Source organism: Mesorhizobium sp. M0615, from assembly GCF_040320805.1.
Lineage (GTDB): Bacteria > Pseudomonadota > Alphaproteobacteria > Rhizobiales > Rhizobiaceae > Mesorhizobium.
On sequence record NZ_JAMYQI010000024.1, the window covers coordinates 1 to 56,110 of the forward strand.

General features: G+C 59.8%; 52 protein-coding genes, 2 tRNA genes and 3 pseudogenes (1 of these 57 cut by a window edge). 28 read left to right on the forward strand and 29 right to left on the reverse strand.

Going from position 1 to position 56,110, the window contains the following annotated elements; translation table 11 throughout:
* Positions 1-271: 271 nt before the first annotated feature.
* The 6 genes from NKI46_RS28730 to NKI46_RS28755 all read right to left on the reverse strand — a co-directional run bounded on the left by NKI46_RS28730 (position 272) and on the right by NKI46_RS28755 (position 9,177).
* Positions 272-4,147, reverse strand: a complete 3,876-nt coding sequence (locus NKI46_RS28730; protein WP_352749180.1) for a caspase family protein — start codon at positions 4,145-4,147, stop codon at positions 272-274.
* 503 nt (positions 4,148-4,650) lie between these two features.
* Positions 4,651-5,694 (reverse strand): CBS domain-containing anti-phage protein, encoded by a 1,044-nt coding sequence (locus NKI46_RS28735; RefSeq protein ID WP_352749183.1) that lies wholly within the window; start codon positions 5,692-5,694, stop codon positions 4,651-4,653.
* Positions 5,695-5,736: 42 nt separating this feature from the next.
* Positions 5,737-6,360, reverse strand: a complete 624-nt coding sequence (locus NKI46_RS28740; RefSeq protein WP_352749186.1) for a hypothetical protein — start codon at positions 6,358-6,360, stop codon at positions 5,737-5,739.
* Between the two features lie 191 nt (positions 6,361-6,551).
* On the reverse strand, positions 6,552-7,862 hold the full coding sequence (locus NKI46_RS28745) for a hypothetical protein (RefSeq protein ID WP_352749189.1): 1,311 nt from the start codon (positions 7,860-7,862) through the stop codon (positions 6,552-6,554).
* Positions 7,863-7,960: 98 nt separating this feature from the next.
* Entirely contained in the window at positions 7,961-8,536 is a 576-nt protein-coding gene (locus NKI46_RS28750) for a recombinase family protein (protein ID WP_352749191.1), read from the reverse strand.
* Between the two features lie 113 nt (positions 8,537-8,649).
* A complete protein-coding gene (locus tag NKI46_RS28755; protein ID WP_352749194.1) occupies positions 8,650-9,177 on the reverse strand; it encodes an HNH endonuclease in 528 nt (175 codons plus the stop codon).
* Positions 9,178-9,415: 238 nt separating this feature from the next.
* On the opposite strand from NKI46_RS28755, the gene NKI46_RS28760 reads away from it, so the two are divergent.
* From NKI46_RS28760 to NKI46_RS28790, 7 genes are all read left to right on the forward strand, one after another.
* Positions 9,416-10,012, forward strand: coding sequence for a hypothetical protein (locus NKI46_RS28760; RefSeq protein ID WP_352749197.1), 597 nt, complete (start codon positions 9,416-9,418; stop codon positions 10,010-10,012).
* A 160-nt stretch (positions 10,013-10,172) separates the two neighbouring features.
* Positions 10,173-12,008 (forward strand): type I restriction-modification system subunit M, encoded by a 1,836-nt coding sequence (locus NKI46_RS28765; protein WP_352749200.1) that lies wholly within the window; start codon positions 10,173-10,175, stop codon positions 12,006-12,008.
* Positions 12,005-12,379 carry a hypothetical protein gene (locus tag NKI46_RS28770; RefSeq protein WP_352749202.1) on the forward strand — a complete coding sequence of 125 codons (375 nt, stop codon included), beginning with the start codon at positions 12,005-12,007 and terminating at the stop codon, positions 12,377-12,379. The genes NKI46_RS28765 and NKI46_RS28770 overlap by 4 nt, the downstream gene beginning before the upstream one ends.
* Positions 12,376-13,704, forward strand: a complete 1,329-nt coding sequence (locus tag NKI46_RS28775; RefSeq protein WP_352749205.1) for a restriction endonuclease subunit S — start codon at positions 12,376-12,378, stop codon at positions 13,702-13,704. The genes NKI46_RS28770 and NKI46_RS28775 overlap by 4 nt, the downstream gene beginning before the upstream one ends.
* Complete coding sequence (locus NKI46_RS28780) at positions 13,691-14,797, forward strand: DUF4268 domain-containing protein (protein ID WP_352749207.1); 1,107 nt, start codon at positions 13,691-13,693, stop codon at positions 14,795-14,797. The genes NKI46_RS28775 and NKI46_RS28780 overlap by 14 nt, the downstream gene beginning before the upstream one ends.
* A 9-nt stretch (positions 14,798-14,806) precedes the next feature.
* Positions 14,807-17,929, forward strand: a complete 3,123-nt coding sequence (locus NKI46_RS28785) for a type I restriction endonuclease subunit R (RefSeq protein ID WP_352749209.1) — start codon at positions 14,807-14,809, stop codon at positions 17,927-17,929.
* Between the two features lie 738 nt (positions 17,930-18,667).
* Positions 18,668-18,910, forward strand: a complete 243-nt coding sequence (locus NKI46_RS28790; protein ID WP_352749211.1) for a hypothetical protein — start codon at positions 18,668-18,670, stop codon at positions 18,908-18,910.
* Positions 18,911-18,971: 61 nt separating this feature from the next.
* Here the strand turns inward: NKI46_RS28790 and NKI46_RS28795 are convergent, their stop codons facing one another.
* The 5 genes from NKI46_RS28795 to NKI46_RS28815 all read right to left on the reverse strand — a co-directional run bounded on the left by NKI46_RS28795 (position 18,972) and on the right by NKI46_RS28815 (position 22,183).
* Positions 18,972-19,235, reverse strand: a complete 264-nt coding sequence (locus NKI46_RS28795; RefSeq protein WP_352749214.1) for a hypothetical protein — start codon at positions 19,233-19,235, stop codon at positions 18,972-18,974.
* Positions 19,236-19,272: 37 nt separating this feature from the next.
* Complete coding sequence (locus NKI46_RS28800) at positions 19,273-19,755, reverse strand: hypothetical protein (RefSeq protein WP_352749217.1); 483 nt, start codon at positions 19,753-19,755, stop codon at positions 19,273-19,275.
* Positions 19,756-19,838: 83 nt separating this feature from the next.
* On the reverse strand, positions 19,839-20,030 hold the full coding sequence (locus NKI46_RS28805) for a hypothetical protein (RefSeq protein WP_352749220.1): 192 nt from the start codon (positions 20,028-20,030) through the stop codon (positions 19,839-19,841).
* Positions 20,031-20,462: 432 nt separating this feature from the next.
* Positions 20,463-21,251 (reverse strand): hypothetical protein, encoded by a 789-nt coding sequence (locus NKI46_RS28810; RefSeq protein WP_352749223.1) that lies wholly within the window; start codon positions 21,249-21,251, stop codon positions 20,463-20,465.
* A gap of 227 nt (positions 21,252-21,478) precedes the next feature.
* A complete protein-coding gene (locus tag NKI46_RS28815; protein ID WP_352749226.1) occupies positions 21,479-22,183 on the reverse strand; it encodes an SOS response-associated peptidase in 705 nt (234 codons plus the stop codon).
* A 139-nt stretch (positions 22,184-22,322) separates the two neighbouring features.
* Here NKI46_RS28815 and NKI46_RS28820 point away from each other — a divergent pair, with 139 nt between their 5' ends.
* A complete protein-coding gene (locus tag NKI46_RS28820; RefSeq protein ID WP_352749227.1) occupies positions 22,323-23,354 on the forward strand; it encodes a COG3904 family protein in 1,032 nt (343 codons plus the stop codon).
* Positions 23,355-23,413: 59 nt separating this feature from the next.
* Here NKI46_RS28820 and NKI46_RS28825 read toward each other — a convergent pair whose 3' ends face one another.
* Positions 23,414-25,108 carry a DUF6538 domain-containing protein gene (locus NKI46_RS28825; RefSeq protein WP_352749230.1) on the reverse strand — a complete coding sequence of 565 codons (1,695 nt, stop codon included), beginning with the start codon at positions 25,106-25,108 and terminating at the stop codon, positions 23,414-23,416.
* Between the two features lie 79 nt (positions 25,109-25,187).
* Positions 25,188-25,262 (reverse strand) — tRNA-Thr (locus NKI46_RS28830).
* Positions 25,263-25,412: 150 nt separating this feature from the next.
* Between NKI46_RS28830 and NKI46_RS28835 the strand changes: the two genes are divergently transcribed.
* The 11 genes from NKI46_RS28835 to NKI46_RS28885 all read left to right on the forward strand — a co-directional run bounded on the left by NKI46_RS28835 (position 25,413) and on the right by NKI46_RS28885 (position 33,094).
* Entirely contained in the window at positions 25,413-25,607 is a 195-nt protein-coding gene (locus tag NKI46_RS28835; RefSeq protein ID WP_352749233.1) for a hypothetical protein, read from the forward strand.
* A 134-nt stretch (positions 25,608-25,741) separates the two neighbouring features.
* The gene (murA, locus tag NKI46_RS28840) at positions 25,742-27,034 is read left to right on the forward strand and encodes a UDP-N-acetylglucosamine 1-carboxyvinyltransferase (RefSeq protein ID WP_023692403.1); all 1,293 of its coding nucleotides are present in this window, start codon (positions 25,742-25,744) and stop codon (positions 27,032-27,034) included.
* A 167-nt stretch (positions 27,035-27,201) separates the two neighbouring features.
* On the forward strand, positions 27,202-27,636 hold the full coding sequence (locus NKI46_RS28845) for a DUF2948 family protein (RefSeq protein WP_023692404.1): 435 nt from the start codon (positions 27,202-27,204) through the stop codon (positions 27,634-27,636).
* Between the two features lie 134 nt (positions 27,637-27,770).
* Complete coding sequence (gene hisD / locus NKI46_RS28850) at positions 27,771-29,063, forward strand: histidinol dehydrogenase (protein ID WP_023692405.1); 1,293 nt, start codon at positions 27,771-27,773, stop codon at positions 29,061-29,063.
* 6 nt (positions 29,064-29,069) lie between these two features.
* A complete protein-coding gene (locus NKI46_RS28855; RefSeq protein WP_023669283.1) occupies positions 29,070-29,555 on the forward strand; it encodes a UPF0262 family protein in 486 nt (161 codons plus the stop codon).
* Positions 29,543-30,007 (forward strand): arsenate-mycothiol transferase ArsC, encoded by a 465-nt coding sequence (locus NKI46_RS28860; RefSeq protein WP_081725519.1) that lies wholly within the window; start codon positions 29,543-29,545, stop codon positions 30,005-30,007. The genes NKI46_RS28855 and NKI46_RS28860 overlap by 13 nt, the downstream gene beginning before the upstream one ends.
* A gap of 185 nt (positions 30,008-30,192) precedes the next feature.
* Positions 30,193-30,411 carry a translation initiation factor IF-1 gene (infA, locus tag NKI46_RS28865; protein ID WP_006200926.1) on the forward strand — a complete coding sequence of 73 codons (219 nt, stop codon included), beginning with the start codon at positions 30,193-30,195 and terminating at the stop codon, positions 30,409-30,411.
* Positions 30,412-30,430: 19 nt separating this feature from the next.
* Positions 30,431-31,057 carry a Maf-like protein gene (locus tag NKI46_RS28870; RefSeq protein WP_023681911.1) on the forward strand — a complete coding sequence of 209 codons (627 nt, stop codon included), beginning with the start codon at positions 30,431-30,433 and terminating at the stop codon, positions 31,055-31,057.
* Complete coding sequence (yacG, locus tag NKI46_RS28875; protein ID WP_023669280.1) at positions 31,054-31,245, forward strand: DNA gyrase inhibitor YacG; 192 nt, start codon at positions 31,054-31,056, stop codon at positions 31,243-31,245. Before NKI46_RS28870 ends, yacG begins: the two co-directional genes overlap by 4 nt.
* A gap of 214 nt (positions 31,246-31,459) precedes the next feature.
* A tRNA-Phe gene (locus tag NKI46_RS28880) sits at positions 31,460-31,535 on the forward strand.
* Positions 31,536-31,747: 212 nt separating this feature from the next.
* Positions 31,748-33,094, forward strand: coding sequence for a tyrosine-type recombinase/integrase (locus NKI46_RS28885; RefSeq protein ID WP_023707987.1), 1,347 nt, complete (start codon positions 31,748-31,750; stop codon positions 33,092-33,094).
* A 228-nt stretch (positions 33,095-33,322) separates the two neighbouring features.
* Here the strand turns inward: NKI46_RS28885 and NKI46_RS28890 are convergent, their stop codons facing one another.
* Entirely contained in the window at positions 33,323-34,633 is a 1,311-nt protein-coding gene (locus tag NKI46_RS28890; RefSeq protein ID WP_031196150.1) for a type II toxin-antitoxin system HipA family toxin, read from the reverse strand.
* Between the two features lie 12 nt (positions 34,634-34,645).
* On the reverse strand, positions 34,646-34,942 hold the full coding sequence (locus tag NKI46_RS28895) for a helix-turn-helix transcriptional regulator (RefSeq protein ID WP_023707989.1): 297 nt from the start codon (positions 34,940-34,942) through the stop codon (positions 34,646-34,648).
* A gap of 571 nt (positions 34,943-35,513) precedes the next feature.
* Between NKI46_RS28895 and NKI46_RS28900 the strand changes: the two genes are divergently transcribed.
* Positions 35,514-39,119 (forward strand): YobI family P-loop NTPase, encoded by a 3,606-nt coding sequence (locus tag NKI46_RS28900; RefSeq protein WP_502896848.1) that lies wholly within the window; start codon positions 35,514-35,516, stop codon positions 39,117-39,119.
* Positions 39,120-39,250: 131 nt separating this feature from the next.
* Here the strand turns inward: NKI46_RS28900 and NKI46_RS28905 are convergent.
* Positions 39,251-39,766, reverse strand: a pseudogene (locus tag NKI46_RS28905) (IS30 family transposase); the annotation flags it as partial.
* Positions 39,767-39,883: 117 nt separating this feature from the next.
* On the opposite strand from NKI46_RS28905, the pseudogene NKI46_RS28910 reads away from it, so the two are divergent.
* Positions 39,884-40,033, forward strand: a pseudogene (locus tag NKI46_RS28910) (sigma factor-like helix-turn-helix DNA-binding protein); the annotation flags it as partial.
* A 301-nt stretch (positions 40,034-40,334) separates the two neighbouring features.
* Entirely contained in the window at positions 40,335-40,661 is a 327-nt protein-coding gene (locus NKI46_RS28915) for a DUF1294 domain-containing protein (protein ID WP_023753810.1), read from the forward strand.
* Positions 40,662-40,829: 168 nt separating this feature from the next.
* Here the strand turns inward: NKI46_RS28915 and NKI46_RS28920 are convergent, their stop codons facing one another.
* Both NKI46_RS28920 and NKI46_RS28925 read right to left on the reverse strand, forming a co-directional pair.
* A complete protein-coding gene (locus NKI46_RS28920; RefSeq protein ID WP_023753809.1) occupies positions 40,830-41,978 on the reverse strand; it encodes an ImmA/IrrE family metallo-endopeptidase in 1,149 nt (382 codons plus the stop codon).
* Between the two features lies 1 nt (position 41,979).
* Positions 41,980-42,351, reverse strand: coding sequence for a hypothetical protein (locus NKI46_RS28925; protein ID WP_023753808.1), 372 nt, complete (start codon positions 42,349-42,351; stop codon positions 41,980-41,982).
* Between the two features lie 102 nt (positions 42,352-42,453).
* Here NKI46_RS28925 and NKI46_RS28930 point away from each other — a divergent pair, with 102 nt between their 5' ends.
* From NKI46_RS28930 to NKI46_RS28955, 6 genes and pseudogenes are all read left to right on the forward strand, one after another.
* Positions 42,454-42,708: a multiubiquitin domain-containing protein gene (locus NKI46_RS28930; protein WP_023708007.1), complete on the forward strand. Its 255-nt coding sequence runs from the start codon at positions 42,454-42,456 to the stop codon at positions 42,706-42,708.
* Entirely contained in the window at positions 42,683-43,876 is a 1,194-nt protein-coding gene (locus tag NKI46_RS28935) for a DUF6791 domain-containing protein (protein ID WP_084779709.1), read from the forward strand. The genes NKI46_RS28930 and NKI46_RS28935 overlap by 26 nt, the downstream gene beginning before the upstream one ends.
* Positions 43,873-44,274 (forward strand): ubiquitination-like system serine protease family protein, encoded by a 402-nt coding sequence (locus tag NKI46_RS28940; RefSeq protein WP_023708009.1) that lies wholly within the window; start codon positions 43,873-43,875, stop codon positions 44,272-44,274. Before NKI46_RS28935 ends, NKI46_RS28940 begins: the two co-directional genes overlap by 4 nt.
* Positions 44,275-44,491: 217 nt before the next feature.
* Positions 44,492-45,535, forward strand: a complete 1,044-nt coding sequence (locus tag NKI46_RS28945) for a hypothetical protein (RefSeq protein ID WP_352749244.1) — start codon at positions 44,492-44,494, stop codon at positions 45,533-45,535.
* 44 nt (positions 45,536-45,579) lie between these two features.
* Positions 45,580-46,074 carry a hypothetical protein gene (locus tag NKI46_RS28950; protein ID WP_352749246.1) on the forward strand — a complete coding sequence of 165 codons (495 nt, stop codon included), beginning with the start codon at positions 45,580-45,582 and terminating at the stop codon, positions 46,072-46,074.
* Positions 46,075-46,437: 363 nt separating this feature from the next.
* Positions 46,438-46,548: pseudogene (locus tag NKI46_RS28955) on the forward strand (MucR family transcriptional regulator); the annotation flags it as partial.
* Between the two features lie 105 nt (positions 46,549-46,653).
* Here NKI46_RS28955 and NKI46_RS28960 read toward each other — a convergent pair.
* The 11 genes in view from NKI46_RS28960 to NKI46_RS29010 are tightly spaced (at most 36 nt apart) and all read right to left on the reverse strand, a layout consistent with a single transcriptional unit that may run on beyond the window.
* Positions 46,654-46,932, reverse strand: coding sequence for a DUF2274 domain-containing protein (locus NKI46_RS28960; protein ID WP_023708012.1), 279 nt, complete (start codon positions 46,930-46,932; stop codon positions 46,654-46,656).
* 13 nt (positions 46,933-46,945) lie between these two features.
* Positions 46,946-48,163: a TraB/TrbI/VirB10 family type IV secretion system protein gene (locus tag NKI46_RS28965; RefSeq protein WP_352749249.1), complete on the reverse strand. Its 1,218-nt coding sequence runs from the start codon at positions 48,161-48,163 to the stop codon at positions 46,946-46,948.
* Positions 48,164-48,173: 10 nt separating this feature from the next.
* Entirely contained in the window at positions 48,174-49,202 is a 1,029-nt protein-coding gene (gene trbG / locus NKI46_RS28970) for a P-type conjugative transfer protein TrbG (RefSeq protein WP_031244469.1), read from the reverse strand.
* Positions 49,192-49,923, reverse strand: coding sequence for a conjugal transfer protein TrbF (trbF, locus tag NKI46_RS28975; protein ID WP_023724108.1), 732 nt, complete (start codon positions 49,921-49,923; stop codon positions 49,192-49,194). Before trbF ends, trbG begins: the two co-directional genes overlap by 11 nt.
* Positions 49,924-51,246: a P-type conjugative transfer protein TrbL gene (gene trbL, locus NKI46_RS28980; RefSeq protein WP_023753803.1), complete on the reverse strand. Its 1,323-nt coding sequence runs from the start codon at positions 51,244-51,246 to the stop codon at positions 49,924-49,926.
* Between the two features lie 36 nt (positions 51,247-51,282).
* Positions 51,283-52,008, reverse strand: a complete 726-nt coding sequence (trbJ, locus tag NKI46_RS28985; protein ID WP_023669263.1) for a P-type conjugative transfer protein TrbJ — start codon at positions 52,006-52,008, stop codon at positions 51,283-51,285.
* On the reverse strand, positions 52,005-54,455 hold the full coding sequence (trbE, locus tag NKI46_RS28990) for a conjugal transfer protein TrbE (RefSeq protein WP_352749253.1): 2,451 nt from the start codon (positions 54,453-54,455) through the stop codon (positions 52,005-52,007). Before trbE ends, trbJ begins: the two co-directional genes overlap by 4 nt.
* The gene (locus tag NKI46_RS28995; protein WP_023753801.1) at positions 54,449-54,721 is read right to left on the reverse strand and encodes a VirB3 family type IV secretion system protein; all 273 of its coding nucleotides are present in this window, start codon (positions 54,719-54,721) and stop codon (positions 54,449-54,451) included. The genes trbE and NKI46_RS28995 overlap by 7 nt, the downstream gene beginning before the upstream one ends.
* Positions 54,721-55,029, reverse strand: a complete 309-nt coding sequence (locus NKI46_RS29000) for a TrbC/VirB2 family type IV secretion system protein (protein WP_023753800.1) — start codon at positions 55,027-55,029, stop codon at positions 54,721-54,723. Before NKI46_RS29000 ends, NKI46_RS28995 begins: the two co-directional genes overlap by 1 nt.
* A gap of 11 nt (positions 55,030-55,040) precedes the next feature.
* Positions 55,041-56,009, reverse strand: coding sequence for a P-type conjugative transfer ATPase TrbB (gene trbB, locus NKI46_RS29005; protein ID WP_352749256.1), 969 nt, complete (start codon positions 56,007-56,009; stop codon positions 55,041-55,043).
* Positions 56,006-56,110, reverse strand: partial view of a hypothetical protein gene (locus tag NKI46_RS29010; RefSeq protein ID WP_023753798.1) — the final stretch only. It continues 309 nt past the right edge of the window; only the last 105 of its 414 coding nucleotides appear in the window; its start codon lies off the right edge, out of view; the stop codon is at positions 56,006-56,008. The genes trbB and NKI46_RS29010 overlap by 4 nt, the downstream gene beginning before the upstream one ends.

A 56,110-nucleotide genomic window follows, 5' to 3' on the forward strand; every position in this document is an offset into this window, starting at 1 on the left:
CCTTCGCGGGAATCAGGTGACGTGAACAATCACCAGCCTGCCATGACCGCCCCCTCTCAGCGAATTTGCAGAACTCTCAGCACACACTACCCGGCGCGCCCTGTATCTCCGCCCTTGCATCTAGACCTCAGTAATTTGCCGAGATCAACGCTTACCAGGTCTCCCTCCCCCTTGTGGGGAGGGATTAAGGGTGGGGGTAGGTGCCGGGCAAACATCGAAGAATGGGGGGAGCGCCCTATGTGATTGCCCTGCATCAGCGTTGTCTGGAGCCTCAGTTCAAGCCGGCGAGCAGCGCCTGTGCCTCGGCGAGGTTTTGTTCCGAACCGGCGGCGAGTTCGTCCATCTTGCGCTCCTTGAAAATGACGAGCGCATCCTGGCAGGCGGCGATGGCTTCCTCGGCAAGCGCCTTGTCCTTGCGGGCAGCACCGAGGTCGACCAGCACGTCGCACAGGCTGTCCTGCGTGAAGGCTACGGCCGGCACCGAATTGATCTTCTTTTGCACGGCGATTGCCTCGCGCAGGATCGGCACCGCCTCCTCGAAGCGGGCGACGTTGTTCTCGGCGCGGCCGGCAAGCATCAAGGCATAGCCGACCTCGTTCTGCACGCTCGCCCATCGGTCGGGGTCGCGGTCGCGGCCGACCTCATCGGCCAGTGCGCGGTTGGCGGCGATCTCTTCATCGAACACCGCCGACTCCGGCGCCTTGTCCCTAATCATGGCGAGCACCCGGGCGAAATCGCCCTGCGTGCGGACCCATTGCTCCGGCGCCCGCTCACGAGTGCGCACGCTCTGTATGCTGCGATAGATGGCGGCCGAGCGCTTCAGCAAGGCGACATCGTTGCGCCAGTAGCCCAGCGTCGACAGCGCGCTGGCCAGATTGGCCTGGTTGCGTAGCCACTCATCGGCGTCTGTGTCGCGGGCAATCACGCTGAGCGCCGCCTCGTAGGCCTGAACCGACTTCGCCATTGTGTCCGGGTCGGAGGTAGCGCTGGCCTGCATCATCCGCGCGTTGCCGAGATCGCCTTCAACGGAGGCCCACAGTGTGCGATCGGGCAACGCGGCATAGACGGCGAGCGCCGCCTCGTGCGCGGTCGCCGCCCTCTGGTAAAGAGACGGATCGTTGCTGCTACCGGCAAGGTAGTAGTAGGCGCTACCGAGATTGTTCTGCAGTTGTGCATGATCTTCCGGCGCCGTGGCGCGGTCATAGAAGGGCAAGGCCGCTTCGAGCGCAGTCACCGACTGGCTGAAGTCATCGGCGTTCCGTGTCCTGTCGCCGAGCACGAGCAGGACATGGCCCAATCCCCATTGTGTTGCCGCAAAAGAGACCGGATCGCTGTCGCGAGTCTGCACCTCGAGCGCCGCGCGATAGGCTGTCACCGAGCGTTCGAGCGCCTCGACCGGGCCGCCATTGGCCTTGCCCAGCATGGAAAGGGCGATGCCCAGCCGGTATTGCGTCGTCGCCCAGTCGGTCGGGGCGCCCTCTCTGGTCCGCACCGTGAGCGCGGAATCATAAGCGGCGACCGCCTGTTCGAGGATCGCCCTGTCGCCCGCACGGGCACCCCAGGTCGACAGCGTGGCGCCGAGATCGTACTCTGTCGAGGCGAAATCGAGGGGGGCAGAGGTGGCGGTGTAGACTTCCAATGCCTTGCTGTAGGAGGCCGCCGACTTCTGCAAATAGTCGGTTCCTGTGTCTCGATTTCCAAGCGTTGCATAAACGAAGCCGAGATTCTGTTGCAGCGAGGCCCAGTCGAGCGGCAGCTTTTCACGCGTATATTCAGATAGCGCCGCCTCGTAGGCTGAGACCGCCTTGAGCAACATGGCGTCGTCGTTCTGCCTGGCGCCAAGACGATGCAGTGCGTTGCCCAGCGTCAGCTGGCCGTTCGCCCAGTCGGCCGGCGCGCGCTCGCGCGTCCGAACCGAAAGCGCTGCCTCCGCCGCCTCCCGCGCGCGCTGCAACGCGGCGATATCGCCGTTGATCTCGCCGATCGACTCGAATGCGGTGCTCAAATTGTTCTGGATCGTCGCCCATTGCGCCGGCGCGCGTTCCCTGGTCATCTCCTCAGCCGCCGCCTGGAAGGCCGCGACCGATTGCTCAAGCGTCGGTACATCCTTTTCGCGCGCGCCGAGGCTCGCCAGAACGACACCCAGATTGATCTGGCTCAATGCCCAGTCGAGCGGTACGCGATCCCGGCGATATTCTGTCAGCGCGGCGCGATGCGCCGATATCGCTGCGCGAAAGCTGTCGCTCGTCGGCTCGCGCTCGCCCAGTTCGGACAGCACAACGCCGAGATTGTTCTCGGTCGCCGCCCATTCGAGTGGTAGTTTCTTCGACCCCTGAACCTCAAGCACCGAGCGGAAGGCGGCGACCGCCTTTTCGAGCAGCGCGGTGCCGTTCTCGCGCCGGCCGAGCTGCCAGTAGACCGCGCCTAGATTGCCGAAAGTCCTGGCCCAGTCGTCCGGATAGGCGTCGCGCGTGTAGACGCTCAGCGCTTGCTCAAAGGCGGCTGCCGACTTGTCGAGATTGTCGCGGCCGGCCTCGCGCTCGCCCAGTGTCGACAGAGTGATTGCGATATTGTTTTCGGTGGCCGACCAGCGGATCGGCGCGTTTTCGCGCGTCACATAAGTCAGGCTCTTTTCATAGGCCGCGACGGCCTGGAGCAGAAAGGCGTTGTCGCCCGAAAAAGAGCCGTGCGCGGAGAGCGCCTCGGCTTCCGCTGACTTGTAGGTCCAGGCGTCCTCGTCGCTCCATTTTTCTACCTCGTCATAGGCCTTGGCGTAATCTTGAGCCGCCTTCAGATAGTCAAAGGACAGTTCATAGGTTTGCGCACTGCTGGCGAAAACCTCCGCAAACTCCTGCCGCCGTGCCTTGATGTCGGCCTCCGCCTGATCGACAGTCGTTGACAGTTCGCCGACGCGCGCCTTGGCCTGCTCGTGGAATTTTTTGGCGGCCTCGAGCGCGCCCTCCCGTACCGCCTGTTCGGCGAGCCCGGTCAGCCTGACGATCTCCGGGTCCTGGCTCTTCAGCGCGGCCTGCTCGGCCAGCACCTGTTTCAGCCGCTCGGTCTGGCCGCGCAGCAATTTGTCGAGTTCGGCCGGATCCTTGGGTATGTCGACCCCGAGCGCCTTCAGCATGGCGTAGAGTCCATCCATCGGCACCTTGCCGTCACGCGCTATGGTTTCGATCTGGCGGCGCTCCGGATCGGGTAGCGTCGAGATAGTCAGCAGGAGCTGGCGCCGCTCCCTTAGGATTTCCCCCTCGTCGCCTTTCGGCGCCTCGGCGGGGGTACCGAAATAGAGCAGCCGGCGCAGGCTCTCATTGACCCAGGGCCGCTGCTGGCCATTGGTCTTGAGATAGACCTCCTCGCCGATCATGCGCAAAACGGTGCCGAATTCCTCGCCGCCCATCGTGTCGATGTGGCGCAGGATCGCTGCCGCATAGGGGCTGTTGCCATCGGCCGGACCGTCCAGCGCAACCTTGCCGGGCTCGGCGGCAAAGGCGATGACCTGGCCGAGGCTGTCGTCGACCGAGCCCTTGGCCTCGGCGCCACCTTTCAGGGAAACCACGCCGCGCGTTTCGCCGAGACCGCCGGCGCCGATCGGCTTGCCTTCGTCGCCCGGCGCCAGCTTCAGGAGCGTGCCCGGCGGGAACGGATCGTTGCGGCAGGCGTCCAGCAGAACGATGGTGACCGGCACCTTGGCCTTCAGTTCGGCGACGATGGACGACAGCGGCACCAGCTTTTCGCCGGCATTGTCGAGCGCCGAGATATCGGCATCGACAGGGACCAGATAATTCTCGCCGCCGGCTTCGATGCCGTGGCCGGAATAGTAGATGATGGCGACATCGGCGCCCTCGGCATCGTCGACGAAGCCTTCGAGATCGCGCCGCAATTTGCGTGCGTCGCGGTTGGTGGCGACATTCGTCTCGAAGCCGAGCTTGTCGAACATCTCCTCGATGGCGCGGGCGTCGTTTTCCGGATTGGGCAGTTTGCCGACATGCTGGTAGTCGGACTGACCGATGATGAGCGCGACGCCTTTCAGCGCCTTCGGCTCTTCAGCCAAAGCGGGGCCAAACGCGCATAGGCACACCAGTGCCGCGGCAATTGCCGCGCACATGCGCCCTGTCGCACCTGCCGTTAGCCCAAAGAGCATTCTCTACCCCAAAACCCAACACTATCTTCCGCAGGCGAGATGGCATCATGATGGCCGGCCGATGGCAAGTCCTGGGCGAGCTGTGTTCTTGTCATGGGGAATGCGTACGAGGCGGCTGGCTTTCAGCGTGCGAGCGGTAGTATTCAGCATGCCGGATACGGCCAGTCCGGCCTGTTCATGAGTTGACAGGTCCGGACTTGTTGAGCAGTCGTCCGGCCCCGTAGAGCCTCTTTCTCTCAATGTTTCCGGGCGAGGGGGCCACGGTTGGATGCGCGGGATTGGCACTTTTACGTCAGCCGGCTTTTTTGGTCCGCAACGAGACCCCGACTTCGCGACTGCATCTTTTTAAAATCAAAGGAATGAACTGGTGCTGCGAGAGAGGATTGAACTCGCCTATCTCGACCGTAACTATCTGTTTTATCTTGCGAAATTCAGCTCGCCAACACGATCTGTGTACCACCTCTGTGTCCGGCAAGCAATATCATCTGATCGCGCTGGTACGCCTATACGCCTCTTATTGACTGAAGCTGCTTAAGGAAGCCCGTGAATTTTCGAAGGGTGTCCAAATCTGCCGGAGTGATCCCATCCGGATCGAAATGAGTGACATCGTTTCTGATCTTCCTTACTTTATCCAGGTCGCCACAGAATAGACCTCTGTCAATCTGAAGCCCAAGCGAAGACCACCTCTCTGGATGCTCCAAAAGCCTAATGTATTCTCCGAAAGTGAGATCGGAAACGCCGTTTATTTCCCTCGATTTCGATCCCGGCTCTCGAATAGAAAGAAGCTGTTTGATCGAAAAACTCTCGCTTATGATGTTACGAACCATGTTCTCGATTTCACTTAGCAATAGGAATGGCTCTGTCAACAAAAGAAACTGCAAGCTAAGGTCTGTAGCTGTTATAATTCCAGTTATTCTATTTCCGTCACCTCTGACCAAGACATAATCATACTGAACTATAAGTCCAATTGCATCAAATATTGATGATGCAGAGCCAACTTCGCAGGCTGTCTCCATATGATGCCGAACTTCTTGACCGCCGTAACCAAGGGCCAACCGCGCTCCTATAGACTTCCAGCTTACGATGCCCTTCAATTCGCGCTCACTTGTCATCACTGGCAGCTGCGAGAAGTCGCGCGAGAGCATAACCGTTACGGCCTCGGAAAGGAGCGCGCCTGGATTGATAGAGACAACCCCGCCGTTCGCCGCTGCTAACTTGCTTATTCTGTAGGTGGGGTCACGACGGACCCAATTCGCTTGCTCCTCCACGGGATGATTTGGATCGTCATTAGCTGCTTGCGCCTCAGATTCATGCTCGACAGCGACCTCAATCGCCAGTTGAAACTCGATCAGCGCATCAAGCCAGCAAGATTCAAAATCAGGAACTGTGTTGATACCAACTTGAGCCAGTTCGCGTCGAATTTGACTAACGACCCACCCTCCGCGACGCTGAGCCCCAAACCAACCTAGAAACGTCCGTGCAGTGATTGGCGCAACGGTGCGCCCAGCTTTGAGATCCTCGACGATCGCCGCGAGTTCCTGCTTCATCAAATCAATCCTTGGACCGCACGGAGAAATAACAACCCGGTATTACAGAAAGAGTTCGCGCCTTTCAAACCTTTGCGCTGCCAGCTCTGCAGCGCCCTCCAAGTCTTTTCCAATGTGCCGAAGCACTTGCCCTCTGGACCTTGGGAAGACGTGCAGTTCTTTCGCGCTCGTTCCATCTCCCCACCGCTTGTGAGTTCCAGAGGCCATGCGGTGGACCAGTTTGGCAGCTTGGACGCGCTTGAACTCCGATTTGGACTCGCGCTGCGGATCGTTTTGGATCGCAAGTTCGGTCGTTAGCCACGCCGCAATCACCTGTCGAGGTTCCACGGCGGCCTTACGAAGCCTCGCCCAGGCGGCTTTGGCCCGAGCTTCAGGAGACAGCCCGCGAAGTCTGAACGCCTCTATGTGCGGCCCTGCGGCCCGGTAGAGCGTCTCCACGCGGTCGACTGCATTGCGCACCCATTGGTCCTCGGCGTTCGCCTCCAGCCAAGCGAGGGCTGCCTTGCGATAAGGCGCGAGTTCCTTGGCGGTGTAGGAGCGCTTGTAAGGGCTGCCGTGGCGGGAATAGTGGTCGGAGTGCTGACGGCAAAAGCGCGTGTCCAGACCATCGTCGGTGCCAGCTCTCGCGGGCCTCTCGCATCCGACGACACGGCAGCGCGTGAACATGTGGCTTGGCTCTGCAGCTCGGGCTTTGACCTCACTCTTGCGCTCGCGCTTCCTGATCCAATTCGTACTCAATCTCGAGTCCCTCTATGGTGAGCTGCGGGTTTCAACCCGAAGGGGATAGGCAAGGCTTTACCTGGGGAGATCAGGGAGAGAAGAGATCAAGAGATCATCTCCTCTTCGAGTAATCCCCTTCATGCTTCCACCGTCACAGTGCCTTCCAGATGGGCATATCGATGGAAGGTATCGAGCATGATTTCCTTGGCAGTGGAGACAGCATAGGCCGGGACCATCACAGCGTCGTGGATCGGCAGTGCCACGATGCCTTGATCTTTCAACGTGAGCAGCACGTCGATCATGATCTGGCTTTCTATGAACTGAGCATCATGCCCAAGACCACGGTGGAAGCAGTTCCTGATCAGGGGGTGCTTTGCCTCGATTGCCTCCACCACATCCCCGACCTTGTAGCTCCGGGAGAACAGCCGGCGCGTTCCCTTCGGGAAGCGGTTCAACGTGTCTGAAGCGAAGATCATGGCGCTCATGACCTTCTTGATCCCGGGCCGGTTCAAGCCGTAGCCCCAGATGTCATAGAGGTCCTCAAATGGCGGCTTGTGACCTGCCATGCCGTAGAGGATGCGTGGCCCGACCTGCCCGTAGTCCAGTTCCACTGCGCGCTCGCCGCTGATCGATAGTCCCTGTCGGCGCTCATCTTTGCGAAGGCTCTGCCAGAAGCCACCGAACAATCTGCCTCCGCTGTCGAAACGGCACTGAGTGAAGATACGTCGGAGCCTCCGGTCACGGATGCTGAACTGCGTCCTTGGCCATGGAAGGCCCTCCGGGTCGAACCGTAGATCGGCATCAGCGATCCACTGGTTGATCACGCCAAGTTCAGCCCGATATCGCTCCGTGTCCAGGGTGTCGCCGTACTCCTCTAATCCGCCTTCGTCCCAATGGTTCTGGCGGTCCTTGATGCGCTTTAGGACAATGGTCTCGCCGTGCGGGTGTTCATCGAGGTCGTCGATCCCGATCTCGTGTTCAACGAGCCGATCAAGCAGCCGGGAACCGGGTCGGATGACCGTCGCTCTCGCGGCGCCCTCTACCGGGGCAGCGATGAGCTGTTCGACATAGGCCATTTCCGGCTTCGCCATGAGGTCGAGAATGTATGGGAACATTTTGCTGTAGGCGCGTGGACGATAGCGGCTCTTCGCGCCGAGTACACGATTGGAGCGCGTAACGTAGATGTCGCCCGACGTTCCAGCGAGGTGATGGTGCATGAGGTCCGACAGGATGGCGTCAACCGTCAGGTCGAACGTCTCCTGGTCACGGGCGCGTCGCTTGTTCGTCCTGAGGCCGAAATGGGCTTCGCAGCTTAGCAGCAGTTCGATCGCTTCCTTAACGATGGCCTTTGCATTCTCCGATGCGGCGAACCGATAGGCGTTGAAGCGCCTGTCTCGTTCATCCTCTTCGTCACCCAGTTCGATCAGAGCCGGCGTGATCTGGTCCATCTACACAGTTCCAATCGTTGAAATAGCCACCCCGCATACGCGGGCACATTAACAGCTATAAGGAGGCAAGGTGTCGCGGGGCGGCGAAGCGGTTCGCTCTATGGCGCTACCACGTCCTGCGGCGACAGCACGCGATAGACCGACGCCTTGCTGAGCCCTGTCGCTTTCATGATCTCGGGAACCGTCTTGCCCTGATCGTAGCGCATCCGCCTGATTTCCGCGGAACGCTCCGGTGTTGCCTTGAGCTTCCTGCCAAACTTGGTCCCGTCTGCCTTTGCCTTGGCAATACCATCCATCTGGCGCTCTGCCCGTATGGCTGTCTCGAACTCTGCGAACACCGCAAGCATCTGCAGCATCGCACGACCCGCCGGGCTGCTGGTGTCGATCTGCTGGTCGAGAACGCGCAAGGACACTCCATCCTTGTCCAGCCCCCGGACGATGTTCAGGAGGTCGGTGGCGGAACGAGCCAAGCGATCGATGCGAGTTATAAGGAGGGTGTCGCCTCGTCTGAGCGCTCTGAGGCACGCCTTCAGCTCCGGCCTTCCCGTGTCAAGCCCTGACCGCTTCTCCTCGAAGATGTTCTTGGGCTCTACTCCAGCCGCGAGCATCTTGTCGCGCTGCACCTCCAGCGACTGGCCGATGGAGGAAACACGGATGTAAGCGAGGTCGGCCATAGCGGGGTCTCTCCGAAATGTCTAGAGTTTGTGAGACATCATTTATGAGACATGAAATGAGACGTGTCAACGTTTGATCTCGGAAGCTATACATTTTGAGGCATTCGGCGCTGTCAGCTGTAACGTTCCCGGAGGGCACCTCGAAGGACCGGGTCAGGCCGCTCACCGCTAATATCCACGCGACGATTGAACAGACCTCGTTCAGCACGCCATTCGAAGAACTCATCACGCGTCTTCGAGGTCTTCGCCAAGTTACAAGACTCGCAGCATAAAGTGAGGTTGGACGCTTTGTTCGTTCCACCCCTGGCCACCGGCGTCAAATGATCCACATGGCCGCGACCGTGAAGCGGTTCAGAGCAGAAACGACACCGATCCTTCAGAACTATCCGAAGGCTCGGAAGATCACGCGGCATAGGCGCCGCATTTCCAGCCGACCTATCTGTTCGACGCTCAATGCGCGCCCGAACATTCGAAGGATTGGCGGCATCATACTCCCTCGTTCTGGCCGCCATGCACCGTCTGCATTCGGATCGGAATCTTATCGACGAGCTGCCATCCTTGCGGACTTCCTTCTTCTGCCCAAAATGCTCCCTGTTCAGAGGCAGAACCTCGCCGCATTTGCTGCACGCCTTACTGTCCATTCACTGCCTCGACATCCTCCAGAAAGCCGCAGGAATTAGGCTAAGGCGGCTCAATTCTCAACTCCCATGCGCCACTATGCGACCACTTCGGACATAGGAGTCCGGCCCATGGAGGGTCGTAGCGCGGTATTTGGCGCGGTAAGGCGAGCGCAACTCAAGGTCCAGCCGTGGACACGGGCTTGCATTTTGGGGGCGAATGACTCAGAGGGGACGCTATGATGAGCGCGAAGGGCAATAAATGACCAACAGCAAACACTTCCTCCAGGTAGCTACCTCGATAGCTGATGCTGGTGCTGTTCCTGAGCTTAGCACTGGATGCTTGATACAGGCTCGTGACGGTTTTGGCGAGTTGCCCGAAAGTGTTGGCGTGCTGCTCGACAGAAAGAATTGGACCGCCGCGAAGCCACAAATTAGGGTGTTTGCCACGATCAACCGGAAGAATTTCTTCGGGGTCCGCTGGGTTCCTACCGTCGGGACGTATGACGCGCGTGCGAAGGCCGACCTGGAGTTTGACCACTACTTCGTCCGTGAAGTCGAGATGGCAGAGGGCATCGGCTCATCAGTCAACCTCCTTGTGTGGTTCCGCGAGCCGCCTGTGATCTTGCCCAGCAGCCGCGCCAGCAGTTCTCGCACCGCCGTCCTGTCCATCGCCGCCGGGCTCAAAGCTCGATATGAGGAATTGCTCGATCAGCTTCGGAAGCACCTGTCGGTGACCAGCGCTACAACCCTCGCGATATCGACCGATAACGGCCGAGTAGAGTATCAGTTTGGACGCGAGGGCCGGGCGGAATACGCGGACTCGGTAGCAAAGGGCCTGACTGCACCTAACTGGTAAGAAACGGCAGCCATCTATGGGGTACGGGGGTGATTTCCGGATTGCCACATATTGGATGGGCCGGACACATTTCTGCACCAAACATTTCCGGCTCACTCCGAGTTGCGATTGTTAACCCGATACGGTGTATTGACCCCTTAATCGGGAGGGGTCGCGTGGAATGAATCAGCAGCAGCTTTCGTCGTTCATCTGGTCCGTCGCGGACCTGCTACGGGGCGATTACAAACAAGCCGACTACGGCAAGGTCATTCTACCCTTCACCGTCCTGCGGCGTCTCGACTGTGTGCTGGAGCCCACCAAGGATGCCGTGCTGGGCGAACATGCGGCCAAGACCGCGCTAGGCATGAACCCAGAGCCCTTCCTGCTGCGTAAGGCCGGGCAGACCTTCTACAACACCTCCAAGCTCGACATGCGCAGGCTGATGGGCGATCAGGACAACATCGCGCAGAACCTGTTCGCCTACATTCAGGCCTTCTCGCCTGACGTTCGCGACATCTTCGAGCGCTTCGAGTTCGCTGCTCAGGTCGACCGGCTCGCCAAGGCGGGGCTGCTCTATCAGGTCACCGAGAAATTCGCCCGCATCGACCTACATCCCGGCAAGGTCGACAATCACCAGATGGGCCTCATCTTCGAGGAGCTGATCCGCAAGTTCTCGGAACTCTCCAACGAGACCGCCGGTGAACACTTCACGCCGCGCGAGGTGATCCGCCTCATGGTCAACCTCCTGTTCGTCGAGGATGACGACATCCTGTCGAAACCCGGCGTGGTCCGCACGATCTACGACCCCACCGCTGGCACCGGCGGGATGCTGTCGGTGGCCGGCGAGCATCTCATCGAACACAACGACAAGGCCTCGCTCGTCATGTACGGGCAGGAGTTGAACCCGGAGTCCTATGCCATCTGCAAGGCGGACATGCTGATCAAGGGGCAGGATGTCGCCAACATCGTCTTCGGCAATACCCTGTCCGACGATGGCCACACGCACGAGAAGTTCGACTACATGCTGTCCAATCCACCCTTCGGTGTCGAATGGAAGAAGGTCGAGAAGGAGGTTCGCCGCGAGGCGGAGCAGCAAGGCTTTAATGGCCGTTTCGGCCCGGGCCTGCCGAGGGTCTCCGACGGGTCCCTGCTGTTCCTCATGCACCTCCTCTCTAAAATGCGGCCTGCGGTCGATGGCGGAAGCCGGTTCGGCATCGTGCTGAACGGCTCGCCCTTGTTCACCGGCGGGGCTGGCAGCGGCGAAAGCGAGATCAGGCGCTATGTGCTGGAGAACGATCTGGTCGAGGCCATCGTCGCCCTGCCCACCGACATGTTCTACAACACCGGCATTTCCACCTATGTCTGGGTTCTGTCCAACCGCAAGCCAGCCCACCGCAAGGGCAAGGTGCAACTCGTCGATGCTTCGAGCTTCTGGCGCAAGATGCGCAAGAGCCTCGGCTCCAAGCGCAAGGAGATGGGCGACGACGACATCGCTACCATCACCAAGCTGTTCGGTGGGTTCGACGGGGCGAAGCTTGCGACCGTGCTGGACGCCAGTGGCAAGGAAGCGGCGCGGCAAGTGGTGCTGGAGGGCGAGCAGCCTCCGGTGGCCCCTGAAGGCGGCAAGGTCAAGCTCGCGCCTCTGTCGCTTATCTTCCCGAACGAGGAGTTCGGCTACCGCACCGTCACGGTCGAGCGCCCCTTGCGTGATGAGAAAGGGCGGGTCGTGCTTGGCGAACGCGGCAAGATGAAGGGCAAGCCGCAGCCCGACAGCTCTTTACGCGACACCGAGAACGTGCCGCTCGCCGAGGACATCGACGACTATTTCCGGCGCGAGGTTCTGCCCCATGCCGAGGATGCGTGGATCGACCACGAGAAGACGAAAGTCGGCTATGAGATCCCCTTCAACCGGCAGTTCTACGTCTTCGAGCCGCCGCGTCCGCTGGCCGAGATAGATGCAGACCTGAAGCAGGTCACCGACCGTATTCTGACGATGATTGGGGAGTTGTCGGCGTGACTGGCGAGGAATTGAGAGAAGCGATCAGGGCTTTGCTGGCAGGGCATCCGGCGATTTCCGTTTCGTCCAAAGGCCATGCGACACATGCCGAACGATATGTCGCGTCCAACGGTGCGCCGCTGGGGTTTGAGCCCGCTCGGGTCAGGCACCAGAACCTGTGGGTTCGTGCCGACAGCGTGCGTGTCAGCCGCCTCAGCGACATCGACAGTGAGCCCTACGACCATTCGACGTTCGCCGTGAGCAAGCCGAACCACAATCTGTTTGGAGAGGCTACGTTCAAAGACGCAGACCTCATCTGCTTCAAGGTGACAGACCTGTGGCAGGCGGTTCGTGTCATTGCAGAGGTTGCAGGTGGAGGCAACTCGAAATGAGTCTTCCGCTCTACAACAGGTATCAGGATAGTGGCACGGACTGGCTCAAAGAAGTTCCAGAACATTGGAACCTACGGCGTCTCGGGTATTACTTTGCAGAACGCCGTGAGAAAGTAAGCGACAAAGAGTTCGCAGCTCTATCCGTGACCAAGAACGGCATCGTGTCGCAGCTCGAAACGGCCGCTAAGACGGACGACGGAGACAATCGAAAGAAAGTGGTGGCAGGGGATTTCGTAATCAACAGCCGATCCGATCGGAAAGGCTCGGCTGGCATTGCCTCCCAGGATGGCTCGGTTTCGCTGATCAATACGGTCCTGACACCTGTTGCCGGCGTCGACCGCTGTTTTGTGCATCATTTGCTTCGCAGCGTAGCATTCCAAGAGGAATATTATCGATATGGGAAGGGCATCGTTGCCGATCTATGGAGCACCAACTACTCGGAAATGAAGGCCATCACCTTGGCCATGCCTCCTCACCCGGAGCAATCCGCCATCGCGGCCTTCCTCGACCGCGAGACGACCAAGATCGATGTGCTTATGGAAGAGCAGAAGCGGTTGATCGAATTGCTCAAGGAGAAGCGCCAGGCCTTCATTTCTCACGCGGTCACCAAGGGGCTCAACCCCGATGCAAAGATGAAGCCCTCCGGCGTCGAGTGGCTGGGCGAGGTGCCCGACCATTGGGAAGTGCTGATGCTGAAGCGGTGCTTCTCGTCCGTTGACTATGGCATCTCTGATAGCCTTGAGCCGGATGGGGTAGTGGCAGTCCTACGCATGGGCAACATTCAAGATGGCAAAGTGGAAGTCGATGATCTCAAGTACATCGATCAAGTCGATGAGGGCCTCCTGCTGAGGACCGACGATCTGCTCTACAATCGTACAAACAGCCTTGATCTCATCGGCAAAGTTGGGCGCTTCATTGAACGTGATGGCCCGACGACATTCGCATCCTATCTGGTGAGGCTTCGGACTTCGGACAACTGTGATCCAACCTTCATGGCCTATCTGCTGAACACGGAGGGGGTGCTCGGCAGTGCCCGCTCTCGTGCGTTCGTCGCCATCGGCCAATGCAACCTCAATCCAACCCGCTATGGTGAGATCGTTGTCGCGATACCGCCGCCATCGGAGCAGCGCTCCATCGCGAATGTGTTGGACGCACGGATTGCAGAAATAGGTCCACTCGCCACTGAAGCGCAAAAGACCATTGGCTTGCTTCAGGAACGCCGTGCCGCCCTGATTTCTGCCGCCGTCACAGGCAAGATCGATGTGCGGAATTTCGCGGTGGTCGGGACCGGTGTCGCAAAGGAACTCGCCTATGCCGATCTTTGAGATCACCGATGACAAGCTACTCGCAGTGGCTGAGACGAGTTTCGGCGCTCAAGGCATTTATGAGCGCAAGCACATCCAGCGGCTCCTGCGCGACGACATCAAGGTTCTCGACGAACGCCTCATGGTCATCGCCGAGGAGTTTGGCGGATGGCTGGACAGTTCTCGCCGTATCGATCTCCTCTGCCTGGATGGTGACGCCAACCTTGTCGTCGTCGAGTTGAAGCGGACGGAGGATGGCGGACACATGGAACTGCAGGCCCTGCGCTATGCCGCCATGATCTCCGCCATGACATTCGAGCAACTCGTTGACACCCATGCCCGCTTCAGGAACGCAGTCCAGCCGGACCTTGAGGCGGCCAAGGGAGCGATCCTGGAGTTCCTTGGCTGGGAGGACGCCGATGAGGAACTGTTCGGGCAGGACACCCGCATTGTTCTGGCATCAGCGGACTTCAGCAAGGAACTGACGACGGCTGTCCTGTGGTTGATCGATCGCGGCGTCGACATTAGGTGCGTGCGCCTCAAGCCATACAGGATGAACGGTGGTCCGGTGCTGATCGACATCCAGCAATTGATCCCACTACCCGAAACGGCCAGCTATCAGACCCAGATTGGGGTGAAGAAGCTGGCGGAGAGAAAGTCCCAGGGTGAACGCCATGAGCTGCGCTACAAATTCTGGGAACAGATGCTCGATCATGCGAGGAAACACACTCCGATCCATGCCTCCCGAAAGGCGACGCGCGATGGATGGGTCTCGGGCAGCATCGGTCGCAGTGGCTTCTCGCTTCAGTATACGATCCGCAAGGAGGACTCCCAGGTCTCCCTGTGGATTTCACTCGGCAGCGGAATGCGCGAGAAGAATAAAGCCGCCTTCCATCAGCTTCTGAATCAACGGACGGAAATAGAGGGCGATTTCGGCGCGGAATTGGACTGGCAAGAGTTGCCCGAGTCCGACGGATGTCTCATTCGCCACGTCATGCCCGGAGGTTACAAATCATCGACCGACCAATGGCCCGACATTAACCAGCGAATGACTGATGCGATGATCAGGTTGGACAAGGCGTTCCGTATGAGAGTTGGGGCACTGCAGCTGTAGGGACGGTGGATGAGCCTGCACAAAGAGATCAGCTTCGAGGTTGAAGTCTGCGACCACCTTGCCACCAGCGGTTGGCTATATGCCCACGGTGATGCAGATTCCTATGACCGGACGCGCGCGTTGTTTGCCGCCGATGTCGTGGACTGGGTCAAGGGGAGCCAGCCGAACGCCTGGGATGCCCTGACGAAATCCCACGGCGCTGCCGCCGAAGGCACGCTGCTCGACCGCATCCGAAGACAGCTCGACGAACGCGGGACGCTCGACGTGATCCGGCATGGCGTCGAGATGATCGGCCTCAAGGCCCCTCTGGCGCTAGCCCAGTTCAGACCGGCGCTGGCGATGAACGCCAACATCCTCGCCCGCTATCAGGCCAACCGGCTGCGCGTCGTGCGGCAGGTGCGCTATTCGCTCGCCAACGAGAACGCCATCGATTTGGTGCTGTTCCTCAACGGGCTGCCCGTCTCTACCATCGAGCTGAAGACCGACTTCACTCAATCTGTCGCGGACGCTGTCGACCAGTACAAGTTCGACCGGTTGCCGAACCCCAAGGGGCAAGCGCCCGAGCCGCTGCTGAGCTTCCCCAGCGGCGCGCTGGTCCACTTCGCGGTCAGCAACGCCGAAGTGATGATGACCACAAGGCTCGAAGGTCCGCAGACGCGCTTCCTGCCCTTCAACAGGGGCAATGGCGGCGGCAAGGGGAACCCGCTGAACTCGAAGGGTCATCCCACGGCCTACCTGTGGGAGGACATCTGGCAGCCTGACTCGTGGCTCGAAATTCTCGGGCGCTACATGGTCGCCGAGCGCGACGCCAAGAAGAAGATCAAAGGCCTCATCTTCCCGCGCTTCCACCAGCTCGACGCCACGCGCAGACTTCGAGCCGCCGTTCTGGCCGAGGGCGCTGGCGGCAAATACCTGATCCAACACTCGGCGGGCTCGGGCAAGACGAACTCGATTGCCTGGTCCGCGCACTTCCTTGCGGACCTGCACGACGACAAGCACCGGAAGGTATTCGACACGGTGCTTGTCGTATCCGACCGAAACGTCATCGACACCCAGTTGCAGGAAGCGATCTTCAATTTCGAGCGCACCACTGGCGTGGTCGCCACCATCAAGAGCGAAGGCGGTGCCAAGAGCGGCCAGCTTGCGGAGGCGCTCGCGGGCGGCAAGAAGATCGTCGTCTGCACTATCCAAACCTTCCCGTTCGCCCTCAAGGCGGTACAGGACTTGGCGGCATCACAGGGCAAGCGGTTCGCCGTCATTGCCGACGAGGCGCACTCAAGTCAGACCGGTGAGGCCGCAGCCAAGCTGAAGGCCGTGCTTTCCCCCGAAGAACTTGCCGAGCTGGGCGATGGCGGCGAGGTAAGCTCGGAGGACATTCTGGCTGCCCAGATGGCGGCACGGGCGAGCGACAAGGGCATCACCTATGTTGCCTTCACGGCGACGCCCAAGGCCAAGACGCTGGAGCTGTTCGGTCAGCGCCCGCATCCCGACCAGCCCGCCAGCGAGACAAACCTGCCAGCGGCCTTCCATGTCTATTCTATGCGACAGGCCATCGAGGAAGGCTTCATCCTCGACGTGCTGCGGAACTACACGCCCTACAGCCTCGCCTTCAAGCTCGCCCACGAAGGCAGGGAGATGGACGACACCGAGGTCGAGCGCAGCGCGGCAGTCAAGTCCCTGATGCGCTGGGTACGGCTGCACGACTACAACATCAGCCAGAAAGTGCAGGTGGTGGTCGAGCATTACCGCTCGCTGGTGCAGCCGCTGCTCGACGGCAAGGCCAAGGCAATGGTGGTGGTGGGTAGCCGCGTCGAGGCGGTGCGCTGGCAACTCGCCATCAACAAGTACATCCGGGACAAGGGCTACCAGCTTGGAACGCTCGTCGCTTTCTCGGGGGAGGTCAACGACCCGCCGAGCGGACCCGAAGCATTTAGCGAAACCAGCAAGGAGTTGAACCCTGGCCTGAACGGTCGGGACATCCGCGAGGCCTTCAAGCTGCCCGAGTACCACATCCTTCTGGTGGCCAACAAATTCCAGACCGGGTTCGACCAGCCCCTGTTGTGCGGCATGTATGTCGACCGGCGGCTGGCGGGCATTCAGGCCGTGCAGACGCTCTCGCGGCTCAACCGCGCCCACCCGGGCAAAGATACGACCTATATCCTCGACTTCGTCAATTCGAGCGACGATATCCTCAAGGCGTTCCAGACCTACTACCAGACCGCATCGCTGGAGAATGTGACCGACCCCAATCTCGTCTTCGACCTGCGGGCCAAGCTGGACGCCCTTGGGCACTACGATGATTTCGAGGTCGACCGGGTGGTCAAGGTCGAGCTGGACCCGGCGTCCAAACCGGGCGACCTCGTCGCGGCCATCACACCTGTCGCCGACAGGCTCTTGCGCTCCTACCGGGACGCCCAGGAGCGGTTGCGCATAGCCCGGTCGAAAGATGATACCAAGGCAGCCAAGGACGCTCAGGACACGATGGACGCTCTCGTGCTGTTCCGTGCCGACATGGGTGCGTTCGTGCGTCTTTATGCGTTCCTGTCGCAGATATTCGACTACGGCAACACCGCCATCGAAAGCCGCCACATCTTCTACCGCCGCCTCATCCCGTTGCTGGAGTTCGGGCGCGAGCGGCAGGAGATCGACGTTTCCGGGCTGGTGCTGACCCACCACAAGCTGGCCGACAAGGGCAAACGCACGCTGGCATTAGGCGGCTTCGGAGAGCCGTTGCAGCCGATCTATGACGCCGGTTCCGGATCAGTGCAGGAGAAGCAGAAGGCGCTGCTGGCCGAGATAGTGGCCAGGCTGAACGACCTGTTCCAGGGCGATGTCACCGACGACGACCAGCTCATCTATGTGAACAACGTCATCAAGGGCAAGCTGATGGAGTCCGAGACGCTCGCCCAGCAAGCTGCCAGCAACACCAAGGAGCAGTTCGCCAATTCTCCTGATCTATCCAAGGCGATCCTCGACGCCGTCATCGACGCTTTCGAAGCGCACACGACCATGAGCAAACAAGCGCTGGACTCCCCAAAGGTCCGGGAGGGGCTCAAGGACGTTCTGCTGGGACCAGGGCAGCTTTATGAGGCGTTGCGGCAGCAACGGGAGCAGGCAGACATTTCTAGCTGACGGCATTCGACGGGGTGGGGTGAATAGATGGGCAAAGGCGGGTATTTCGGGGGAAGTACGGTTGTTGGAGGGTTCGGATGGTCCTCGTTTGACCCGGCTTCTCCAGGACAGAAATACAACAAAGCGAAATCGGCAACGGGTGGACGGGCAGCTAATACGAACAGCCGAAAGCCGCGACGGATCAAACGGCCTCCAGATCTGAATGCCTTGAGGCTCATGTATCTTGATGCGATCATCGATGCTGCGCTTCGATCCCAGCCAGCACCGGCACCACCGAAACGGGCGCGTGCTGATCTTAACGAGGCCACGAAGCTGGCTGGCGGACCCGTTGCGTGGGCGAGAGCCCAGCCAGAGTTTGCAAAAGCATTGGACAAGCGGCAAAGAAAGCTAGGCGGGAAGACGCGCCAGGAGGCCCAGGCCGTCGCGGTGACAAAGGTTGCCGTCCCAGCCTCGGCCGGGCGCACCGTCCACCCATTGGGCGCCGAAGCCCGCCAGACCCCCAAGACGGCATCAATCGAATCCCTTTGCAAGGAACGTGCGAGGTTGAACGTGACACTGTCCGAAGCGGAGAAGCTTGCCCGTAGCTGTAAAGAGTCGATTGCCAAGATAGATCGTGAACTTGCTGTGCTGAATACTAGCAGGAAGTAGCTCGGCGGATGACCCAAAGAGTCGGGACAATTCTGACTGACGTCGTTTCACATTGGTGATAGGCTGGCGCCTCCTTTGACAGGAGAGGCCATGAAATCGCATCTGATAGTGTGCGCCATATTTGCCGTGTCGTTGGGTGGAACTCCCGCTTTGGCCGATGATGCTGCGCCCGCCAAAGACACCGTCGTCGCCGGCAAGATCATCGGGAACGGTCGAGCACCAGACAATCCAGAATGTAAAGATAACAAGAGCGGGGCCGACTGTCAGAAACCCAAAACCGAAGCGATTGTTGAGGCGCCGGCAAAAGCTAAGGCTGCCCTCGTATCGAAGTAGCCCGGCGCGCACCTGAACCTAGTTAGGTGGCAAGCGCCGTCCTGAAGCGGCGATGACCTGCCTACTCCATGTCCGGCACGTCGCCACCCACAAAGAGCGTCGTCGGTTCGCCGTACTCGCCTATCGCCGGGTTGGCCTCACGCGACCACGCAGTGACCCCGGCATGTTTCCCCGCCAAGCCCTTCGCGGTCCTTATCGCCCGGTCTTCGGTCTGCTGCTCGGCTGGCCCAAACACAGGCTGAAGGTCGCCGCTCTCGTCGCGGTCGAAGGCGGTGACCACGATGAGCTTGGGGGTTTTCTGCCGCGGAAGGATGCTGTTAGACATCTTAAGATTTTGAACCTTCGCTGGCGACCAGTCGCACTCATTTGAATTGCGTCACGAGCATTTTGGTAGCGAAGCCAATATCGATCGGCTTGCCGTCCCATTTCCCGATGCGGGTCCGCTGACCGAACTCGCCTATGATGCGCTCGTGACCTTCCAGATGGCCCTTTGCTTTGCCATTTATTGGGTAAACAGAGAACAAGCTCGGCATTGCGCCGAGAACCGCGTAAAGCCCTCCGCCCTGCTCTTCTAGGCCATTTCTCAGACAGTAGGCCAAATAGACGCCGTCGATATCGTGGCCTCGGCATGTAGTTAGGGGGCCATCGTACGTCGCCCCCAAGAGGACCAGCGCCTTCTGCCGAACCTCTTCGGGAACGTTGCTGGCCGCGCCATAGCCGGTCTGCTGTTCGACCTGGGCCGGTTTCAGTGGCTTTTGCGCTTCCGATGTTGCCGAAGTGCCGCCCGACGCAAAGTACCAGATGACGGCACCCCAAAAGAATACGGGGCCGACAACAGCGCTCACTCTTCCCATTGTGATTGTTCCCCAAACAGCCGGAGCGTTACTTGCACAGCCGCTTTGGAGAGGCAAGACGGCTTTCTCGTTCTCTATCGATGCCTGCCACCGCTCGCCCTGCGTGGCGCTGAGAGCGCGTCAAGGCGGTTTTGAAGGTGGCCGTTGAGTACGATCATTTCCTTGAGCGCCTTCATCACGTCGCCTTTGTGGACGGCAACGAACCTATCGGCGACGGCTTGAAGGGCAGCCTCTTGACGACTGTCGAGCGTCACAATGTGGTCCATGGCGATAACTCCAAACGCCGCAGTGAACAAAAAGAGAACACAAATGTCAAGAGTGGATTGACCGAGAGAGGAATGAGTTCCTATTTTGGGCCATGCCCGATACTGGTGGAAGACGAAAGCGCGGCGGTGAATGGAAGCTCAGTAATGCCCATGAGATAGGGCAGCTCGTGCTGGTTCGCTGTGGACTCTGTAATGTCAAGCGCTGGTATCAGCCGAGTGATCTGAAGGTGATATTCGGGGACATTGAGGCCGACTTGGTGGGGAGCAAAATGAGCTGCAAACGGTGTGGCAAGAATGAGTACATGCATGCCGAGACGCAGAACCCATCGGCGCGAGAACGCCACGGCATTCGGGTGACGCGGCTTGCTGAAATCAGGACGGTTCGACGGGTGGTGTGGCGGGAGGAGGATTGAAAGTAAGTTGCTAGCGACCTCAGGCCAATGCTACGGCGAGATTTCCCTGCTTGTCGAACAGTGTCGTGCCGCACCGTCCTGTTGCCTCGTCGAATAATGCCGACCTTTCGGTGCCCAGGGCCTGGGCCAGAGCATAGCTAAATTCCTCATCGTTCCAGTCTCGAAATATTCGGACTTCCTGAGTACCCGGCAGGAAGCCCCGAGAATAAGGGGTCACCCTAACTTGGTCGACCTGAAGCCCCTCTGGGCTCTCAGCGGTTAGGTAGAAATGGGTCGCATCTCGCAACGCCGCCTTGTAATGCACCCGCGCCGACAACTCTCTGAACTGAGTGCGGGATACTGTTGACCCGGCAAGGTCGAATGGCCCCTTTGGCCCCACTTCCATCTGCAGCCCACCATCGCTAACGAAACAAACCCCCAAATGCCCCGCCATCATGGCCACGGACTGTCCAAAGATGTTCGTTGACAAATCGAAGCAGTCGTCTCCGCCGTCCGCAATCTGGAAGTGATAGAACGAAAAAGGTAAGTCGCCGTGCAGACATCGAAATACGGTCGGCTTGCGCGCGCTTTGCATTAGGAAGTGGCAATGATGCAGTTCGTCAATAAATTCTGAGGAGACAATCGGGCCGCTCTCGGGCTTCGCGCGATCAAAGAGCAGGCTAGTATCCTTGACGAGTAGGCCGATAAGTATCTTTGCCAGCCAACGCCCGATCACCATCTTCTCGGTGATTGATCCAAGTGTTCCACGCGCAAAGATCGGCTGAACAGCGCTCTCTATCCTTGATAGGAAGCCGGTATTGCACTCCACGCAGCACGGCACCGTTAAGTGTCGATATGGTATCAAGCTTTGGTTGATAAGGGTGAGGCGCTGATTGGCCAGCTTAAACTGCTTCTGTAGCCACTGAGGAACGACGTGTTCACCACGCCCTGAACTAGGTAGACCTCCGCACGCGAAACACTGGCGACAAGAAATGCTGTCCTCAGAGACGGCTCTCTCTGAGTTCTCAAGAATGTATGACATCATGTTCTCGCCCACTAGAACAACGCACCTTGAGCAGGCGCCTGCTGCGTGAGCTTGGTCTGTGTGGCTGGCTTCTCGACAATCACTAGAGCGTCGTCAGGTGCCGTGCGCTGTAGCCGCTTTGCCTCAGACCACGGCGCGGTCAGCCACGTCTCGGTCTCTTCTTGCGTCCTCAGTATAACCGGCATGGCCTTCTCGTGGATCGGCTTGATGAAAGCGTTGGGCGAGGTCGTCATGAAGCCATAAAGCTCGAAGTCGCCGGGGCCGTCCTTGACCTTGCGCACCCCATGCCACTTCGTCCAGAGGCCGGCGAAGAAGAACAGCAGTCGGTCCTCAGTGAGCGCGTACCAGTAGTTCCGCTGAATGCCGGTCTCGGGGTCCTTATCGCCGGGCGTTGGGCTGGGCTCCGCGAAGCTCGTCACCGGCACCACACAGCGGTTCTCGACGCCGACATACTGCTGCCAATGGGCGTATTGAGGATTGCGGATGTTCGTGGTGCCATAGTCGGCCTTGCCCTTCACCCGCTCGGCCGGCGTCGGCATTCCCCAGAGTAGCTTGGCAAGTTCGCGCTGGTCATCGGGCGTGTTGCGGACCACAGGCCCCGGCATGTTGGGGTAGACATCTAACGAAGGCTCAAGGTTGCCCATGATGTCGCGCATGGCGCGAGTCCAATCGCGGACGGCGTCCTGACTGGTCGCGATGTTGTACAAATTGCACATCGTCTCTTATTCCGCCGTGTGGCTCGTCACAGATGCATTTGCCAGCGTTCACCATACCGCTGGCCCAGTCCAGTTGATGCTTGAAATCTTCGCCTGTTTGGCTCTTAGTCCTATTGGGCAAGTATTGGGGTGTCTAGCCATGCGTTCATTGTTTGTGGCGGCGGGCGTCGTGCTGACGACCGCAATGATGACGTGTTCATCCAACGCGCTGGAATACAAGCCAGTGTCCGGCGAAACGCCGTTTCTGGTAGTGTCAGGTGACTTCAGGATCAACGAACCACTGAGCGAATTTGCGAGCGCGGTCACCGCCAGTGGAGCCACGTCCGTCACATTCGACTCGCCGGGTGGGAATATCGCCAGCGCAATGCAGTTGGGGCGCATGATCCGAGCGGCAGGATTGGATACTTTTCAGACGCGCCAAGGCGAGTGCGCGTCAGCCTGTTCGTTGGCGTTCATGGGCGGTGGTCGCCGTTTGGCCGAACCTGGCTCAATCGGGGTTCACCAATCCTCGTTCGCTCCTGATCATCAACTGTCCACTGATGAGGCGGTAGCCGGCGTCCAGGCCGTAACCGCTGAAATCATGTCCTACCTGACCGAAATGGGGGTCGACCCGAAGCTCCTTGCCGTCGCGATGAACTACGACAAGTCCGACATGCGGTATTTGTCGGCAAGTGAGATGGCAGCGCTCCACGTGACGAACGTGGACGCGAGGCAACCTCCGGTCGACACCTCACAGATTCCGGAGCCCCGGCCGTCTGGCCTGCCGCAAGACCAAGTCACCGCACATAACCAAGAGTTGGACACTGCTGCGGCGAACTTCGTCCGGGCGCTCATCGAGAAACACAGCACCGATCAGTTGGCTATCGCGCAGGTGCTTACTTCCTACGCCGGCATTGTCGACTACTACGGCAAGCCGAGGGACCTGAGCTTCATCGTGGCGGACAAGAGAAGCTATTTCCAGCGATGGCCAGAGCGGGCGTACAGCGTTCGCAACGATAGCATCATGGTCACCTGCGCCAATGCACGGTGCATGGTGTCCGGCATATACGATTGGATCGTGCGGAGCCTCCCGAGGAACAAGCAGGCAAAAGGGGCGGCACGCTTCAGCTACACGATTGCGATCGGTCCTGATCCAAAGGTCATAGCTGAAACGGGCCAAGTCCTCCGATGAACAGGCACCAGACCACAAGGTAGGGGCGTTGCAACTGCAGCTCGCGGTCCAGGCTCCGTTTAGGCTTTGGCCGGGTTCCTCGGGATACGTCTCTCCGATTTCGATCTGGATTTCTTGTTCGCAGAGCGGATTGGCTGAGCAGGAACGCGCACGTTGGACGGGCGCCAATCTGTTTCCTTGACATCGAAGAGCGGCAGCTTCCCTATTTCCCTCGCGAGAGCGCTGGGTGGCCAATCGCCGTACCCCTCTCGCGCGTCGTGAGCCCCGCTTCCGAGCATGTAGTCCCGAGGTTCCTTGTCCAAGTCGTGCTTGCGCGAAAGCGTTGTGAACAGGTGCCGCCAAGCGTGATTGGGCTTGCCGCCCGGTGCGGGTATCCCCAATTCCTCAGTGATCCAGTTCCCAACCCGAACGCCCGCCTCTTGCGACCGGGGCTTGCCTGTCTGCTTGGTGAGGTCGGTCCCATCGGGATAAGGGACGTAGAAGGCAGGACCGCCGCCCACTTCCTTGAACATCTTCAACAGGCCCAACTCTACGAGGTGCGGATGAACGGCGGTCATCCACGCCCTACCGCTCTTCGTGGAACCGGCCTCAGGCGTAATGAACAAATAGGGCGTGTCGCCATCCGCCCGAACATCCACGCCGCGCAACTGAGTAATCTCAGTCACCCGCAACCCGGTGTAAGCGCAAATCCACGGCACCCAGAAGAGTGCGCGCTTGTGGGGCGCTGAGATGTCCTTGGGGCTCCCGTTGAATGTGGCGCTGAGGATGGCCTTGGCCTCCCCCATGTCGTAGCCTTTCTTGCCTGGTGCGGGGCCGTCCCTGCGGTCTCGAATGTCGCTGGCGACGTTTGTCGGTAGTCCGAACTCCCTGACTGCATGGGTGAGGACCGCGCTCAACGCCGCAAGGGCCTTGCCATTGACCTTCGACGGCGATAGCCCCTCGGCTATCAATTCGTCACGCCACTTCCGAACGTCCTCATTCGTCACGTCCTGAGCATTCCGGTGCCCGCTGCTCTTGACGAATTTGGCGAGGTCCCGCGCGTAGTCGCTCTTGGTCTTCTCCTTGAGGCTCTGTGTCGCGAACTTGTGGTCCAGTAGGGCGAACAGGTCCAAGTCCCCCGTCGCCCGTGGCGCTGCCTTGGCCCCACCGCGCTCGGCCTCCCAGTTGGGGAACCGGTTCCGCGCTTCGTCAGGTGAATAGTCGCCTCCGGCCTTTCTAAGATTAGTCTCAGCCGCAAGCTGGATTGCCTTGAAGGCCGCGTGGACGACACGTGTACGACTGAGTGGGTCGGTGTTGACGCCCTCCGCTGTAAACAGCTCGTCGACCGTGGGACCAAACCAATGGTCCAACTCCCCGCGCTCGCCCTTGCTTGCATTCAACTGGAGGACTTGCTTCCAAATCCCCTCCTCGCCCGGCTCGCTGTCCATCATCTCGACCAAACGGATATAGAGGATGCCGGCGAGGGCCTGGATTTGCTTGTTGGTGAGCGGCTGAGGGCCTTCCCTGTGCCGTTGCCAGAACTCATGCAGAGCAGCGTCGGCCGCGCGATGCCGCCTCTTGGCCTCTGCGGGGTCTTTCGTATCGAGGCTGACCTTGACGGTTGTTCCCGCCTTCACCGCTCTGATGATGTCGCCGACGGGAATTGCCACCTTCCCATCCAACGGAAAATTCTTCAAGTCAGTCGGTGCGCGTTGCCGAAGGTAATAGACTCCGGTCTTCGGATGCTTCCAAGGTCCAGGCATTCTCAAGCTCATATGTACCACCCCTGTGTACCAGACAGGCGGCGAAAAGACCAAGAAAGTCAGATAGTTGTTTCCAAACAATGGCTTGGAATGGTGCTGCGAGAGAGGATTGAACTCTCGACCTCTCCCTTACCAAGGGAGTGCTCTACCACTGAGCTACCGCAGCCGCTGATGGCGGGGCTTCTGCCATATAGAACCGGCAAGCGCAAGGCGTCTGTGAAAGGCTTTGCCAGACAAGTTTCGCTGACATGGCGGCGCCACAATGCTAGCTATCCCTTGAACGGCAGGCCCTGCCAGTCGCGGGCGGGACGGAACGATGGACGACAAGACAATTCCACCGAAAAAGGCTGATCCGGCAAAAAAGGACGGGACTGACCGCAAGGACCGTCTGGCCGAGCAGCTGCGCGCCAATCTCATGAAGCGCAAGACGCAAGCGCGCTCGCGGCGCACCGGTGATCCTGACCAGCGGCCCGAAGGACTGCCGGCTGCTGAAAAAATGCACAAGGACTGACCGATATCGGCCACACTGGCCGGCCAACTTGGCCAACGGGCTCAGGAATCTTGAACCAAGCCGGCCAATGGTCTAGACGGGCCGATACGCAAACTGACGAAAACCGGCCTATCGGGCCGAGGGGACATTCTCTCATGGATCGCATCAGAATTGTCGGCGGCAACAAGCTCGCCGGAAGCATTCCGATTTCGGGCGCGAAAAACGCTGCCTTGCCGCTGATGATCGCCTCGCTGCTCACCGACGACACTCTGACGCTGGAAAACGTGCCGCATCTGGCCGATGTAGAGCAGCTGATCCGCATTCTCGGCAATCACGGCGTCGACTATTCGGTCAACGGCCGCCGCGAGAAGCAGAATGAGGGCTATTCGCGCACCATCAACTTCTCGGCCCGAAACATCGTCGACACGACCGCGCCCTACGAGCTGGTGTCGAAGATGCGGGCGTCGTTCTGGGTGATCGGCCCGCTGCTGGCCCGCATGGGCGAGGCCAAAGTGTCGCTGCCGGGCGGTTGCGCCATCGGCACGCGCCCGGTCGACCTGTTCCTCGAGGGCTTGCAGGCGCTGGGCGCCGACATCGATGTCGACACTGGTTATGTGCTGGCCAAGACCAGGAACGGCCGCCTTGTCGGCAATCGCTATGTGTTCCCGAAAGTCTCCGTCGGCGCCACCCATGTGCTGATGATGGCGGCGGCGCTGGCCAAGGGTGAGACGGTGCTGGAAAACGCCGCCTGCGAGCCCGAAATCGTCAACCTCGCCGAATGCCTCAACGCCATGGGCGCCAAAATTTCCGGCGCCGGCACGCCTGTTATCACCATCGATGGCGTCGAGTCGCTGTCGGGCGCGCGCGTGCGCGTCATCCCCGACCGCATCGAGACCGGCACCTATGCCATGGCTGTGGCCATGACCGGCGGCGATGTCGTGCTCGAAGGCGCCCGCCCCGAGCTGCTGCAGACCGCGTTGGATGTGATTGCCCAGACCGGTACCGAGATCACGCCGACCAATTCCGGCATTCGCGTCCGGCGCAACGGTGCCGGCATTTCGCCGGTCGACGTAACGACGGCGCCGTTCCCGGCCTTCCCGACCGATCTGCAGGCGCAGTTCATGGGCCTGATGACCATGGCCAAAGGCAAGTCGCGCATCACCGAGACCATCTTTGAAAACCGCTTCATGCATGTGCAGGAACTGGCCCGGCTCGGCGCCCACATCACGCTGTCCGGCCAAACGGCGATCGTCGACGGCGTCGCCAAGCTGAAGGGCGCACCCGTCATGGCGACCGATCTGCGCGCCTCGGTGTCGCTGGTCATTGCCGGTCTGGCGGCCGAAGGCGAAACGACGGTCAACCGCGTCTACCACCTCGACCGCGGTTTCGAGCGGCTGGAAGAAAAGCTCTCCAATTGCGGCGCGGTGATCGAGCGGATTTCGGCTTGACCGCACGGCAGTTGCTTCAGACAGACAGGCGTCTGGTGCTGCCTCCATTCACCGCCAACACTTCAAACCCGAGGCGCTAGCCTCGGGTTGAATTTGTGTCGCGGTTGCACGGACCGGAAAGACCGCCTAACAAAAGGCTGAAACCAACTTTCAGGTGTGCATTCGGCATGGCAGCCCTCAAACTCATTGCGCTCGACGATCAGGATCTGAGCATCGTCTCGGCCCACGTCCAGGACGCCGTGATGAAGGTCTCGGACCTCGAATACCTGCCTTCGGCCAAGCGTTTCATATTGACCATGAACCGCTTCGTCTGGGAGGCGAAATCCGGACTGTTCAGCCAGCACAATGAGCGGCGCCAGGCGGTGTTGCATTTCGACCGCGTGCTCGGCGCCAAGACCAGCGGCATTGCCCGCGATCGGCCGGCCGAGGTGCTGTCGCTGCTGGCAATCAGCTTTATCGAAATCAGCAAGCCGGCCGGCATCGTCGAGTTGGTCTTTTCCGGCGGCGGCGCGATCATGCTCGACGTCGAATGCATCGAGGCACGGCTTGCCGACATAGGCGGCGCCTGGGAAGCCACCTCGCGTCCGGTGCACAGGGTCTAGAGCATGATCCCAAAAAGTGGGTGCCGGTTTTTGTTGGACAAAACGGGAATCGTTTGTCCAGAGATCATGCTCCAACAAAGGGCTAGATCATGATGAGATTTCAAGCAAATCTCACCATGATCTAGACGCAGCCGATGGCCATTACGCTTATCCAATCCGATGCCGGTTTCGCGCAGCGTTTCGCCGCCTTCCTGACCACCAAGCGGGAGGTATCGGAGGACGTCGACACTGCCGTGCGCGCCATCATTGCGCGGGTTCGTGCCGAGGGCGACGCTGCCCTGGTCGACTACACGCTGAAATTCGACAAGGCCGACCTCAATAGCCTCGGCATTGCCGTGTCGAAGGACGACATCGCGCAGGCCTACAAAGACGCCGATCCGCAGACGGTCGAGGCGCTGAAATTTGCCCGTGACCGCATCCGATCCCATCACGAGCGACAAATGCCCAAGGACGATCGCTATACCGATGCCGCCGGGGTCGAGTTGGGTTCGCGCTGGACGGCGATCGAGGCGGTCGGGCTCTATGTGCCGGGCGGCACGGCAAGCTATCCAAGCTCGGTGCTGATGAACGCCGTGCCGGCCAGGGTGGCGGGCGTCGAGCGCATCGTCATCGTCGTGCCGGCGCCGGGCGGCATCATCAATCCGCTGGTGCTGGTGGCCGCCGATATATCAGGCGCTTCAGAGATTTACCGCGTCGGCGGCGCGCAGGCGATTGCCGCCCTTGCCTATGGCACCGAGACGATCCGGCCGGTCGCCAAGATCGTCGGGCCCGGCAATGCCTATGTCGCCGCCGCCAAGCGCCAGGTCTTCGGCACGGTCGGCATCGACATGATCGCCGGACCGTCTGAAGTGCTGGTGGTGGCCGACGGCAGCAACGATCCCGACTGGATCGCCGCCGATCTTCTGGCGCAGGCCGAGCACGACGTGTCGGCGCAATCGATCCTGATCACCAACGATCCTGCGTTCGGAAAAGCAGTCGAACAGGCGGTCGAGCGCCAATTGCTGAGCCTGCCGCGCGCCGAGACGGCGGCTGCCAGCTGGCGCGATTTCGGCGCGGTGATCCTGGTGGAGACCATCGAGGCCGCGCTGCCGCTGGTCGACCGCATCGCCGCCGAACATGTGGAACTCGCCATCGACGATGCCGAGGGCTTCCTGGCCAGGATGCGCAATGCGGGCGCTGTGTTTCTGGGACGCCATACGCCCGAAGTCATCGGCGACTATGTCGGCGGCTCCAACCACGTGCTGCCGACGGCGCGTTCGGCGCGCTTCTCTTCGGGCCTGTCGGTGCTCGATTTCGTCAAGCGCACCTCGATCCTGAAGCTCGGGCCGGAGCAGCTGAGAGCACTTGCGCCGGCGGCGATTGCGCTGGCCAAGGCGGAAGGCCTCGACGCGCATGGCCGCTCCGTCGCCATCCGGCTGAACATGTAGGCGGCGATGGCGGACGGCGATCAAACCCGCGCAAGGCTGATCGATGTCGAGCTCGACGAGTCGATCGGCCGTTCGACGCCCGATGTCGAACATGAGCGCGCGGTGGCGATCTTCGACCTGATCGAGGAGAACAGCTTTCAGCCGGTCAATGATGACGGCGCCGGGCCTTATCGGCTGAAGCTGTCGCTGGCCGAATCCCGGCTGGTGTTTGCGGTCGCCCGAGAGGATGGTGCTGATGTCGTCACCCATATCCTGTCGCTGACGCCGCTCAGGCGCATCGTCAAGGACTATTACCTGATCTGCGAAAGCTATTACGACGCCATCCGCTCCTCGACGCCGAGCCATATCGAGGCGATCGACATGGGCCGGCGCGGCCTGCACAATGAAGGCTCGCAGACGTTGATGGACCGGCTGGCCGGCAAGATCGACATCGACTTCGACACGGCGCGGCGGCTGTTCACGCTGGTCTGCGTGCTGCACTGGCGGGGTTAGACCTGACTGGGGCGCCCCGCTCGATCCTGTTTTTGTGCGGCATGAACGCCGTGCGCTCACCGATGGCCGAGCAGCTGGCGCGGCGCATGCTGCCGCCGGCCACTTTCGTCGCCTCTGCCGGCGTGCACAGGGGCGAGCGCGATCCGTTCGTCGACGCGGTGCTGGCCGAAGAAGGCCTGACGCTGGGCGAGCGCCAGCCGCGCTCGATGGACGATCTCGAGGACGATTATTTCGACCTGATCGTCACCCTGGCGCCGGAAGCCCACCACGCCGCGCTCGAACTCACCCGCTCGCTTGCCGTCGACGTCGAATACTGGCCGATGCCGGATCCGACCGATGTCGGCGGCAGGCGCGAGCAGATCATGGCCAGCTATCGCGACGTGAGAGAACGGCTGAAAGCGCGCATCAGCCGACGTTTTCTGCTTCCGGAGGTAAAAAACGCGGCGGATTGATGCATGTCGCTCAAAAGCGGTCCCGGTTTTGAGACAACGACATGCATAAAACGAAAGCTTGGAGCGCGTCGCATATGACGCGATCTAAGCGTGTTCACAAGCGCACGATTATCATATAGGTTCCGCCGAAATTCCGGCCTGGGCGCTCCAGGGCGCCGGAACTGCAATCCAAGCAAAGGTATCGAATGCCGAAGGAAGAAGTCCTCGAGTTTCCGGGTGTCGTGACGGAATTGTTGCCCAACGCGATGTTCCGGGTGAAGCTCGAAAACGAACACGAGATCATCGCCCATACGGCTGGCCGCATGCGCAAGAACCGCATCCGTGTGCTGACCGGCGACAAGGTCCTGGTCGAGATGACGCCCTATGACCTGACCAAGGGCCGCATCACCTACCGTTTCAAGTAACAGTCCGGCGCGAACCGCGATGAGCATCCTGCAGAAGCTCGTGCTTGCCTCTGGTTCGCCGCGCCGGATCGAACTGTTGCAACAGGCCGGCATCGAGCCGGACCGCGTGCTGCCAGCCGATGTCGACGAAACGCCGCTGCGCGCCGAACATCCGCGCTCGCTGGCCAAGCGGCTGTCGAAGGAAAAGGCCGAGAAGGCGCTGGCCTCGCTGAAAAGCGAGGAAGACTATGCGCCAAGTTTCGTGCTGGCCGCCGATACGGTGGTCGCGGTCGGACGCCGCATCCTGCCCAAGGCCGAGACGCTGGACGACGCCGCCAATTGCCTTGGACTGCTTTCGGGCCGTTCGCACCGGGTCTATTCCGGCATCTGCCTGATTACGCCGGGCGGCAAGCTGCGCCAAAGGCTGGTTGAATCCAGGGTACGCTTCAAGCGGCTTCCGCGCGAGGAGATCGACGCCTATGTCGCCTCCGGCGAATGGCGCGGCAAGGCCGGCGGCTATGCCGTCCAGGGTCTCGCCGGGTCGTTCGTCGTCAAGCTGGTCGGCTCCTACACCAACATCGTCGGCCTGCCGCTCTACGAGACGGTGGCGCTGCTTTCGGGCGAAGGCTTCAAGGTCCACACCAGCTGGCATACCGCGCGGCCATGAGCCTGGACGATAAGGTCACACCACTGCGCCCGAAGCGCCCCTGCCCCGAATGCGGCAAGCCGTCGGCGCGCGAGACCTATCCGTTCTGCTCGAAGCGCTGCAAGGACATCGACCTCAACCGCTGGCTGAAGGGCGCCTATGTCATCACCGCGCGGGATGACGAGGACGAGAGCGACGAGCCGAAGTAGGGTTTGGGCGGTGCCGGCCGCGCAATTCCACTTCGCCGACCTTACGCAATTGCTGCTTTGCCGGCGTCGGTATTGTCTGCGACAATTGCCCCGGAAAATCAGCGCTTAGGCGCTGGACAGGCCGGATTCCCGTGCTATAACCCACGCGCTTTCAAGGGGTGCCCCACGGCGCTTTCCTGAAATCCGGTCAGGCGATGTCTCGTTTGCCGGCGAGGCCCAGATAGCTCAGTTGGTAGAGCAGCGGACTGAAAATCCGCGTGTCGGTGGTTCGAATCCGCCTCTGGGCACCATCCGCTCTTCTCCCGACACTCCCTTTCGCCGAAGTTTCTACGCTGGAGTTTCTGCAAGCGACTGGAATTGTTGATCTTTTGCAGTCGCATGACGCAATTAAGCGGGACAGGGAACGCTTCAGGCGCATTTGGTCCAACGAGGCGGGGGGATGGTATTTCCGTTGGTATTCGACATCCTGATGGTATCGAAACAGCCAAGGGAGACCTGACGAATGCCCCTCTCCGACGTGAAATGTCGAAGCGCCCGCCCCGCTTCCAAACTCGTGAAATTATCTGACGGGGGCGGGCTGCAGCTGTGGGTACAGCCTACGGGCTCTCGCCTCTGGCGGCTCGCCTACCGCTTTGAGGGCAAGCAGAAACTGCTCGCGCTGGGCAGCTATCCCCTTATCTCTCTCGCCGAGGCACGGGAGGCGCGCGATAATGCTAAAAGGCTCCTGCTAGCTGGCGTCGACCCTGGAAAGGAACGCAGCTTGCGGAAGGCCGATTCGGCAAAGGACTCCTTTCGCTCAATCGCGGACGAATATGTCGACAAGCTAAAGAAGGAGGGACGTGCCGACCGGACGATCAGCAAGGTCAAATGGCTGCTCGATTTTGCCTATCCGATAATCGGCGACAAGTGCATTCGGGAGATCGATACGGCCACCATCCTTACCGCCCTCCGTCGCGTCGAGGTTCGCGGTCGATACGAGTCGGCCAGGCGACTGCGCTCCACCATCGGCAGCGTGTTTCGATACGCAATCGCGACGGCACGCGCCGAGACAGATCCGACCTTCGCCCTCAGAGGCGCACTCATCAGTCCGACTGTAACGCCTCGCGCCGCGATCACTGATCCGAAGGCCTTGGGCGGTTTGCTGAGGGCAATCTATGCATTTGACGGACAGCCTACAACCCGAGCTGGTCTGAAGCTGATGGCGCTGATGTTTCCCCGCCCCGGCGAGCTTCGCTCCGCTGAATGGGAAGAGTTCGATTTTGAAAGCTCGGTATGGACCATCCCTGAGGCACGCATGAAAATGCGACGGCCGCACCGCATACCCCTATCAAGGCAGGCGATCAGCGTCCTGACTTCACTGAGAGAGATCTCTGGTGGTGGATCGCTGCTGTTTCCTAGTGTTCGATCGGCTTCGCGTCCGATTTCCGATAACACGCTTAACGCCGCGCTGCGCCGTATGGGTTACGGCAAGGAAGAAGCAACCGCGCATGGTTTTCGAGCAACGGCATCAACTCTGCTGAACGAATGCGGCAAGTGGCATCCGGACGCGATAGAGCGGCAGCTGGCCCACATTGAGAACAACGACGTTCGGCGCGCCTACGCCCGGGCAGAGCATTGGGACGAGCGCGTCAAGATGATGCAGTGGTGGGCCGATTATCTGGATGAACTCAAGAGCAAAAACCTGCGGGTGATCTCAATCGAGGGACGCCGCAAGCCTGCTGTCCACACACCAACGCGACCATCCACTTTGAACCCAACAGCGGCCGTTCATCAAACGCCGATACAAATCTCCAACCGCCGGAATCATACTGACCGTCGAAAAACGCCACAACTCAACGCCAAATCGTAGGCCCGCATTTTCAGATTTCCTGGAGAGAAAGTTGGACCGCGTTCGGCGGGAAGCTGCCGTTCTGCAGCCGACCCCATTTCCGACATTCAAGCTGCCGATGGCCGGTTCCGAAACCGGCCATCTACCCGGCCCGGAGCCGGGGCGCTATTAGAGCGAGAATTCCGTGGGCAGTGTGCGGTCCGTCCTTTCGCCGGCATTAGTCCGTGGATCCGCTATCCCCCCCCGACTTTAACCTCCACAACCTTCCTCTCCATAGATCCGGGACAAGCCCTTGATGCGCGTCGCGATCGCGTCGACGAGGCGACCAACGATCTCATGGATGATCCCCTCCTGGCGAAGCTCTTGGGCGCACTCCGATGCCATGTCGGGCATCACCGCGAGCTGATGGCGGATTGTCCGCACCGTGTACTCGCTGCCAACCTTTGCTGAGGACGCACAGCGCCCCCAGTGGCGCGGCATGATCTCCTCGATGGGATAGACTCTGTCGATCTTCATCGCCAGTTTAAGGTCGCGCATCTCAGATTGGATCTCTCCCCCGAGGTGCGGCAGAATGGAGGAGATGTCGTAGAGCGGAGCTAGGCGGGCCTCGCCCTGGGCACCGAGCAGCATCGAGTAGTTCTTTGCATGCGCGTCCGTGCCGGCGATGATCCAGTTGAAGACGTTCGCGGCCATGAAGATCTGACGGTCTTGGACGGGGTCGAGGGAGGCCGACAGCACCTTTCTGGAGATCGTCGTGATACCTGGCCCACCCTGGTTCTCGTACTTGAGCGTCGGCATCACCGACAGGGCCTGGCACATGTCCTCCTGATGGATGCGGATGGTCTTGCCCTCGATGTTGCGGCGGTCGTAGCGCTCGATAACGATCGCCTTTTCGCCTGCGAAGTCGAGAACCTGGCTATGTGCAGCATCCATGCCGAGCTTGGATGCAAGCTGCAGGCAGAAATGCTCGTTCTCGGTATGCCCGTGCAAGTGCGGCAAAGGCGGCTTGAAGATGTGTGTCGTGGGCGTGTCGCCTAGAGGGATCCCCCAGCGATTGCTGCCCTTATCGAAATAGAACGCCGTCTTTGCCTGCGCACCAGCGAGACTGAACTGACCAGGATCGCCGATTCGCCGGGTCGCTGCACCATCCTTGCGCAGGTCGCGCAGGCGGTCGCCGATCTGCGCCTCGGTGAGCAACTCCACGTTCTCGCCGCGGGAAACCTGATCGTCACGCGGAAGGAACTGGACGGCGCCCGCGCAGTCGCGGCCGACGTTCTTGAGCAGGGCAAACGGGTTTCGGGCGGAGACCTGGAATCTCTGGGCCCATCTGGCGAGGGTCTGCTCATTATCCGGCAGCAGGCCCCAGAGGAATGCCTCGACGACCTTGCCCTCGTATGTCCTGGTGATCGTCGGCATTGACAGGGAGAGCGGGATCGCCACCCGGCCCTCCATCCATGCCTCGTGGTAGGAGAACGAAAGCTTACCGCCCTGCAGGTGGTGGAGCCCCCCAACTGGTCTGCCAGCGATATAGACGCCGAGGGTGTCGATCGGGTTCACCATGATCATCGTCACCTAGAGCTTGTAGGGAATCTCGTCGTCGTCATCGTCGACATGCCGTTCTTCGGCATTATGATGATGATTAGCAGCCGACGTCGGCGCCGGCGGGATCTGAAAGTCCAGCTCCACACCAAGCGTGGTCAGCGCCAGCAGCACGTTGCCGATCTCGGCGCTGGGCTTGCCGTTCTCGATCCACGACACCCACGTCTGCGTGGTGTTGATCATCTTGGCCAAGGCAGCCTGTGACAGGCCGCGCCGGGTGCGGGCCTCCTTGATCAGCATACCAATGTCGCGAGCTGTTCTGATCTTCATGGCGTATACGGTTTCTGTATAATCTAGCTTGATATAGGTTCGTATATTACAGGTGTCAATATGCGCTGCTATATCAATTTTCGCTATATATGTTCCCATATGGGCGATCTCCATATACAAACTTATATAACTCATTGCGCCACGCAAACACTATCGCATGTGCGATCAGACGTTCGACAGGGTACCATCGAGAATGACCGCGCGCTGGTCGAGAACTGGAACGACGTTGTTGGCCGGGACCAGACTGTCAGGTCTTGGTAAGACTTGGCGATGAGCGGTCAGTTCGGCATCCCGCCCGCTTGGTGTCGGACTGCAGGTCTCGCCTCAGCCGGCCCCGCGCATAGACCCAGGTTTCGTGACCATCTATCCATCAGTTGGGCAGCGGCAGCTGGCCCTGGTTTGACCACGAGGTTGAGCTTGCACCCGGACTGACGACCAGCTCGTCCGCCTTTTCGGCTCTCGAAGGAATCGCCGACATCACTCATATTCGGACGTCCCCCACCCATGTTCTAAATCGGCTTTGGCCATACTTGTGCGCATGCTAAGCGTTGAAGCGCTAACGCTTCTGTTTATGGGACTTCGAAATAGCTTGCGGGAAATCATCGCTAGAATCCTTAACTTGCTTTGCCGCTCGAACGACGCGGTCGATGTACAATCAAAGTTTATCGATCTTGCGCCAACCGAGAAGGCAGACGAGGCAGGAGTATATTCCGATGCGCTCCTGTACGCGACGAGCAATCCCAGAGTTTCGAACATCGCTTTGACCGGGCCTTATGGCTCGGGAAAAAGCAGCATCATCAGGGCCTTCCTAAAAAAATACCGGCATCCAATTCTGCAGATATCGCTCGCCGCGTTCCTTCCTGAGGCAACCGCCTCCGGTGGCGCTGTGAGCAAACAGGAGATCGAGAGAAGCATCCTTCAACAGATGCTCTATGGCGCGGATGCGAACCAGCTGCCGCTCTCGCGATTTAAGCGAATTAGGTCGCCCAGTAGATGGTCGATCTTGCTTTCTCTGTACGTGATCCTTGGCGTCGTGGCCTGTTGGCATCTTTTCCAAAAACGCGATGACGTCATCAATGGCAGCTTCTTCCTGCCTCTTTCGATAAGTAACTGGCCCACTTTTCTGTGGTTTGCCGTGGGAGCATCGTTCCTCTGGCTGACGGTCTACCAATTCTACAAGGTCAGCTTCGGCCTGTCTCTCAAGAGTATTTCTCTAAAAGATATTGAGATCACACCTGTGGCGGTCAGCCAAGAATCGATTCTTAATCGGCATTTGGACGAGATTATATACTTCTTTCAGTCAACGAAGTATGTTCTCGTCATTATCGAAGATCTCGACAGGTTCAACAATTCCGAGATATTCATTACTCTCCGCGAGATAAATAGCCTCGTAAATGCGAATGCTGGCGTGAAGCGGACAATACGCTTCCTTTACGCATTACGCGATGACATGTTCGCCAACACGGACAGAACGAAGTTCTTTGAGTTCATCATCCCCGTCATACCAGTCATCAACAGCTCGAACTCGATCGATAAAGTCCTGGAGCAGGGGAAGCGGCTTTCGCTGGACAGTCGACTTGATCGCCAGTTTCTGCGTGAAGTTTCGCGATATCTGAACGACCTGAGGCTCATACAAAACATTTTCAATGAGTATGCCATCTATGTCGCTAATCTGGAGACTGATGGCGACAATGTGCTGGACGCAAACAAACTCCTAGCGGTTCTGATATATAAGAATGTATTCCCGAGTGACTTTGAGAGCCTTCATCGTGGCAAGGGCAATCTCGCGCAGATCCTTGGCAAGCATGATGAGTTTATCGCTCGCGGTGAGGCAGAATATAAGGCCGCTATTGAGCGCATCGAGCATGAGGCCGACGTTGCCGAACGGCAAATTCCAGCCGATCTGCTCGATCTCCGCCGAATTTATGCGATGGCGTTGTTTGAGAAACTACCTGCTCAGGCGTCCCACATCGGTCAGAATGGACAGACCCAGATTGAGATTAGCACACTCGCGAGAAGTGAAAATTTCGACCAGATCATCAGTAGCCAAACTATTACCTATCGTAATCTCAACGGGTATCACCAGACCATCAACATCTCGAGCTTGCAGTCCGAGGTCGATAGTCTGAGGACGTTTGCGCAGCGCAAGGAAGAGGTTGAGCAGCGGACTGCTGAGGCTAGGAGCTCTACCTCTAGAAGGCGGCGAGCGCTGCGGGAGAAGATCGCCGCTCTGCGCTCCGCTAAATTCAATGAGGTTATTCGACTGAATGTAAAAGAAATGAGCGATCTTTTTGGCGCGTTCGGCGAAAATGGCGAGCTGCCTCGCTTTCTAGTGATGGAAGGCTATATCGACGACACCTACTACCAGTATACATCGCTGTTCCATTCGGGTCGACTGTCGCCCAACGACAACAAATTTCTCATTCAGATACGCGGATTCATAAACCCGGACCCCAACTTCCTGATCGACAATGCGAAGGAAGTCGTGGCGGCGATGCGTGGCGAGGATTTCCGTCAGCACTACGTCCTCAACGTCAAGATCGTCGATTGCCTGCTGGGTGACGACGCCGCGTATGCGGACCAAGGGGCGAAGATGTTTGAGTATTTGGCTTCTGATTTCGAGGATTGCGGCGCCTTCTTCACTAGTTACTACGCAGCGGGAAAAGAAGTGCCCAAGTTGGTTGCAGGACTGCGAGCCGGGTGGCCAGGCTTCATTCCGGCTGTCCTTGCCAATCCCGGGCATCTCCCCCATGTTGGTCAGATAATCGCGCATTTGCCTGAGCCGGCCCTCAAAGCGCTGCCGGCCGCATATCCCGAGATTTCGCCATTCGTCTCCGAAAAGCTGGCTCAGATTCTCGCGCTCGGGACCAACATCGACCCGTCTCGTCTAAAGCCCCTTGGGATCGAGCTGGAAGACCTCAGAAGTATAGAAGGTTTTCCTGGAATTGCTCGCTTCCTTTTTGAAGAGGGTTCCTACACGCTCTCCGTTGAGAACCTAGAGTTCATTTTCCAAACTGTTCTAGGAGTTGACGATCTCGAGCCCTTGCGCACCCGGAATTACACGACGGTCACCGGAATCGGTAATGCGGTTCTGAGTTTAAGGATCGAGCGCGGCTTCGTTGACTATCTCAAGAACGTACTCCTGCGGCTTGAGGACAATTCGCGCGAGAGCGTGGCCACCATTCTGTCCATTATCGGTCGAGAGGATGCCGATTTTGACGATCTGAGTGCGTTCCTCGAAAGGCAGTCGGCTACCATCTCTTCCCTCGGCGATGTGCCAGTCCGTTTTCACTCACTCGTTTTCCAGTTGAGCAGAATTGAGCCTTCCTGGGAGAATTGCCTCGCCTTCATGGGCAGCGAGGCCTTCGATGCGGCAACTTTAACCGGTTTTCTGGAGACGAAGGCAGCGCTGGCGGCACTTCCGCAGCAGGCTATTCCCTCCGACGATAAGGCAGCCGCCCTGCGCCAGTTCCTGATCAACGACGACGCCCTGCAAGACGCAACGTATCGAATCTATGTCCAAAGGCTACCGAGGACCTTCATTAAATTTCCGAGTAATCTTGGCCCTGGTAAATTGCGGGTACTGATCGAGAAAGCGAGGGTCAATTTTACGAAAGAGAATGTGGACGCGCTTAGAGAGCAAATTGACCTCCGAGTCCTATTCGTGGTCGAAAACATTGATGCATATTTACAAGACGAGGCGACGTTCGCCCTCGAAGACGATTTCCGTGAGTTGCTCCTAGGCGAGAATATCGGTGACGCCCGTAAACTGGCGATCATCCGGTCAATGGATCTCACCTTGCTCGGTGGCCTGCAATCTCGGGCGGGCAAAGTGGGCGCGATCTTGGAGAGGACTGGGGCGGACGTGAGCGCTCTGGGTGTCGAAGCCGCGCGCGCGGTCATCCTGAACTCGGCACCGATCCCGGTCCAGATTTCATTGTTCAACAAGTGCCAGAAAGTCTTGGGCGACGGTGATGTACGCGAGATCCTCGCCGCCCTCCCGGAACCATTCTCCGAGATCAAGACCGGCTATCATAGCCCGAGGATCGACAAAACAGACATCAACGTTGAATTTGTGAAGTGGCTCGATGAGCGCAACATCATTTCGTCCTGGGGCGAAACGTTCTTTGGTGATGCGATTCGTATCAACCTCTACCGCCGTGACACCAGCTCCTAAGTTATGTGGACAAAGATTGACGAGGTGATGCGCTTCTGCGCGCGTCCAACGCAGCCCGCGAACGAACGGCAGCTCTTAGGATGAAGTAGGAGTGCAGCGAACGGCCGAGATTGGGCGGTGAGTTCAACTTGTCATCGCAACACCCTCTGCAACCTATCGGCCGGGGTCTCGAAGTCCAGGGTTTTTCGAGGTCGCTGATTAAGCTTCCGAGCGACGGCGTCGAGTTGATCCTGCGAGACGAGGGATAGGTTGGTGGTTCTTGGGAAGTACTGTCTGAGCAGGCCGTTGGTGTTCTCGTTGCTGCCGCGCTGCCAAGGACTGCGCGGATCGCAGAAGTAGACCTGTAGATCGGTTGCGACGGTGAAGCTCTTGTGACGAGCCATCTCCTTGCCTTGGTCCCAGGTCAAGGAGCGCCGCAACTCCTCGGGCAATGAGCCGATCTTCTGCGCGAGAGCGGCCACCACGGTCGCCGAGTCCCTTCTCGCCAACTTCACAAGCATCGTGAACCGGCTGTGCCGTTCGACGAGGGTGACGATGTTGGTGTCGTTTGCGCCAGCGAGCAGATCACCTTCCCAATGGCCTGGGATGGCGCGATCCTCGGCCTCGGCGGGACGCTCGCGGATGGAGACCATATCGAGGATTTGTCCTTGCCTGTTGATTGCCACTGAGAACTGACCCGGCAACCCAGGATATTTCCACCGAGAATTGACCCATGTTTGACCCTTACCCTGCGTTTTTTCAGCGGGGATTACGGAGTGATCGACATGGCATTATTGAGCGTGATCCGACGCTGGCATTATCGAGAACATCTATCGATCCGAGAGATTAGCCGTAGGACGGGCCTGTCTCGGAATACGGTGCGCAAATACCTGCGGGTGGACGAGGTGGAACCGAAGTTCAAGGTTCCAGAGCGGAATCGAACTGTAAGCTATGTATTTGATTTCAATCGGATAATATCAGTGTGGATATCGATCCGTACCCACAAAATTACCCAATCCAAAATCATACCGGTGGTTCGGTTCCGTTATCCACAGAAATTGCATCGCATGATGAGATAGATGCTATCATTTCACCAGCTCCCGCAACCTGATAGTGTTGGCGAAAGTCGCCCTTCGGGTCACCATGACGACGTTTCAGATACCCCATTTAGATGGACCCGTTGCCATCCGTTGGTTTAACGGGCTTAGGTTATACTGGCCCGAAGGTGAGGAGCGCATGCCTGAGCAGTTTGCAATCGGGGTCATCGGCTACGTTCTCGCGGTAAACTTGCTGGCGTACGCCTTCATGGCGTTCGATAAGGCTATGGCCAAGAACGGTTCCCAACGCATTTCAGAGTCGACGCTTCTTACACTCGCCATCATTGGCGGCAGCATCGGAACTGTGATCGCGCAAAAAACGATCCGGCACAAGACGCGCAAGGAGCCGTTCCGCTCCAGGCTCGCTCGCATCCTCCTGCTCCAAGTCCTCGCGGCAATCGCGATTGAAGTGGGATTGCTCTTTCCGGGATCGCGCGAAACGCTCTCGCAATTCCTCGCATTCTGAGGCGAATTCGGGGTCGAGAGCAGACGGTCCGGTGCTGGTGCGAACCAGCAGAAAGGTGCCATTCCGCTGGTGACGCCGTCTTGGCCGCAACGACGTTGCCTGCCGCTGCCTGAAAGCAGGCACTGGCACCGCGTTGGCAGCTTTTGCGCCTCAAAGCGACATTGAGGCTCAGGCCGGCATAAGAGCGGTTTTAACCTCACCTCGACCGATCAGCTTGGAAAAGCGACGATAGTCCGAATGCTCGAACCGCCAGCGGCCGGCGGAGATCGCAGGATGCACGCCAGCTTTCTGCGCCGCCTCCAATACTTCCTCAGTGCTGCTGTCCTTGTCGATCCGCTTCCATATGGCAGGAGGTATAAGAGCGTTGCGCGCAAACGAGTCCGCCTCCGCTTCTATGGTTTCCGAACTCGCCACATCCAGATCATCCAAAATGACCTGTCGATCAGGACCCAAGTGGCAGACCACGTGGGCAAATTCATGCAACAGCGTAAACCAAAAATTGTCCAAACGATCGTGGCGAAGGGTCAGCGCCAGCACCGGAACGCCATCGCCACGGCACATCGCCGCGCCGTCAAGAAACGTTCCCGGAAGGTGTTCCAATATTACAAATATTATCCCCATATGATTAAGTTCTGTTACGACGTGAGCACTCCAGTCAGGAAATGTGCTAACCATAGCAAGTTTTCTTGCCGACATCTGTGGATCTTTTATCTTATTCTTCTTGATAGAGATCTTTTCTGCAAGCGACAAGACGGTCGCACACCATGCCTCAAGCGCCGAAAAATCCGTCTTGGCGTTGGTTCTTTCAGTTCTGGTCTTGCGCAACATAGCGACTGCCGGAGTAGAAGCTTTCGAGCGCGATAGAAAGTCAGCAAAATTCTCTTTCTCTTTCATTACGCCAAGCTTCCGGAGCTTCCCCTCCGCTGCAATTGAGGTGCTCGAGTTACCCGTAGCAGGCTCGTGTTTGAACGACCCTATCAGCGAAGTCACTGGAACGCCCAAGTGCTGGTGCAGTGCTCTGATTTGGTCAACCGTTGGTTGTCTCTGGCCGTTGAGTATCTCGGATACCCGCGATTTACTTCCGAGATATGGGATCAGATCACGTTGTGACAGTCCTGTCTGTGCCATGCGAAACTTGATCGCCTCAGCAGGCGTGGCTACCTCGACGGGATGCTGTGATCGCTCCCATCGTTCGATGACGGCTTGCAGCACTTCGAGCTCGTCGCGATCCTTTGGGCTGTTATGCCCGAACAGCGCCGCGGCACGCTTGAGTGCCGATTGGTGGTCCTCGTTCGTGCGTATAGGTCGAACCGTCATGTCACCTTGCTCCCTGTTTTATCTGTGGCGCGCGCCCCACTCTAGTCGCGCCCGCATATTCAATGAGAACCATCTGCGCCCCGCAGTCAGCGAGGAGATCGACCCGATAGTCACCGTTGAGTTGGATTCGGACCGTGATGCCGTCAATGACGGCTAACGGGTAGAACTCAGCGATGTCAGCCATCGAGCGCCACGACCCTGCCTCGAGCTCAGCAACCAAGGCCTGTACGGCTCCATCAAGGCCGTCACGGGCACGACGGGCAAGTTCGTGCAACCTCGATATCCCCATCAGCTTCATGGCTAATCGCGACTCCAGCACAAAATAGTTCCCGAATGTGGGACGATTCTTGCGCTCGACCTCGCGCCGTGCCATATAAGAATCAGCGTTCCCAGAAGTGGGAATAACACGCAGAAGAGCCGGGACCAAGGGATTTTGCTCCGGACATTCGCAGGCGCACATACGAAAGGATTGAAAATGGCAAATCCCAATGCAGACACCGTCGAAATTTTCGTCAACACCCAACCACATCACGTGTCAAAAGGGGAAATCTCCCATGCCGACTTGGTGAAGATTGCCTACGGCGTTGTTGGCGAAGAGGTGCGCGGGTACTCAGTCACCTATGAGCGAGGCCCCAATCCCGACAAGCCGGATGACGTTCTTCCCTTCGGTGGGAGCATCAAGGTGAAGAAGGATATGCGCTTCGATGTCTTCCCCACTGGTCGCTCCTGATGGAAGCCTGGCGCGCCTTGAAGTCAAGGGGCGCCACTTCGCCATTCGTGCAAATTATCTCGTCATGGCCGTTCCTTATCTGAACTGCCGGGGCGAGCTTCGTCGCGGGTTTATCGCAGACCCGTTGAACCTCACGAATGAAACAGAGATAGGCATACCGGCCAATCACCAGATGTACTTTCTCGGGGAGGATCCGTGCGGGCTCGATGGCCAATCGCTCCTCAGCATTCTTGGAGGCGGCGAGAACAGGACGCTGATTTTCGACGATAATTATTCGAGCTATTATTATTCTCATAAGATCGCGAATGCACCGGGCCAGATGCGCGACTATGGGTCCCTATTCGAGAAATTCGAGCAATATTATCAAGTGATCTCGGGGCCGGCGGTGTACAAATTTCCGGAAGCGGATCAGTTGTTTCTCGACGTCGATTTCGGCGCCGACATCCAAAGTCCTTTCAACTTTCCTGACACGCATTCCTCCCACGCCGAGCTCCACGAACTCAATCGCCGGATTTCCCATGTAAATGTCGGCATCGTCGGCCTCGGCGGTACGGGCTCCTATGTGCTCGATTTCCTATCAAAGAGCCCGGTCAAAGGGTTGAAGCTCTTCGACGACGACGAATACGTGGTTAAAAACTCGTACAGATCGCCCGGAACGACTCGATTTGAGGATTTCAAAAAGAACAAGGTCGATCTTTACGTCGAGCGATATTCAAGTTTTCGAACGGGCGTGACAGGCCAGGCTATCCGCGTGAGCCAAGACATGCCGGGTGCAATTCAGGACTGCGACTTCGTCTTCCTTTGTGTCGACAAGGGCAACAGTCGTGCGAAGGTCGTCGAGCTTCTGAATGGCCTCGGCAAACCGTTCATCGACGTCGGAATGGGACTGACGCGAACCGATGGACCCCTCAACGGCAGGGTCCGCGCGACGCTCGTCGACGACGACACCCGATCGGCCGTGCTCGCCGCATCCATCCTGCCGATGGTCGACGACGCCGACCATGAATATCAAACGAACATCCAGATCGCGGAGCTCAACGCCCTCAATGCCGCCATCGCGGTCATGCTGTTTAAGAAGAGGTTCGGTTATTATGCCGACACCGACCCCGGCTATAATTTGCTGATGAATTTGGACCGCCTGAAGATTTTCCGAGAGACACTGGCATGATCCACCGAACGGATGCTTTAGACTTGGTTCCCTGCGAGCGATTTCCCGACGAGGTCACGCCGGGTAAATTCTACTATAGCGATGAGTTTCGGTCTTCGGTTCACCTTTGCGCCTGCGGATGCGGATCGAGAGTCGTCCTGCCGATCAAGCCGGCAGGTTGGCAGCTCATGCAAAACGCAAGGTCGTTCACAATATCGCCCTCGGTCGGCAACCGGGAGCTCGCCTGTCGTTCGCACTATCTGATCGAAGGTGGGCGCATCATTTGGCTACCCCCGATGTCCGACCGCGAGGTTCAGGCAAGTCGCGCGCGGGACGAGCAGCATATCGAGAAAATGCACGTCGTCACATTCTGGCAACGGGTCCGGAATGTTCTGCGCTGGCTCCTCGGAAGGCGCTAGGCCGACTTCGGCACGGCCATCAGGCGTGGTTTAGAACTTTGGGCAGGATGCGCTCGACAGACGCCATGTACCCCTTCTCGAGAGGGTGCTGTTGGGCCGTGTAGCAGACCGGCGCTCACCTTTTGATCGCGGCGACGTGTGACAGGACGCGAGCGAATGTATATAGACAAGGCAGCGCGCGGCCGCCGATCGAAGTGCGAGCGAACAGGCGGTGGCGATGGATGACGACGACAGTGCTAGCGGCAAGCTCCCCGGCGACAAGCTCTCGAAAATTGCGCGCGGCGAGCCGCTGACGGCTGCCGAAGAGATCGCACGCGGCGCGCGTGAGCGCGCGACCGAGCGCCTCGCCCGCGAGTATCTGGAATCGCCGTCGGTCAAAATGGCGCGGGAGCTTTACTTTTCCCCTGCGGCAAAGCTGGCCCGCGATTACGCCAATTCGCCTGCGCAGCAGGTAGCGCTCGGGCTTAGCCCGGCCTTTGGAGCGGCCGAGATCGTGCGCATGGAAGCGATGCGCACTCTACTCGAACCATCCACGGCGCTGGCCGCGAAACTCAATGCGATCCAGCCATTGGCAATCGACCATGCCAAGCTTGCCTTGATCGGCGCAATCATGCCGTCGATTGATCCCAAGGTGATTGCGGCGATCCAGGGCGTGCAGCCGCTCAAGATCGACCCGTTGTTGGCGAGCACCGTCAGCCAGGCGCAGCGGACATTCGAAGAGGCAATGCGACCGCTCGGCGGCATCGGATCGGCGATCAAGCAGCTCGAAGAGCAGCAGCGTGCTGTCCAGAAATCGCTATTCGCCTCGCTTGCCGGACCGTTCGGTGACATCGCCAAGACCTCGCAATGGGCGAGCACGCTCGGCAGGATCGATACCCCCGATATCACCAAGCTGCTCGGCGGGGGCCTTGGCACGGCTGTCGGCGACATGCGCGACGCGATCGCTAAGAACTTCGTCGGTTCGGCCGCGATCGATCAGGCCAAGATGAGCGCAATGCTTGGGCTGACCGCCCGGTTCGAAGCCGATTTCGCGGCGACCCAACTCAAGATGTCGGCGCTCGCCGGCATTGGCGAAGTATTCGACCGGCGCAGCCATTTCCAGATCGACGCCTATCATTCGCTCTTCGGCGAGTGGCGCACGCGCGTCGATCTGCCGGAAAATTCTGGCGCGACGGGCGTGTGCGCAAGCGCATGTATCGCGAGGCCGAAGTCGATGAAGGGCTGGTTGTCGCCCAGCCTGGCATGGCGCTCGAGATCATGATCGAGAGCGGGCTGACCGTCGGGCTTCGCTCGGAAGCCAATGCCGTGGCGGTCGTGACGCTTGGCGAAGTATCGATGACCGTGCGGTCACGCGGCACCAGCAAGGATGCCTATGTGTTGGTCGGGCGGTTCGAGCAAGAACTGCGCGCTTATGTCGAGCGCAAGCTCGAAGAGCGCTTCGGACCGGACTGGTTCAAGCTGCGCGCGTCGAACCTGATCGGCAAGGCGAAGGAGATTCGCAAGGTGGCGATGGCGCGCGGTGAAGCGGTCGCACCGCTAGTCAATTTTACCGAACTGGGTGAACTGTCGGGGATCATCCAGAGCACGAAAAACTGGGATGAAGTGTTCGGCTATGTATTCGTCGACAAGACCGAATTCGACCATGACATGCAGAAGCTGATCGCAGTCCGGCGTCCGACGATGCACATGCGCCGGATCGACGGCGTGCGCCTTGTCGAAGTGATCTGCGTGATGCAGCGGCTGTCCGAGCAGATGGCGGACGATGGGGCGTGGAAGCTCGCGGCCGAGTCCGATCGCTAGGCAAGCCGCGCGGAAACCTGCCCCCACGTTTGGTGGGCAATGGGGAGCGAGGCAAGCAGAGCAGACCCAGGCAATGCGTCGACTGTCGGCGCAGAGGTTGCGTCAGGATCGGGTGTTAGGCTAAGCGCTTGCGCTATCTGCCGCGTCTCCTTGGGGGACGACGAACCAGAAGCACTGCTTCGTATGGAACGTCCCAGCGGTCCGTACAACGGGCAAAGACTACTATATGGTCTACCCGTTCATCCTCCGTCGCCTCGGCGGCCAATCCCTCCATGGTCTTGCGCGACTCCCCACGTAGCGCCTCGGGAAATGCATAGAAAATCATGGCCTGCTGCCGGTTTCGTGGACACCGAGATAAGGTGCCTGGCGAAGGACTATCCCATGGTCGCTCCGAACTATTCGGCCGCCCGATCAGCGCTGGCAAAATCGTTAGGTTTGGGAAGGAAGGCCGCTCCGGCCAAGAAACCTTCCTAAAGCGTAAAGCGAAAGCCTGATCTCAAATTGTGCGAAACGCTCGCTGGGACCGGCGGCAACGCGGTCAGGATCAAGAACCTAGCTGCTCCAAAACGACACTAAGCGCTAACCTTTGTCCAGTGTGGAAGATGATTGCCTTCTTGGTTTCTCAGACGCGCCGGCGCCCGGCAGACCTTCCTTTCTGGCCTTGGCAAACGCCCGATCGCCTTCCAGGAACCCGACCAGCATAAAGGGGATCAGTTCCGCCACCGTTTCGGACTCGCCATAGGTCTCACGGTAAAGTGCGGCATAGTCGTTGAGTGCTTGGCTCAAGTCGGCGGCAACGGTGATGGTGATCTTCGAAGGTGTCCGGTCCGGAAGTTTTCCGAGTTTTAGGTTAGCCATGAAGTCCTCCTGTTCACCCCGTGTATGGCCGCAACACGAGGTCCTTGTGCACGATGACGCGCAACGGCCAACCAGGGCGGACGGTGATCGTGGGTTGGACGTTCAGGTTCTTTTCAGTGATCCGTTGGCCGGCTTGGCTGACGTTCTGCTGGGTGGATTCACGAATCGCCTTGACTAAGTCGCTTTCGTTTTCCCCAAAGGTCAACTCGGTACCAACCCCCAGCAATGTGGCCACGGCGATGCCCTTGATCAGCTGCCAAGTATGGAAATCCACCTTGTCCTCGAGCCCGGCATAGCCGGCCGCGTCGGTCACGGGCAGATTGTCGATTTCGATCGATGAGCCGTCCGGCATCACAATGCGTTGCCACACCAACAGAGCGCGCCTTTGGCCAAAGGCTACAACGCTATCGTAGGTGCCGAACAGCCGTGAGCCCTGCGGGATGAGCAGGATGCTGCCGGTGACGCTGTCGCGCACATTCTCGGTAACCTGCGCGACGACGAGGCCGGGCAAGTCGGAATTGATGCCGGTGATCAGGCTTGCCGCAATCACGCTGCCGGCCATGATCTGATAGGGCGAAGCCGGCGTCTGCAGCGCATGCGGATTGTAGATCCCGCCGGTGTTCCGTTGATCGATAAAATCGAGCTTGCGCTGTTGGTTGTTCTGGTCGCCCTCGGCCGGCGCGACGGAAGCTCGCGTGCCTTCGGTATCTGGCTGCTGAGGCGCCGTCTCGAAAGGTGAACGTCCGCCCTGCCCATTGCTAAGAGCTTCCGTTTGCTGGAGTCGGTTTTCGATGCGGAACAGGACTTGCGACTCGCGCGCTTCAATGGCTTGTTGTGCAAGCCGCTGCGCCTCGGCGGAAACGTCTTGCCCGGGCGCGATGCCAAGCTGGCGCTGGTGCTCGAGAATAGGACGGCCGAGATCCCCGGGCAGCGGCGGTCCAAGCACCGGAGCCTTTGGCTTAATCCCGGAATAGTCTTTAGGCAGCGCTTCGAGTCCCTCGGCGGTCGGCTTGCGGTCGGTGCTGTAAAGCTCTTCGGCCTGCTGCTTCAGGCGCAACGCAGGCCCCTGCAGCGCCATCATCGTGACGCCAAAAACGGCGCCGGAACCAACAGCAGCGATCGCGACGATTATGCCGCGCCTGAACCGCACCGCTCGGCGGGGCGAGGCTCGCAGCTGCAGCTGTTCGGGATTGAGCTTCGGCGGAGCATTCGGATGGGAAGTATCGGTCATGAGCCTCCCCTCACCTGCCAAAACGCGAAAACAGCGAAACCCGCCGCGGCGGTTGCCGACCGTCGGTTCTCGTAATGCGCACCACCTGCTGCTGTTTGGTGCCCAGCCTTAGCTCGGCCGCAGCAAAGAGGCGATCGACGATGTAGTAGTTGCCGTGCATCCGATAGTTGACGAGCTGGTTGTCCCCGTCAGCACCGACGATGAAGAGCGGTGGCGCCTCGCCCTGATCGATGCGCTTCGGGAGCTCTATGTAGACCTTGCTGCCATCATCGAAGGCGCGCGTCGGTCTCCACGGCGGCGTGTCGCCGGTGATCGAATAGCGGAAGCGGATGTTTTCGAGTGCTACGTTCGAGGCCGCGGGCATTTCAGCCTCTGCCTGAGCGTTGCGCCGCCGAAGCGCCACGAGTTGGTCTTCGCTGTAAGTCCAGGAGAGCGCCGCCATGGCAGTTTTCTCAGTGCTTTGAAGCTGCAGGTGATAGGATCGCCTGTCCGTCGTGATGACCAGATTGGTGGCAAGCCCCGGCGCGAATGGCTTCACCAACACATGAGTGCGCTGGTCATCGCCTGAGCCACTAACGGTGTCACCGATCACCCAACGGACCGTATCGCCGGCTGAGACCGAGGTCAGCTTCTCGCCCCGCTGCAATGAGATATCGGTGACGCGCTCCGGCGCGGCGTAGAGCTGGTAGAGCGCGCCGTCGGCAAAGGGGTAAACCTGCACCGCATTGACATAGCCAAACTTGGTGGGTTGTTGCGTCGCCGCCTTGTTGGCATCGGCGACCTGTTCTTCCGGCGAGCGCTTATCTGGGGCGGGCTTGCCGGGTGCGGGCATCAACTGACCAGGCAACGGTAACGGTTTCGGCACTTCCACGACCTTGACCGGCTTCTCCGGCGCCTTCTCGATCGCGGCTGGTTTGAAGTCCTCGTGGTCATAGGAAATCTGAGGCGGCGGCACTGGCTTCGAGGCACAGGCCGAAAGAACCGCAGCAGACGCCGACAGGATCAAGGCAGCACGAAGCAATGGGGCTCTATTTGTCATTGGCGGGCTCCTTAGGGGAAACGGGGGTTGGCGCGGCGCTGTCGAGCTCGCGCGACCAGTCGATGGCGTTGATGAAGACGCCGAGCGGGTTCTTGCGCAGCTGCTCGGTTGTCCTAGGCGGGCGGATGAGGATGGTGAGGATCCCGATCCAGCGCGTCGTGCTGGCGAGGCTGCCGCGCTCGAACACCTGCTCGGTCCATTTGACCTGGAACGAGCTGTCGGAAGCCCTGACCACGCTGGTCACCTGCACTGACACGCTGCGCGTGCCGATTTGGCCGAAAGGGTCGTTCGCCTTGGCATATTCGTTGAGGAAGAGCGCCGCTCTGTCGGTGGCAAAGTCGTAGGCCGACAGCCAATTCTGCCGCACCAGAACCGCATCGGTGGAAACCGAACGAACATTCTGGATGAAGCGGCTGAGATGCCAGGCGATCTGGGCATCGTCGGGCTGGTAGTTTTGGACTGCCGGCGCGACCGCGTGCGCCTCGCCAAAGCGGTCGACCTCGACGACATAAGGCACGACGCGGCCCTGCATCGACTGCCACAGAAGCCCACCGGAAAGCCCCGTCGTCAGAGCCAGGCAGCCAAAGGCCATGAAGCGCCAGTTCTTGGCCTGGACGCGCGCCGTGCCGATGCGCTCATCCCAGAGTTGGCTGGCCTTCTGGTAGGGTGTTACGGGTTCGGGCGTCTTTCCATAACGCTGAACGGGTCGCTTGAAGAGCATCTAGTCTTCCTTGTCATTGAGGGAGGGATTGGCGCCGCTTCCGCCCCGATCTCCATCGCGCACCGCCTGCGTGGCAGCATTGCGATGGGCGCGTGCGGTCTGTTCGGAACGCAGACGCCTTGCCCAGACCGGCGCGGGGTCAGAGGCTGCAGCGGGCGAGGTTCCTGTCTTTGACGCGGTCGGCATGCCGCCGGTCGCGGTCCAGCCGGCATCGCGACCGGCGTCGGCACTACGGCGGAATGGTTCTGCTGCGGATCGCATTCCCCGCATCGCGGCGCCGCTAGCGGCACTCGCAACCCCATGCAGCCCAGCAGCTACCCCGGACAGCCCGGACTCGGGCGATGTCGCGCGCCCCGTCTGCCAAGCGACGGTGGCAGCGGACCCCATGGCGGCGCCGGCACGGACTGCGGCGAGGCCGCCGCCTGTTGCCATGCGCGCGCCGGCAAACGCAGCGCCTCCGGCAACGAGCGTTGATCCAGCTGCGGCCGCCGTTGTTCCAAGTGCCGCGCCGGCGCCAAGCTGCGGCGCGCCGGAAACAAGACCCGAGGCAATCCCGGGGCCGAAAATGCCGAGCCCAAGCAGCGCCAGCGCACCCAGTACCTGAGACATGGCCGCCGCCAGGTCCGGCTCCTGGCCCTGCAGGGCGGAAGCGAACTCGCCAAAGAGCGTGGAGCCGATGCCGACGATGACGGCAAGCACCATCACCTTGATGCCCGACGAAATCACATTGCCGAGCACGCGCTCGGCCAGAAACGCCGAGCGGTTCCAGAGCGCGAAGGGCACCAGGACGAAGCCGGCCAGCGTGGTGAGCTTGAACTCGAGGATGGTGATGAAGAGCTGGATGGAAAGAATGAAGAAGGCGATGAGGACCAGGAACCAGGCCAGAAGCAGCACGAAGATGGTGAGCGCGTTACCGAAGATCTCGGGGAAGCCTACTAGCTGGCTCGCTTGATTGAGGAGCGGCCAGGCGCCCTCGAAGCCGGCCGCGGCAATGCGGCCTGGCCGCAGGAGACTGTCGGCGGACAGGTTGCCGGCCGATGCGTTGATGCCGAGACCGGCAAAGGAGCGGTAAATTATGTCGGCGAGGTTCTTGAAATTGTTCAGGACGAAGGCGAAGGCGCCGACATAGAGCACTTTGCGAATAAGCCGGCCAAGAATGTTGGGCTCGCCGCCGAACGCCCAGACCAAGCCCGCGAGCGTGATGTCAATGCCGATCAGAATGGTGGTGAGAAAGGCGACGTCGCCCGAAAGCAGACCGAACCCACTGTCAATGTAGCGGGTAAAGGTCTCCATGAAGCGATCGATGACTCCGAGGTCGTTCATGTCGCCGCCTTCCTCGTTGTCTTTAAGAACTGCCGCTCAGTTGCCGGGATAAGCCGTGCCGGTGCCCAGGAAACGCTTCGTCGTCTCGCGAGCGGCTTCCTCGGACTGCGCCTTGCGCGCCGCATCCTCGGCTTCGGCCCGGAACTGGGTCGCAAGCAGCGTCTGGATCTGCATCTGCTGCTTGGTCGAAAGCGCGATCAGCTGATTGGTAGCCTGGCTTGCCTCGAGGGCACCTGCCGCGCCCTGACTGCGATTGACGAGATCGGTAAGCAGGTCGCCATCGGCCTGCACGTTCTCGACGATCTGCGACTGCGCGCTCATCGTCTGGCGGAACGCCTGCATGGCGCTCTGCCAGCGCTCGCGCGCGGCGCTCGCCACATCGCTGACCTTGATGGTGGCGTCGTAGCTTTCCGGATATTGCTGGCGCCACTGGTCCTGCAGCTTGTCAAGATCGAAGCTCAGGCCGCTCGCCTGGGTCATCAGACCGTCAATCCGTTGGAGCGAGCCGGTCAGCTGGCCCACGGAAGAGAAATCCAGGCGCTGAAGGTTGCGCGCCATGTTCTGCAGCATGGTCGCCTGGTTCTGAAGCGACTGGATTTGGTTGTTGATCTGCTCCAATGCGCGTGCTGCCGACAGCACATTCTGCGTATAGTTGGACGGGTCAAACACGATAAGCGCATAGGCCGGCTGGACGTAGTCAGCCATCGGTTTGGCGATCAGGGAAACGGTGACCAGGCTAGTAAAAAGGCGGCGTCCGATCATGACGATTGCTCCTTGTTAGGTTGAGGAAATTGCTGGAGAAGCTCGGCAGCCCAATCCAGCCCGCGCGCACTGAAGAAACGGGCGGCAAAGCTGCCCTGCCCTTCTTCGGAAAGAATATTGTCGATCAGGGTCTGCGCGGCCGGGTCGGAGGCGCCGCAAAGCGCAAGAGCGATCGGGCCTAGCCCGAGCTCGAAGAGGCGATTGCCGCGGCGCGACTGCAGATAGTAGTGGCGCTTCGGCGTGGCGCGGGCGATCAATTCGATCTGTCGCTCATTAAGACCGAAGCGCTCATAGGCTGCCCGTGCCTGCGGCTCCACCGCACGATCATTGGGGAGAAAAATGCGCTGCGGGCAGCTCTCGATGATTGCGGGTGCGATAGAAGAGCCGGCGATGTCGGCAAGCGACTGCGTCGCGAAGATGACGGAGACGTTTTTCTTACGCAGCACCTTCAGCCATTCGCGGATGCGGGCGGCAAAGAGCGGGTTGTCGAGATAGACCCAGGCCTCGTCGAGCATGAGCAGCGTCGGCCGCCCGTCAAACCGGTCCTCAAGACGATGGAACAGATAGGTGAGCACAGGCAGCACAGCCCCTTGGCTGTCCATCAGCTCCTGGGTCTCGAAACACTGCACACCCGAGATGGCCAGCCGGTCGTCATCGGCATCGAGCAGCCGGCCGAATGGACCGTCGAGCGTGTAGGGCATCAACGCCGATTTGAGCGCATTGGACTGAAGCAAGACCGACAGGCCAGTCAGCGTGCGTTCCTGCGCCGGCGCGGTGGCGAGGCTGGTGAGCGCCGACCAGATTGCCTCCTTCACCTCCGGGGTGACGGTGACATTCTCGTGGGCAATGAGGCCGGCGATCCATTCGGCTGCCCAGCCACGGGTTGCCTGGTCGTCGATGTTGCGTAGCGGCTGAAAGGCAAGCGCACCATCCGCACCCAGCGGATGGTGGTCGCCGCCCATGGCAAGCGTGGCGACGCGGGCCGAATTGCCTTTGTCGAAGACATAGATTTGCGCGCCAGCGTAGCGTCGGAACTGCAAGGCGATCAGGGCAAGCAGCACCGACTTGCCGGCACCGGTCGGCCCGACAATCAGCATGTGGCCGACATCGCCGATATGGGTCGAAAGCCGAAACGGCGTCGACCCGCTGGTTTCGGCGAAAAGAAGCGGCGGAGCGTGATCGCCGGTGACCTCAGCAAGATGCTCGTTCTCCGCTGGACCTGCCCACACGGATGACAGCGGGATGAGATGGGCAAGGTTAAGCGTGTGAACGAGCGGCTGGCGAACGTTGGCGTAGACATGACCCGGCAATGAACCAAGCCACGCTTCGACGGCATTGATGCTTTCGCGAATGGTGGTGAAGCCGAGCCCGTTGACGATCCGCTCGACGGCGCGAAGCTTTTCCGCGGCGGCTTCACGGTTCTGATCCCACACCGTCACCGTTGTGGTGAGATAGCCGAAGCCGACATGATCGCCGCCCAATGCCTGCAGTGCTGCATCGGCATCGAGCGCCTTGTTGTCGGCGTCGCTGTCGACGAGAGGCACCGGTTCGTTGGTCACCACCTCGCGCAGGATAGCCGCGATCGATTTGCGCTTGGCAAACCACTGCCGGCGGAGCCGAGTCAGCGTCTTCGTGGCTTCCGGCTTGTCGAGAGGAATGAAGCGCGTCATCCACCGATAGGCGAAATCTTGGTGATTGAGCGCATCGAGAATCCCTGGCCGGGTGAGGTTGGGAAAGCCGAGAACGGTGAGCGTGCGCAGATGCTGCTCGCCTAGCATCGGCTCCAAGCCGCCTGTGAGCGGCTCATCGACAAGGACAGCGTCAAGATACATTGGGGTTTCCGGCACGGCGACCGGATGACGGCGGGTCGAGATCGTGCCGTGCAGGTACGTCAGGGTCTCGGCATCGTCGAGCGCGCGCACCTCGGGCACGAATGCCGAAAGAAGATCGAGAACGCGGTCAGTCTCGTCTCGGAACCGGGCAAGCTCCTGGCACCAGTCTCTTTCCCCTCCCAAGTCATGCGAGTCGACGAGAGCACTTTCCGCGCGCGCCTGGCCATCCGGTGGCGGCATGAAGACCAAGGTCAGATGATAGACGCTCTCGAAATGCGCGACCTTGCCCTCGAAGGCGCCGCGCCGTTCCTCGTCCACGAGCCAAGAGGCGGCGTCGGGAAACATCGAGCTCGGATAGCCCAGCGCTACAACGCGCTCGGCCTCGAAGAACAGCGCCCAGCCAGAGTCCAGCCTCCTCAGCGCATTGTTTGCCCGGGCGCAAACGCCGATGAGCTCAGCTTCCGTCGCGCTTTCAAGGTCGGGGCCACGAAACCGCAACGTCCGCTGAAAGCTGCCGTCCTTGTTGAGGACGATCCCAGGCGCAACCAGTGCTGCCCAGGGAAGATGGTCGGCAAGCCGGTCGGCTTTGCCGCGGTATTCAGAAATATTCAACATTCGAGCCAGCCCTTCTGGCGAAGATGGCGGACAAGCACGCTGGCAAAGTCCGGGTCGCGCCGTGCGGCAAAAACCGCGAGCGTGTGTCCGGCCACCCAAACCACCAGACCGCCAATCCACTGCTGCAGGCCAAGGCCGACTGCGGCCGCCACCGTGCCGTTGAGGATCGCCAGCGCCCGCGGCGCACCGCCGAGCAGGATCGGCTGAGTCAGAGCCCGGTAGACGGGCACCTCCAATCCTTCGATATGCTGCTCTCCGACGGCCATCAGACGAGCGCCCCGCCACCAAAGGAGAAGAAGGAGAGAAAGAAGCTCGAAGCCGCGAAGGCGATCGACAGGCCAAAGACGATCTGGATGAGCCGGCGGAAACCGCCGGCCGTGTCGCCGAAGGCAAGGGTGAGGCCAGTGGTTATGATGATGATCACGGCAACGATCTTGGCCACCGGCCCCTGCACCGATTCCAGGATCTGCTGAAGCGGCTGTTCCCAGGGCATGCCGGAGCCGGCAGCGTGAGCCTGGGCCGTGAGAAGAAGCGCGACGGCGGCGGACGAGAGAAAGCGAATTTTCCTGGGCATGAGACGACCTTTCAAAGCTGCTGGAGTTGCGGAAGGATGAGCGGGGTGACGGCGTAATCGCCGCTGCCGTCGAGACCCGTGACCTCGGCGATCGCGTCAACGCGGCGCGCGGGCCCTCTTCCGGCAATAAAGATGACCAAGTCGACGGCATCGGCGATCAGCCGGCGGGGAACGGTGACAACGGCTTCCTGGGCGAGCTGCTCAATACGATAGAGTGCGGAGCGTGCCGAATTGGCGTGAACCGTGGCAATGCCGCCGGGATGTCCGGTGTTCCATGCCTTCAGCATGTCGAGGGCTTCCGCGCCCCGCACTTCGCCGACGATGATGCGGTCGGGTCTAAGCCGCAGTGTCGAGCGCACGAGATCACCAAGCGTGACCGACCCCCGCCTCGTCCTCAAGGCAACACAGTCCTCGGCTGCGCATTGCAGCTCGCGGGTGTCCTCAATTAGGATCACCCGCTCATCGCATTCGGCGACTTCTGCCAACAGCGCATTCGCAAGCGTGGTCTTGCCCGACGACGTGCCGCCGGCGACCAGGATGTTACGCCGCTCACGGACCGCCTTCCTCAGCGCATCGGCCTGCAGCGGGAGGATGATGCGATCGGCGACATAGTTGGCCAGCGTGTAGAGTTTTGCTGCCGGCTTGCGGATGGCAAAGCATGGCGCCAAGACGATTGGCGGTAACAGGCCCTCGAAACGCTCGCCTGAGGGTAGTTCGGCACTGACGATTGGGTTGTCCGCATGCGCCTCGGCGCGCACGTGAGAGGCAACGAGGCGGACGATGCGTTCGGCCTCGGAAGGATGCATATGCACGCCGGTATCGACCCGGCCTTCTCCCAACCGGTCGAGCCGCAGCGCGCCATCGGGGTTGACCATCACCTCGATGACGGTCGGATCGGCAAGGGCCTCGGTGATCGCGGGGCCCATGGCTGTGCGCAGCATGGCGCGGCGGCGGTGGTCGGCTGCGGGATGAGAGCTCATCCTTCGCCTCCATTGCCATTGCCGTTGCCAAGCAAGCGCTTCCCGGAGGCGATCTGGCGACCGACCTGCTCGACGAATTTGTCAAAGCGCTCTTGGGCAAT

Excerpts from the sequence above, each read along its gene's own strand:
- NKI46_RS28730 (WP_352749180.1), bottom strand. The coding sequence starts at position 4,147 with ATGCTCTTTGGGCTAACGGCAGGTGCGACAGGGCGCATGTGCGCGGCA.
- NKI46_RS28735 (WP_352749183.1), bottom strand. The coding sequence starts at position 5,694 with ATGAAGCAGGAACTCGCGGCGATCGTCGAGGATCTCAAAGCTGGGCGC.
- NKI46_RS28740 (WP_352749186.1), bottom strand. The coding sequence starts at position 6,360 with ATGTTCACGCGCTGCCGTGTCGTCGGATGCGAGAGGCCCGCGAGAGCT.
- NKI46_RS28745 (WP_352749189.1), bottom strand. The coding sequence starts at position 7,862 with ATGGACCAGATCACGCCGGCTCTGATCGAACTGGGTGACGAAGAGGAT.
- NKI46_RS28750 (WP_352749191.1), bottom strand. The coding sequence starts at position 8,536 with ATGGCCGACCTCGCTTACATCCGTGTTTCCTCCATCGGCCAGTCGCTG.
- NKI46_RS28755 (WP_352749194.1), bottom strand. The coding sequence starts at position 9,177 with ATGGACAGTAAGGCGTGCAGCAAATGCGGCGAGGTTCTGCCTCTGAAC.
- NKI46_RS28760 (WP_352749197.1), top strand. The coding sequence starts at position 9,416 with ATGACCAACAGCAAACACTTCCTCCAGGTAGCTACCTCGATAGCTGAT.
- NKI46_RS28765 (WP_352749200.1), top strand. The coding sequence starts at position 10,173 with ATGAATCAGCAGCAGCTTTCGTCGTTCATCTGGTCCGTCGCGGACCTG.
- NKI46_RS28775 (WP_352749205.1), top strand. The coding sequence starts at position 12,376 with ATGAGTCTTCCGCTCTACAACAGGTATCAGGATAGTGGCACGGACTGG.
- NKI46_RS28780 (WP_352749207.1), top strand. The coding sequence starts at position 13,691 with ATGCCGATCTTTGAGATCACCGATGACAAGCTACTCGCAGTGGCTGAG.
- NKI46_RS28785 (WP_352749209.1), top strand. The coding sequence starts at position 14,807 with ATGAGCCTGCACAAAGAGATCAGCTTCGAGGTTGAAGTCTGCGACCAC.
- NKI46_RS28790 (WP_352749211.1), top strand. The coding sequence starts at position 18,668 with ATGAAATCGCATCTGATAGTGTGCGCCATATTTGCCGTGTCGTTGGGT.
- NKI46_RS28795 (WP_352749214.1), bottom strand. The coding sequence starts at position 19,235 with ATGTCTAACAGCATCCTTCCGCGGCAGAAAACCCCCAAGCTCATCGTG.
- NKI46_RS28805 (WP_352749220.1), bottom strand. The coding sequence starts at position 20,030 with ATGGACCACATTGTGACGCTCGACAGTCGTCAAGAGGCTGCCCTTCAA.
- NKI46_RS28815 (WP_352749226.1), bottom strand. The coding sequence starts at position 22,183 with ATGTGCAATTTGTACAACATCGCGACCAGTCAGGACGCCGTCCGCGAT.
- NKI46_RS28820 (WP_352749227.1), top strand. The coding sequence starts at position 22,323 with ATGCGTTCATTGTTTGTGGCGGCGGGCGTCGTGCTGACGACCGCAATG.
- NKI46_RS28825 (WP_352749230.1), bottom strand. The coding sequence starts at position 25,108 with ATGAGCTTGAGAATGCCTGGACCTTGGAAGCATCCGAAGACCGGAGTC.
- NKI46_RS28835 (WP_352749233.1), top strand. The coding sequence starts at position 25,413 with ATGGACGACAAGACAATTCCACCGAAAAAGGCTGATCCGGCAAAAAAG.
- murA (WP_023692403.1), top strand. The coding sequence starts at position 25,742 with ATGGATCGCATCAGAATTGTCGGCGGCAACAAGCTCGCCGGAAGCATT.
- NKI46_RS28845 (WP_023692404.1), top strand. The coding sequence starts at position 27,202 with ATGGCAGCCCTCAAACTCATTGCGCTCGACGATCAGGATCTGAGCATC.
- hisD (WP_023692405.1), top strand. The coding sequence starts at position 27,771 with ATGGCCATTACGCTTATCCAATCCGATGCCGGTTTCGCGCAGCGTTTC.
- NKI46_RS28855 (WP_023669283.1), top strand. The coding sequence starts at position 29,070 with ATGGCGGACGGCGATCAAACCCGCGCAAGGCTGATCGATGTCGAGCTC.
- infA (WP_006200926.1), top strand. The coding sequence starts at position 30,193 with ATGCCGAAGGAAGAAGTCCTCGAGTTTCCGGGTGTCGTGACGGAATTG.
- NKI46_RS28870 (WP_023681911.1), top strand. The coding sequence starts at position 30,431 with ATGAGCATCCTGCAGAAGCTCGTGCTTGCCTCTGGTTCGCCGCGCCGG.
- yacG (WP_023669280.1), top strand. The coding sequence starts at position 31,054 with ATGAGCCTGGACGATAAGGTCACACCACTGCGCCCGAAGCGCCCCTGC.
- NKI46_RS28885 (WP_023707987.1), top strand. The coding sequence starts at position 31,748 with ATGCCCCTCTCCGACGTGAAATGTCGAAGCGCCCGCCCCGCTTCCAAA.
- NKI46_RS28890 (WP_031196150.1), bottom strand. The coding sequence starts at position 34,633 with ATGGTGAACCCGATCGACACCCTCGGCGTCTATATCGCTGGCAGACCA.
- NKI46_RS28895 (WP_023707989.1), bottom strand. The coding sequence starts at position 34,942 with ATGAAGATCAGAACAGCTCGCGACATTGGTATGCTGATCAAGGAGGCC.
- NKI46_RS28900 (WP_502896848.1), top strand. The coding sequence starts at position 35,514 with ATGGGACTTCGAAATAGCTTGCGGGAAATCATCGCTAGAATCCTTAAC.
- NKI46_RS28915 (WP_023753810.1), top strand. The coding sequence starts at position 40,335 with ATGCCTGAGCAGTTTGCAATCGGGGTCATCGGCTACGTTCTCGCGGTA.
- NKI46_RS28920 (WP_023753809.1), bottom strand. The coding sequence starts at position 41,978 with ATGACGGTTCGACCTATACGCACGAACGAGGACCACCAATCGGCACTC.
- NKI46_RS28925 (WP_023753808.1), bottom strand. The coding sequence starts at position 42,351 with ATGGCACGGCGCGAGGTCGAGCGCAAGAATCGTCCCACATTCGGGAAC.
- NKI46_RS28930 (WP_023708007.1), top strand. The coding sequence starts at position 42,454 with ATGGCAAATCCCAATGCAGACACCGTCGAAATTTTCGTCAACACCCAA.
- NKI46_RS28935 (WP_084779709.1), top strand. The coding sequence starts at position 42,683 with ATGTCTTCCCCACTGGTCGCTCCTGATGGAAGCCTGGCGCGCCTTGAA.
- NKI46_RS28940 (WP_023708009.1), top strand. The coding sequence starts at position 43,873 with ATGATCCACCGAACGGATGCTTTAGACTTGGTTCCCTGCGAGCGATTT.
- NKI46_RS28945 (WP_352749244.1), top strand. The coding sequence starts at position 44,492 with ATGGATGACGACGACAGTGCTAGCGGCAAGCTCCCCGGCGACAAGCTC.
- NKI46_RS28960 (WP_023708012.1), bottom strand. The coding sequence starts at position 46,932 with ATGGCTAACCTAAAACTCGGAAAACTTCCGGACCGGACACCTTCGAAG.
- NKI46_RS28965 (WP_352749249.1), bottom strand. The coding sequence starts at position 48,163 with ATGACCGATACTTCCCATCCGAATGCTCCGCCGAAGCTCAATCCCGAA.
- trbG (WP_031244469.1), bottom strand. The coding sequence starts at position 49,202 with ATGACAAATAGAGCCCCATTGCTTCGTGCTGCCTTGATCCTGTCGGCG.
- trbF (WP_023724108.1), bottom strand. The coding sequence starts at position 49,923 with ATGCTCTTCAAGCGACCCGTTCAGCGTTATGGAAAGACGCCCGAACCC.
- trbL (WP_023753803.1), bottom strand. The coding sequence starts at position 51,246 with ATGAACGACCTCGGAGTCATCGATCGCTTCATGGAGACCTTTACCCGC.
- trbJ (WP_023669263.1), bottom strand. The coding sequence starts at position 52,008 with ATGATCGGACGCCGCCTTTTTACTAGCCTGGTCACCGTTTCCCTGATC.
- trbE (WP_352749253.1), bottom strand. The coding sequence starts at position 54,455 with ATGTTGAATATTTCTGAATACCGCGGCAAAGCCGACCGGCTTGCCGAC.
- NKI46_RS28995 (WP_023753801.1), bottom strand. The coding sequence starts at position 54,721 with ATGGCCGTCGGAGAGCAGCATATCGAAGGATTGGAGGTGCCCGTCTAC.
- NKI46_RS29000 (WP_023753800.1), bottom strand. The coding sequence starts at position 55,029 with ATGCCCAGGAAAATTCGCTTTCTCTCGTCCGCCGCCGTCGCGCTTCTT.
- trbB (WP_352749256.1), bottom strand. The coding sequence starts at position 56,009 with ATGAGCTCTCATCCCGCAGCCGACCACCGCCGCCGCGCCATGCTGCGC.